Origin of the sequence: Paenibacillus fonticola DSM 21315 (genome assembly GCF_000381905.1) — a bacterium.
Taxonomy (GTDB): domain Bacteria; phylum Bacillota; class Bacilli; order Paenibacillales; family Paenibacillaceae; genus Fontibacillus; species Fontibacillus fonticola.
In genome coordinates this window covers 1-57,671 of sequence record NZ_KB907274.1, presented here as the reverse complement: position 1 = coordinate 57,671, position 57,671 = coordinate 1, and the positions used below count along the sequence as shown (strand labels likewise).

Genomic DNA, 57,671 nt, shown 5'->3' with positions numbered 1-57,671 from the left:
TCGCAGAATCGCCTAAGGCAGAGTGTTTAGGAATAAGCTTGACACCAAGTGAAACAAATCCTACAAACCAAGATGTGACGATTTCTGTAAGTGTGAATAAGTTGTCAGAAAGCATCGGCGAATTGAAATGGGCAAAAGGGGATCAAAACCTTGCTTATTTTCAAAATGGCGGAGGAGAGCTTGTTGCTTCAAATGAATTTACCGTTTCAGAAAATGATACGTACACCGTATATGTCGAAGACGTTCTTGGGAGAGAGTTGACTGCAACGATACCAATCAATAATATCGACAAGACCCCTCCCGTAGTTACTGGTGTCACGGACGGTGAAGTGTATAATGCACCTGTAACCATCTCTTTCAATGAAGGGACCGCAACATTAAATGGGATTGCCTTCACAAGTGGAACAACGGTGAGTGCGAATGGCGAGTATGAACTAATCGTTGCAGATGAAGCGGGTAACGAGACAACTGTAATATTTGAGATGAAACAGTCTGATTATATATATGTAAATAATGGAAGTGGTACTGTAAGAATAACAGGGTACAGGGGAACGGATACAAGTATAGAAATCCCGAATACACTGGATGGGCAAACTGTTGCGGCTATCGGGAATTACGCCTTTAGTGAAAAGAATTTAGAGAGTGTGATTATACCTGATAGTGTTACGAGTATTGGAGAGTATGCATTTTATAAAAATAATTTACAATCGGTAACGATACCGGAATTTGTCAGGTCTATTGGCGAGGGTGCTTTTAAGGATAATCAGATAAGGGAATTTACAGTATTGAGCAATCAGGTAAATATTGATCGGGAAGTATTTCATAGTGGGAATCCAACGGATCCTGAACAATTAACGATTCGTGGCTATTGTGGATCGACTGCAAACGAACTAGCGACCCATTGGGGGTATTCTTTCGAGCAGCTCGAAGCGAATGAATGCTTGACGATTACATTGATCCCAAGTGAAACAGCGCCGACGAATAAGGATGTGACAGTCACCATTGATGTGGTAAACGGCAGGGCAAGTGAAGTAGAGCTACAATGGGCGATAGGGGATAGAGATCTTGCCTATTTCCAAGACGGAGATGGTGCTGATGTGATAGACAGTCAATTTACGGTCACACAAAATGGTGTGTACACGGTTTATGCGAAAGATAAGGCAGGGAATGAAAGAGTTGATAAGACTACGATCGCTAATATTGATAAGTCCCTATTAATCATTCAAGTGCAAATAGTAGGTGGGAAGATAATCACACTTCACGTAAATAGTAACGACTCTGTTCAGCAACTGAAACAAAAAATTCAAGATGAAGAAGGGATTACAACTGAAAAGCAAAAAATAACTTTTGGAGGCAAGGTGTTAGAAGATGGCCGCACCTTAGCAGACTATAATATTCCTGATCAAGCAACACTGCAATTGACCGTTTTATCATCTCAAGCACGTCCAAGCCCAGGATGGGGAGTTTATAATCCTTTCGGTGATATCCCTTCGAGTGATATTCCTTCCAGTGATATAAGCTTGGATAGATTAGAAGCAAATATTAATGGGGAAAATATATTGCCTTTCGATCCAACCCTATTCGAATATGATTTGGGTGAAACGGAAGCAGAAACCGTAGAAATTATCGTGAAGACACATCATCCTAAGGCGAAAATCACATTAAATGGTAAAGCGTTTGTAGATGAACAAACGTTGCTATTGAACGAAGGAAAAAACATTTTCGATATTATTATCTTCGCCGAGAATGGGGATAAACAAACCTATACCATTTCCGTGAATCGATTGGAAAAGGTCCCATTCACCGATATTGCAGGGCATTGGGCGGAAAGCTATATCAAGAAAACTTATTGGGAGGGAATGTTTGATGGTTATCCAGGTCAAACATTCCGACCGGATGAACATATAAGCCGTATGGAGGTAACAAGCGTTTTTGTACGATTATTGGAATTGGATCAACAAAAGCAAGTGCCATTTACAGATGTTCAATCGATCGGGAAAGATGCAATGAAGGAGCTTGAAAAGGCATATGCAAATGGTGTGGCTAAAGGTTATCCAGACCAGACGTTCAAGCCCTATGCAGATGTGACGCGTGCTCACCTTGCCTTATTTTTTTACCGTACCTATGAGAAGGTAAACGGAACACCATACCAACCGAAACCGCTGGCCTATTTTCCGGATATTGCAAGATATAATCAAGAAACGCAAAATGCCATTGCGATGCTTGTTGAATTAAACATTGCAGAGGGGTCTGGCGGAAATTTTATGCCTAACGAGCAAGCAACAAGGGCGCAGGCAGCAAAAATGTTAATAAATTTTATAGAAGTGTTAGGTCGCCTGGAAAATAAGTAGTGATAGGAATGGAGACTCCCACAGAAACGGATATTGTGGGAGTTTCTATTTTCCAACCTAATTATAATAAAGAAAGGAAGTACTACGGATGATATTCCTTGCTTGGATCATCGTGTCTATTGTTGCTTTGGCCATCTTGGTTTGTCTTATGATCTCTTTTATCGTGTCGCTGAAATTAACGCGTAATCATGTAAGAAAACCGATAAACGAATCGCCAGAAGACTACGGTCTCGATTTTGAGTTAATCTCCTTTCAAAGCAGAGATGATACTTCTTTGGAGGGATGGTTCATTCCGGCACAACAACCCAAAAACAGGACCATTATTTTTGCACACGGTTATCGGGGGAATCGCTTGGAAAAGAAATTACCTGCTTTAAAATTAGCAAAGGATTTGACGAAAAACGGTTTTCATGTCCTGCTGTTCGATTTTCGCAGCTGTGGGGAATCTAGCGGCAATGTGGCTACAATTGGTCTGTACGAACAGGAGGATCTATTGAGTGCGATTGCGTGGGTGAAAGCCAATCACCCTTCTTCGATTGGCCTGATTGGTTTTTCAATGGGCGCATCTACTGCTTTACTTGCGGCTGCCCGCGCGCCCGAAGTAGTTGGTGTAGTCGCGGATAGTCCTTTTGACGAATTATCTACCTATTTAACCGAAAAGTTTTACGTGTGGACAAAACTGCCGAGTTTCCCATTCACACCACTCACGCTTGCTTTTATAAGAATGCATGTAGGAAATGCCAAGAGGGTAAATCCAAGAAAAGCTTTAAAGAACATACATCCACGCCCCGTTTTATTTATTCATGGGGATCAGGATTATTCGATACCATATGAAAACAGTATACGTTTGCACGAAGCCTACAAGGAGCATTCGGAATTGTGGACGGTTTCTAATGCCGATCATGTTCAGGCATACAGATTAGATAGAGAAAAATATACGAAACGAGTTGTTCAATTTTTTGGTAACATAAAGTAAAGGAATAGCAATAGAAAGGAATAACAATGAATAATGCCATATTTTTAACCATGATTGTGTCAGCGATGATGATGTGCATGTTGCTCATCTATTCATTCTTACACTCGCAAAAACGCGGAGTCCGTTATTTTGCATGGGTTATGGTTTGTCGAGTTGTCTTTGGTTGTGGTGTCATTCTCGAATTGTATAGCAATGATGTAGCAATCAAGCTTTTTTTTCGGCAAATAGAACAGACAGCGCTTGCGATTACCGTCCCATTAGTTATTCTTTGTGTGCTAGATTTATATGCTAGGGATGAGTGGTTAAAATGGTATAAACAGCTCTTACTGCTGCTTTTTTTTATCGGATGGTCGGTGCTTATATGGACAAATCCCAAAACCCATTTAATATTTGAAACAGCTACACTCGTTAATGGCTACCTAGATGTGCCCAGGACTAGTCTAGCGATTGCCTTTAATATATTTTGTTATTTCATTTTGCTAACCTGTGTTTATTTTTTTATTATGTATTTGCGAAAGGCGAGGCCGGAGGTTCGTAAACCAGGCATTATCGTCATTTTACTCGCATCCATATCAGCCGTCATCGAAGTGGTTAAATTGGTATTCCCGGATTTATCGCAATGGTTGCTTCCCATTTCCGTTTATTGCGGTGTATTGGGCATTATTATGCTTTGGGTTATCTACAAAAATAAAATATTTACGATCGTGCCACTGGCAAGGGATTTTATAGTGGATACCATCCGAGAAGGGGTTTTGACTGTCGATCAAAAGGGAACGATCATTGACTGCAATATCTTTATACAGCCGTTGTTCGGGGAAAAAAACAGCAAATCAATTGTTGGAAAAGACGTGTCTGAATTTTTAAAAGATTGGCCCGAGTGGTTGGATGCGTGCAACGGTATGGTAGAGAAGTCGATAGAAGTAAAGAAAGAAATGGATGGCGAAGAGAAATATTTCATGGTTAAAGTGTATCCGCTCTATTCCAAAGGCGCTCGCTTAATGGGAACGGTCTCGATATTATTTGATGTAACAGAAAAGCAACAACGATTAGAAGAAATCGCACATCTTAATTTTATGAAAGATCAATTATTTACCCTTGTTTCTCACGACATTCGTGAGCCAATTGCTCTTCAGGTGAATTTGATCGAAATGCTAGAAGAAGAAAAGCAACTGTTCTCGTTGGAAACAGCGAAGCTGCTTGATTTTTTAAGTTCACAAATCCGTTCAACCTATATGACGGTTGGCAATGTGCTGGAATGGTTCCGTAATCAAAAAAATGACGTCTCGCTTAACCCTGAATCGTTGGCCTTAGTCGACCTTATTTATGAAGCTTATCGTATTCTGTCTATTAAAAGTAAGGCGAAAGATATTGACGTCGTAATTAAAGTTGACGAAGCTATCATTGTATATGTCGATCGAGAAGCGATTGTCATGGTACTTCGCAATTTACTTTCCAATTCGATTAAATTTTCCAACCGGGGGGCAATGGTTGAGGTTGCAGCCGAAAAGTATCAGGAAGGAAAAATCTTGATCACTATCCGCGATCAAGGTATTGGCATGTCTAAACAGCTGTTGGAGCAATTATTTACAGAAAGACAAGTCATCTCTACGATCGGAACCGAGGGGGAACGTGGGACAGGACTAGGTCTACAAGTCAGTTGCCAATTTGCGAAGATGAGTGGCGGAGATTTATGGATTGACAGCGTATTAGGGAAAGGCAGTGCCGTCCATCTTTCGTTGAGAGAAGGTGAAAAAGTTGAAGGTGATCATCATCGACGATGAACAAGCGATGCTCGTAATTATGCAAAGAATGTTAAGGAAAATAGAAAATGTAGAAATTATCGGTGGGTTTCAAAGTGTAAAAGACGCCCTTCTATTCACGCAAAATACAGTGGTCGATATCGCATTTGTTGATATTATGATTGCAGACGAAAGTGGATTAGAGCTTGCCAGGCAATTACGCGCTGGACAAAAAGATATGGAAATTGTATTTGTGACTTCTCATCGAGAATATGCGGTTGATGCTTTCGATACGTATCCGCTTGATTATATGGTTAAGCCCGTATCGCAAAAAAGATTGATACAAACCATTGAAAGGGCAAGAGAGAAAAATAGGAAGCTGCCTGAAAAGACGGATGTCAACCGACTAGTAGTGAAAGCATTAGGCGGTTTAGAGGTAAGTAGTGTGCAAGCAGGCAAAGTGAAGTTCATTTCAAAAAAGAGTCAAGAGTTATTTGCATTTTTACTTCTTGGGCGAGGTCGAGCGGTTTCAAGGGATAGAGTTATCGATGAAGTTTTTCCAGACATGCCATTAGAGAATGCGGTGGTTTACCTTAATACGGCCGTTTACCAGTTGCGAAAGGCATTGCAATCACATGGTTTAAAACCAATCGTCCGTACTTTCGACGAACAGTATATGTTAGAAATGACTCATATAGATGTGGACTTTATTTCATTCGAATCCTATGTTTACCGTGTGAAGGACTGGAATGAATTTACGGTTAAAGAAGCGCTCGAATGGGAAAAAAGATTTACTGGCGACTTGTATGAAAACAAATTTTATACGTGGGCCGTTCCAGAACAAGAAGGACTCGCGATACGCTATCACGATTTTGCTATAAGGCTAGTTCGCTGGCTTCTTGCCAATAATCAAGTAACCCAATCCATATTAATTGCTAGAAAGATCGTTTCGCGTAACGAATTGGACGAGGAAGCTAATGTGTTTTTAATGAAGGCTTACCGTACAGCAAAGGATTATCAATCTTTCCGAAGTCATTATGAGCATTTTATAAAAGTATATCAGAAAGAGATGGGAAGTCTTCCCTCCATAGGAGAGGAGATCTTGCCGTAAAACTGCCGCAAAAATTGGTGGTAAGGTGCAGTAAAGATAAGAGAGTAGATAACAAAGAGTATGCTAAATCATTGAATTTACGCGATTGTATGTGACTATAACAGAAGCCATTATTAATAATGGGATGTATGCCCGCATACAACACATGTGGAGTGTGTGCGTTGATAGTTAGGAGTAAAGAATAAGCAGAGGGGTTCGATAATCTGTAAAAGATACTCGGACTCCCATCTGCTTTTATTTCAATACGGTCAATTAGTTTGTGAAGTAATTCTGGAGTGAGTTCATTGAATGACATGAAGTCATCAAGGCTCTTTTTTAGTTCTGAGATGGTCGGGGAGCTTAAAAATATTACTTATTATGAATATTTCAAAGTGAATTACATATAACATAAAATCAATAAATCAGGGGTGTTCTTTAGCACAGTTTAACAGGTGAGAAAATAAAGGCGTAAGAGCCATGTAGACCTCTCTACATGGCTCTTATTGTAACTTACTAATCTTAGATTAATATCGTTTTACCGTGTATTAAATTTTTATTCCCAGTAAGGTATACCATTGAAAAGAAACGATTCATTCTTTACATAGGAATTAATTTCTCTATTGGCTAATTTACCAATATGGTCTGGTAGCCATTCATTAGAGTCTGGTAGACCCAGCCAAAAATTCATGGTTTCAAGTTGTCCAGCAATAAAAAAACCTTCTAATAACTCAATATGGTTTTCTGGTAACGGATGATATTTAGAATATGATGTAAGTAGCTGGTCTCTGAATGAAGGATGTATATATGAAAAAGTCCAGCCAAGATCAAATAAATAAAAACCAAAGCCACAAGCACCAAAATCGATAGGACTCGCTTCTTTGCCATGAAACACAAAATTACTTGGAATCAAATCCGCATGAATCATCTCCCAATTACTGGATGTTCTCTCGATAGAGTTCATCATATTAATTACACGTTGACCTGCATTCTGAAGAAGCTCTGTATCACCTGTATTAAGCAATCCTGCATTAGACTGCTCTTTAATCTTTTCAAGTGATTGCAATAAACGAGAGCCATCAAATGAAGGTCGCTCAAATAAACTTGGGGCTTTCCAAAATGATGATTGTCTATGTAATTTACCTATCATTTCGCCTACGTATCCAGCATCATCTAAAGTAGTAATGAATGGTTTCTGCTCACCTTCCACCCATTTTACTAAAGTACATTTTGTGCTATTTACATCTGTAATAAATTCCCCATGGATATTCTTAATTGGTGAAGGTAGAGTTAAATCTGTATCCAAGGATAAGGAGTGAAGCCAAACCATTTCTGAACGAATCACTTCTTGTTCAGTCCAAATACTTTCAAGGGTTTCGCTTTTTGATATATGTATGCGGAGACTATAACTGTTGTTTTCCAGGTCAGTGATTTTATAGATAATATTTGCACTCTGTCCAATAAAGTCAATCGATTTACATGTTATTGAGTAGTTATTTATTGCTTCCTTTGCAATACTCAAATTTTTATTCAATACCAAATCTCCCCTTGTTACAATTGTATAAAATTATAATAACACACCTATTTGTTGGAAATATGTAATGTTTGATTATATTTGATTTTAACTACTTAGTTCTTGATGAAGGGTGAATACAGCCACAACGGACAGTATAATTCAAGGAATGGAATTTACCTATAACGAAATCCGTTGTCGTTTTATTTCATCCTTCTTGAGAGCAATAAGTGCTAATATACATAAGTAGTGGAAAATAATAGCATGGTTGATCATTGAAATCCATGCGGACTAAAACAAAGAGGGTGTGGATATGTTTGTAACGATATCAGCAACAGTATTCTCTGCTTTGATCTCAATTACAATAATTTTCCAAATATTATTAGCGGCAGGAATGCCTTGGGGACGTTTTGCAATGGGCGGGAGGTTTCCTGGAAAGTTTCCAACAACGATGCGTATAGCCTCATTAATTCAGGTTATTATTCTATCAATCATTGGCTCAATAGTACTAATTAAGTCAGGTCTCATATTTCCTGGTTGGTCTTCGATCACAAAAGCTGCTATCTGGTTTGTTGTTGCTTTCTCGGTGATTGCTACAGTTCTGAACTTAATTACAAGAAGCGTTTGGGAAAGAAGAATATGGGCACCTGTATCTTTGCTAATGCTCATTACGAGTATTATCGTAGCCATTGGTTAATCGGCTGAATGGGAGGTGCGTTATCTGAAAAAGCATTTCCATGAAGGTCAAACTGAATGAATTGTGTTTTCTGTAAAATCATCGTGACTACATTGAACTAACGGGTACGATAGTTCAATAACCGAGAATATACCCCACCATCTAAAGAAATATCTGTTTTTACTTATATTTTCAAATAGATTTATAAAATGGGTAATTAAAGGAATTTCTATTTAAAATAACGAATTTATTATTAAAATTCATTTTACTAGGAGAGATAAAAATATTATTACAAAATGGTAAGTTATTAGTTCGTAAATTAGAATAGAAGGATAATCATATGTTAGCTAAATGGCTTTCTGACCCTTTAGTTCTTGAATACTATGAAGGAAGAGACAATTCCTTTGATTTAGAAAAGGTAAATAAGAAATTTTATCAGCGTAAAAACGGTGTAATCGGGTGTATTGTAGAATTTGAAAATGTTGAAATTGGATATATTCAATTTTATCAATTGGATAATGAGACAAGGAAATTATATGGGTATGTTAAATTTGCTAGATGGGTGCCCATTCCCTCCGCTGCGGTCAAGGTACACAGGTCACTCACTACGTTCGTGCCCTAATTATTTCTATCTTTATAAGAGATTAAAATAGGCTTTATCATTAGGGGAGCGGCGACCCGATCAATGCTCTCACTTAAGCCGGGTTCGTTAATGCAAGAACGTTATGCGCCATTACCGGTAAATATTAAAGATAATATTTAAGGAGATAATTTATGAAAGGTAAGATACTCTTATTATTATTTATTACGATAATGTTTTCATCTTGTCAAAATATTAGTCAATCGACTACTTTGAACAGCGAAACTAAATCAATAATGAATTCTGAACTGCCTCCTGATGTAGTGAGTACAGGTAATGGAACAGAATCAAAAGAAATAACTGAAGGTCGATCAGATCCTTCTAACAGTGAAGTGTTATCCATGAACATTGGGAACTATGATTTGACTGGAGAATTTTATGATGAAATGCTTCGAAATCCTATAGATCATGATTATGAAGTGGAATTTAATGAATTTCAAAATTCCAAAGAGATTATTACAACATTGGGATGGGGGGCTTTGGAAAGCAAATATACAGAGATTTGGGATAAAGAGTTGAATCAAATATATAAAAAGCTTCTCTCTAAGTTGGATAGAGAACCAAGAGAAGCACTAATTGAATCGCAGAAAGAATGGTTACAGTATCACTTAAGGGAAACAAAATTTGTAGAGAAGACATTCATTAATAATGGTTACCTTGGATCACAAGGATCGGTAAGCCTAGGCACGGTTATACGGGAGAGAATTAGGGAAAGAACAATGCAATTATTTGAATATCGATATTTGCTAGATGGTGAAGTTGAGTTTTTATACCAAATTAAAAAATAGAGTTGGAATCATGATCAAAGGTTTTTAGTTGATGCTTCGAAGACAGTAACGGCGCATAACACTGTATTCACGCTCCGGAATACCACCCCTTGGTTGTCAGATGTATAATCTAGGAAGAAGCTCAGACAACAAACGGCCCAGCCTAAGATAAGAGTAATCTAGGGCTGGGCGTTTTCGTTGGATTGGAATTTCCGCAATCCCTAGCTAATTCAACATGTAATCTTGTGATGAAAAGTTAAATTGTGCAACGTACACAAAATATTCCGCACATAAGCGGGAGGTTATCCATAACTATCACGAAATGCTTATTAGAGTAAAGTGGAGTGTCTAATATTGATGGTTCGTAAGGAATAGATGAGGTGTGACAGTTTAGCTCAAACGAATGGATTGTATAGTGTTGACTTAGCCCAATTGGAGTAATATGTTACTATTGAGACAGCATTCTATTCCGATGAAAATATATTTTAGTTTGAAAGTTATTTAGGAAGGAGAGACACTATGACAAGGTTCGAGATATGCTCTATGCAAAGTCTATTCTATGAACAACGGCGGTTGTTTGTATAGAGCTAATAATATAAATAACCGCTTAAATCCGGATAGTGATAATTGTTAAAGTGTAGACTTTGCCACCTTAAAATTTATCTATTTTAAGGAGCGGGGTTATCATGAAATATGTAAATGCCGACATCATCTTTCCAGAAGAATTACTGAATGAAATACAAAAGTATATAAATGGTGGATTGGTTTATGTCCCTAAATCAAAAGGTTTACGCAAAAAATGGGGAGAAAATTCAGGCAGCAGGGAAGTTTTGAATCTTAGAAACGATGAAATTCGGCAGAGATTTTTCGGTGGTGACACTATCGATCAACTTTCAGATCGATTTTGCCTTTCCAGCGATACTATTAAAAAGATCGTTTATTCAAAAAAATAGTTAAACAAAAGTCGCATTGGAAGAAATTCTAATGTGACTTTTTTGTGTAATGCATAGTTTAAATTGTTTACTACATATTTTTAAGCTATTACTAGCGTTACAATAACATATAAAAGAAGTAGTTGATTTTACTTAATAAAAACTGCAGGGGGATAACAAATGTATGATTTTTTTAGATTTGATACTGATGAAGAACGGCGGGCGTTATTAGTCAGAGCAAGGAAAGTCGCTTTATCAGCAATTCAACGGTATGACTTAGAATGGGATAGCATCCAATTTATTCAATTATCCGATACGATCACGTATAAAATTGAAACCAGTACAGATAACAATTATTTGCTTCGCATTCATTCGGACCGTTTGACCAGAGAGGAAATTCGTTCGGAACTCCTACTGTTACAAGAACTGAACAAATCGAAAGATCTAAATGTACCAGAAGGGATGGCAAGTTGTGATGGTAATTATGTATTGGACATCGATACCGAAATAGGATATAGGCGCCCTTATGTTACGATGATGCGGTGGATAGAGGGTGAACATGCAACAGGTGAATTTACGGATAGTCAAGCATATAATATGGGTGTATTAATAGGCAGGCTCCATGCAGCAGCAAATGATTTCAATTCACCTTCTGATTTTGTAAGACCTACTTGGGGAGTAGAAAGTTTTAAACGTGACATGGCTAAGTTGGAACGTTATTATGAACATTTTTTATCCAAAGAGGGATGGAAGCTATATCAAGATGCTGCTGAGAAGGTTGTATCCCAACTTACCACTATGCATCCAAGTGAACATAACTATGGGCTCATTCATGCTGATTTACATACCGGTAATATGGTTTTTAAGGATAATCAACCCTATCCGATTGATTTTGGAAGATGTGGGTACGGATATTATCTCTACGATATGGCAGGCACCATATTGGAGCTTTGGCCGAAGCATCGATGGATGCTTATCCAAGGTTATGAGAATATTAGGAAGTTGGAAACGGACTATATTCAGGATCTTGAATGCTTTTTCGTCATGTTCATGATTGAGAACTACTGCCATCACGCCTCTGATCCGAGAGAAACAGCCAGTTTAATCGATGAACAAAAATATGCCCAAGCATACATAAGAGAATATTTAAACGGTAATCCATTTTTATTTGAAGTGATCGAGCCTGTAAATATGGATTAACACTCACCGATAACGGGCAGTTTGGCGTGGTAAGAAAAGGATATTTTGAATCAGATGAAGAAGTAAGTCTTGTATCTGAAAAATAAGATAAGACAGGGGCAGTGGTTAGAACATGGATGATATCTATAAGTATTTGTTAGTTGCTTTTGAAGAAGCAGAGTTAGCAAAACAAGAAGGGACATTTCCAATTGGGGCCGTTTTAGTCGATAATACGACTGGATTGATTATTGCCCGTGAGCGAAATAGGGTTTTTTCAAGTTGTGACACAACGGGCCATGCTGAAGTTAATTTACTGCGAGCTGCCTCGGATCGATTAATAGACCTTAGTACAAAACAGTTTATTAATAACGATTATACGATTTACTCCACATGTGAACCATGCCCAATGTGTACCTGTACCATCTTATTGTCGGGCATAAAAAAAGTTGTATGGGCAGCAAATGATAATACATTTGGAGCTGCCAGGAAGTTTAAAGAAGGACCTCATTTCAGTGAATACTTTGATACAATCTCATATTTAGCTACACCATATCCTGAACTTGAGTTAAAGCAAAGGAGTATGATTGCTGATTTTTACACAAGTAGAGGCTATGTCGATACAGAGTGGCATAAAGAACTTTCATGAATTATTTTTACTCAGCTAACGGGGAACGATAGTTCAATAAGCATATACCCACCAGCAAATGGTGGGTTTTTTTCCGCTAAGCTAACTGGCAGGATAGTTCAATCGTTTTCTCGAATATATTCTGCGTTGCTACTTAATCTTCCTGACCTACCCCACCCTATATTGGAAAAACTTATCCAAATCCTTTTTTGGATAGCTATTTATTGCATTATCATCAAAGAAGAAAATGTAATAAATAGAGTCTTATCCACCTATCTCTTGCACCTTTATCATGAACAAGGCCTTTGGCAGATTGAAGGTTTTGACTTAAAGGATAGAAAGAGGCAGATTTTCCTTCCACAATATCATCGATGTCAAACCATACCCAACAAAAAAAGATTAGGCTTGAGGAAAAGGTAATATATGGTTGTATAGTTTTTGTATAGATCGTTGTATTAGAATTCCCGGATACGCTATGTATAAACTTAGCGTATTCTGTTCTTTACAGTATAAGATTGGCGAAGATAGTAGACGGAGAGGGGGAGTATAGTTACTAAGCATTGATCACCGCCCGCACATACACGGAGATTGCTCGGTCGGTCATCTAGGAACTCCGCAAGATTTCGAAGAACTTAAGGGCCGCCTGAGTCAAGCATAGCATATGTCTATTCGTTTGTGCACTATATTGGGCAGATGATCTTGCTGTCGATAGAACTCGGGAATGGAGGAGAATCTAGGAATGAAACGAAAACGGAGTGCAAGCAAATCTGTGCTGTCATTCTGCCTAGCGATTATGCTTATTTTACAAATGTTCTCTGCTCCTGTGTTTGCGGAGAGCATGCTAGGCGATTCTGGGTCAGTAACAGTCAGTGAAGACGGCTCGCCTGAAGCGGCCGAACCGTCGGTAACTGAGGCTGTGTACGATGTGCAGGCCGCCGTCCCGATGGCCTTAACGGCAGGTCCAGCGGACAAAACGGCGATTCTCATGGGAGTAAACGACCCTTTTCCGCTGGAGGTGGTGCAGAGTAACCAAACGGTTGCTCCCGGCGGCATCATAGAGGGTAGACAGCCATTCACGCTCAAGTCGGAAGGACTTAAGCTGCCAGTGAATGGTGATGACGCTGATCCGACTAATGCGGATCCAGACTTATACATTCAGAAGGGCGACTGGATCGAACTAAAAAGGGATGACTACTTCAAGGAAGTGGTGTTGCCAACAGCAACCAAAACCTTGATGGCAACAACTGAATTTGGTGCGAAACAGCTTGGCATTGCCTATTTCACCCCGAATAGCATCAAGATTGTGTTTAATGGCGACGATTGGTTTTTCAATGGTATTGGACGAGCGGTTACTTTTGGCTTTGAAACTACCGCTAATTCGGATGTAACAGGCTTAGTGTATGGCGAGTCAAAGCCTATCTCTATTTTCGGGGGAGCTTACCAGCTGAAAAACCCAGATGTCACGCCCGCATACAGCATCACACTGGCTTCGCCGGGAATGGTCAGGTGGGATCAGTATAGCTATCGCGGAATTCAACACGAGCAATTTGTTGAGGGTGCGATTACTTGGCAATCAACCGTATCTGCTTTCGATAAGTTTGATACAGCAATCAAGCTGCCGCTCGACGGGATGAAGTTTTTTACGGACCCTGCATCTTATAATACTAGCAATGGTAATGTCCGCGGTATCTATATGCCTGGTTCCTTCAAGGTGAACGAGATTGCGGTAGTGCCGGATATCGACGTCGACGGCAAGCTGAGCTACATCTTTCCGCCGGGCACCGGTATAGATCCGAAGGTTGAGTTTAAGACGTGGATTCCAAAGGAAGGTTACTATTACGAGTACAAGAATCCACCGGGGAATCTTGGTCGTAGCTATCGGGACATGAACGGTATAGTGAGATTAAAACAAAGCGATGATACTGTTTTAGTGAGTGCAGGTCAAGAGATTTCCTTTGCTCCAGACTGGATTCAGACCGCAGGCTCGCTGGACCACGAGAATCAGATCATCACATGGACCACCGATGTCAATAGTAAGTACAACAAGAAGGGACTAAAAAACTTTACCATCACAGATGTGCTGCCCACAGGCCTCGAGTTCATGTCAGCGACATATCAGACATGGGAGGACGGTTTTACATCTGGTCCAGAACCGATTGATCCGGATGAAAACGGCGTATACTCCTTCGGGGATATTAATGGGCGCCTTCAACTGGTGATTAAGTCCAAAATTATAAGCGGATCCGACTTCACCAATGAACCACGCGCCAACTGGGATTTGGAGACCAAGGACGCGAACGGAAACGCCTTACAGAACAATGATGTTAAAACCGGTACCAGACCCAATGCGGTAACCGACGAGGCGAGAATCATCGTTGGGGCGCACACGTTCACAAAAGCAGGCTCTATTTCGATGGCGGATTATAACCTAGGCAGCATCACCTGGACTGTCAATCTAACACCACAGTATGCCCTGCCAAATGCCGCGGTATACGATGTGCTGATCCATGGCGGAGATTTAAATGTCTTGGACAACGCTGTGGATGAAACCAGCGAGGTGAGCGCGGAAACGATTGCGAAAATCAAAGCAAAAGTTAATACTTCGCAGCTTTGGAAGAAGTATCAGGATGGAACCTTGAAGGGCGTGACCAATGCAGCGGGTTTGAACATGAAGGCTATTCCTTTAACCGTGAACGGTGAAGTGGTGGCGGATTTGATCAAGGTGACCGGATACAACACCGACAAAGCTACATCCTTCAGTTTCCGTGCACTTGAAACCAACCTGAATGTCCTCTTCAAGCAGGATATTAACGCAGGGAAAACAAGCTGGAATCGGGCTTTGCTCTTTGACGGCGAAACCATAAAAGAAGCCCAAAACAGTACAAACCTTCACCTGCGTATGCTGAATAAGGATATGCTCTTTGCTTCGAAGCCATTGAAAGCAGATGGTACACTTGAGAATGTTACCCCGAATAACGTCGGCAGCTACATTAGAAACGATAGCAATGAAGCCTGGACGATTTCGGCCTATGACCGTACAACCAAGACCGTCACCTTCCGTCTAGGCGTCAATATGCCGGGCTACAACACGGTCGAAATGGCGAGAGACGGCGGAAATCGGGTTATCACCAATGTGAAGCTGGTAGATACCTTGCCAGAGGGCTGGGAATTTGTGCCGTTTTCTGAGGGCAAAGATTTTGAGCTTTGGAAAGGCTATTCGGATAATGGTAGTGGTACCGAATATGGCGTCAGAAACGACGCCAGAACGATTATTGAACCAGGCACTAATGCTCATGTAGTAAATTTCTCCCATAGCGGCAACGTAGGCACCTTCACCTTCTCTGAGCTGGAAGGCCCTTATGTCATTCTAGTGAAGGCAAGACCTTCCAATGCAGCTCTGGAAAAATATTTAGAGGAATATACTACAAACGGCACAGACAGGCAGGTACTGTATAACAAAGCCGACCTGCATATGACCTGGGGCGGTGCGGAAAAGGTCGTCACCGAGCAGCGCAAAGTTATTGTACCTATTCAGACCCTGGGCAAGTCGGTAACTAAGCCAGTTCCAGGGGTGCTTGAATGGACAGTGAACTATACCCCGCCATTCAACATGAAGCAGGATGTTTATTTGCAGGATACCCTGGGTGCAGGTATGAATCTGCGCTATGATGTAGACGGAAAGCTTGTGCTGACAGCGCCTAGTATGGCAGTTTATCCCGCTAAAATAACTGCTAGCGGTGCTCTGGAACGAGAGGGTGCAGCACTTGACCTAAGCGACCCGAATGCTGAAGTTCAGGTAGAAGCTGCACCAGGTGCGGGAGGCACCACAGTTCTAAAATTCAAAATGGACGACCCTAATAAGTTTTACCAGTTTGTATACCAAACAGAGGTTGACCCATCTAAAGCGAAAGCCGGAGACAAAATGGGCAACGAGGTAAAGCTGATTGGCGATGATAAGCTGAAATCTGTCACTGCCAGAAGCGAAAGCACGCTGGACAGTTCAGACGTAGCCGGCGCGTCTGACTCCAATGCCCTGCTGCCCCTGAAAAAGGTAAATCCCGATGGTGATCCGCTGAAGGACGTAGAATTTACGCTGTATAAGAAAGACGGCGGAGCACAAGTCGCCAAAGGAAAAACCGGGAATGATGGCAAGCTTAATCTGCTATTCCCGGAACCAGGGTATTATGAGTTGAAGGAAACCTATATTGACACAACGACATGGTTACCGACTACAAGAATTTATCAGGTGTATGTAGGAAATACGCCCGGCAAGCCGATCTGGGTGGACGGCGTAAAAGTAACCAGTCAGGATCCGCTCGTTGTCCCTACCCCTGCCCAAGGCAAGCTGACGATCAGCAACACTGTGGTGGGCAACGGTAGCGATCCGGACAAGGATTTCGAATACACCGTTACTTTCGAAGGTGAGGGCGAGGACGGAGAATACACCTATACCTATAAGGTGTCTGACGGTACAACCGGCATCGGCAAGATCAATAGCGGAGGCAAGATCCTCCTCAAGCATGGGGAATCTGTTGTGCTGCCGGCTTTGCCTGCGGGTATGGTCTATACGGTAGCCCAGACGGATTATACCGCCGATGGTTACACGACTGCCCCGGGGAATAAGCAATACTCTGGCACAATCGTGAATAAAGGCGACCACAAGGCGGATTTCGTCAACGAGCGATACGTTAATGATCTGATCGTCAGCAATACCGTCACGGGGGACGGCGCAGAACCGGACAAGCCGTTTAAGTACACGGTGACCTTTGACGGTACAGGCAAGGGTCAAACCTACAATTATGAGCATTCCGATGGCACGAAGGGTACGGTCAAATCCGGCGCTTCTTTCGAGCTCAAGCATGGTGAGACCTTTAAAATTAAGGATCTTCCAGAGAATTTGAAGTATACGATCATCCAGGAAGGTTACAAGAACGATGGCTACGCGACCATCCCTGTGGAATTGTCTGATGAGGGAGTCATGGCGCGCGCTGATCGCGAAGCGGATTTCGCCAATGAACGGACCGTCAACAAGCTGACGATCAGCAACACGGTCATGGGCAACGGCGGCGACAAGACGAAGGCGTTCGAGTACACCGTCATCTTTGAGGATGCAGGAAAGGATGGAAGCTACTCTTACGAGAAGTCGGATGGCGACCAAGGTACGATCAAGTCCGGCGGTACCTTCATACTCAAGCATGGAGAGACACTGGAAATTGTGGGTCTGCCTAAGGATCTGAAATACACAGTGACTCAAAAGGACTACACAGCCGACGAATACGCGACCATTCCTGAGGATCGGTATTATACCGGAATCATGGAGGGCAAAGATGAAGAGGCCTCATTCACGAACGTGCGAGTCTTGGAGGGCGGCCTGCTCATCAGCAACACGGTTAAAGGCAAAGACGAAGACAAGAGAAAGCTGTTCAAGTATACGGTTACCTTCACAGGCGAGGGAGCGAACAAATCCTACTCCTATGAGAAGTCGGACGGCAGCAAGGGCACGATCAAGAGCGGAGACACCTTCGAGCTTACAGATGGCCAGACGCTCGTTGTGCAAGGACTTCCGACGTATCTCCAGTATACGGTGACCCAGGATGATTATACGCAGGACGGCTATATAACGGATCCTAAAAGTCTCGTTCGCACAGGCGCAATTCCGGAGAAACAAGTGGCCGAAGCACACTTTGTCAATACCCGTCCGTATCTGGAAGGCGTGCTGCGTGACAATAACACAGGCGAAGTCATTCCGAATGCGAAAATTATCGTGACGAACAAGAAGACGAACGAACAGCAGACAATTTGGACGAGCGAGAAGGGTGAATATTCGATCCCTGCCCAGGCGGATACCGATTATACGATCACGTATACGAAGCTGTATCAGGTAGGCGGGAAGGTTGTCCCAGTCGAGTTCACTCAGAAGGCCAATGTGGACAGCAGCGTGACGGACGAGACCGTTCCGGCGGACATTACGGCGGTAGGGATCGTTATGTTCAAGCAGCTGGATGGAACAACAGAGCTATTCAACGGTTCGTTTACCAGCAATATGTACATCTATTTGAAGGACAAAGACGGCAATTATATTAAGGAGAACGGCCATCCCAAGCCGTTTCCGATGGCTTCGAACGGTACCTTCTCCGTGGAAGGACTAAGCGAGCAGAAGTACACCATGGAAGTTCGCTATAAAGCTGAGACCGGCGAGGAACTGCTCTTCAAAGTGACGCAGCTGGACGTGAAAGCTAACGGAGAGCTGAATATTTCCGAGGAATTGGTTGACCCTTACGGTACGGTTTATGATGAAACGACAGGAGATGCCATCACTGGCAAGAAAATTGACGGAGCCAAAGTTACACTGTATTATGCGGATACACAGCGGAATAGAGATAACGGCCGCATTCCGGATACGAAAGTAACGCTTCCTCCGGTTCCGAATTTTCCGCCACACGATAACGAGAGCCCAGAGCAGGATAGCGACGCAAATGGCTTCTACGCGTACATGGTGTTTCCTGAAGCGGATTACTATCTGATCGTAACGAAGGACGGCTACGAGACGCACAGGAGCGATACGATTTCTGTCGATTTTGACATTGTAAGATACGACGTGCCAATGAAGCCAATCCGTTCCGGTGGCGGCTCCGGCGGTAATTCTGGAGGCAGCTCCGGCGGCAACTCCGGCAACGGTAACAGCGGAACCAATGGCAACAACGAAACTGGCAACGGTAACAGCGGAACCGACAATGGTAACAACGAAACCGGCAACGGTAACAGCGGAACCGACAATGGTAACAACGAAACCGGCAACGGTAACAGCGGAACCGACAATGGTAACAACGAAACCGGCAACGGTAACAGCGGAACCGACAATGGTAACAACGAAACCGGCAACGGTAACAGCGGAACCGACAATGGTAACAACGAAACCGGCAACGGTAACAGTGGAACCGACAATGGTAACAACGAAACCAGCAACGGTAACAGCGGAACTGGCAACGGTAACAGCGGAACCGACGACGGTAACAACGGAACCGACAACGGTAACGACGAGCTGGATAATGTTCCGAAAACAGGAGATAACAGCATATCGCCAATCTTCTATATGGCTTTGGCTCTAATGTCCTTGATTGTAATCGGGTTCTGTTTGCTTGGCACCAAGAAGAAAAAACAAATTTAGTAACAGGAAAGGCGGTAAGAAAATGAGCAATATTAAAAAAATTCTTATCGCCTTTTCCACTATTCTGCTGGTTTTTTCTCTCGTCAATGTGGCGAGAATTCTCCTACGTGATTATGAGGAACATCGGCAAATGAAGGAACTGATAGAAATTTGGGGAAATGGCGAGGGTGCTGCAACACCCTCACCTTTTATAACGAAAAAGGATGAGCCGGTCATGCTCCCCGAATTTCAAGAGCTTTACAATAGAAACTCGGACATCGTCGGTTGGCTGAAGATTGACGGCACTCGAATTGATTACCCGGTTATGCAGAACCAACAGGATGCCCAATACTATCTCAATCACGATTTCAATAAAAAGAAAAACAAAAACGGACTCCCATTTTTGGATGAACACAATCAGATAAACGGTTCAGACATTTTGTTGATTCACGGACATCACATGAAAAACGGCGTGATGTTTGCAGATTTGATGAAGTACAAGAAAGAAAGCTATTATAAAGATCATGCTACGATTCGGTTCAGTACACTGTATGAGAAGGAAGAATATGAAATTGTTGCCGTTATTCTCTCAAAGGTTTATCTTAAAACGGACGACGTTTTTAAATACTACGAGATTGAGAAAGTAGGAACATCCGCCGAGTTTGACTCGTATATACAGAACATCAAAAAACTTGCTCTTTACGACACGGGCGTGACAGCCCGGTATGGCGACAAGCTTATTGTTCTGTCTACGTGTGAATACTCTACCGAAGAAGGCCGGTTAGCGGTGGTCGCCCGAAAGCGTACATAACGATGTTGAAATACGGAGTCAAACTGCTTCATATCGCGTTCTCCCTTGGAGGACGTGATTTTTTTGAATATGTTTAACTTTTTCACGATAGAGCTGGATCTCACTGTTCCGCAGGTGGGCCCGACTCTCCATGCCGGTTATTGACGATGAGGACTATTTAGTAAGGACTGATACAAGGTAGACAAAGGGAATTGGGGAATACATAACAGCATCAGTACTAATTGACGGGCAGTTAATTGCAGGGAAATGGTGGGAATTTGTCGAAATAGATCATCACGAATATGAAAAAAAGAAGGTGTACAGAGATGTCGGACAATTGGAATACTTATTTTTCTGTCATAGATAATAAACCAGCTTCATTCTTATTGGATTTGGAGCCCTGGAAAAATGGTGAAAACGAACAGTATGTCTATTTGTACAAGTTAAGCGTTACACTAAAAGACCCGAATGAAGATGGAGTTACTACCAATAAAGAAGCTGAAGCTTTGTATGCAATTGAGGATTCAATAAATGATTCCATAGATAGTAACTATTTGTTTGTTGGAAGGGTAACCACCGATGGCAGAAGGGATTTTTTTTACTATACGGAAACTACAGATGTCGAAAAATTAAAGAGGCTTGCAGTACAATTTCTTGAAACTTATGAGTACAGCATAAACCGTATTGAAGAACAGAAGCCAAGGGATTTCTATTATGAGTTTCTATTTCCGAATAAATCCAACCGGCAACGTATGATGAATAGACAGGTAATTGAAAACCTAAGCGGCCATGGTGATACTCTGAAAAAAGCAAGAGAGGTGAATCATTGGATCTACTTCGCGAATGCAGAGTCACGTAATCGTTTCAAAGAGATCGTTCAAAGAAACGGATTTCAAATTGAAAATCAGGTTGATAAGGATGATAAGTTTTCGTTAATAATTAGCAGAAAAGACCTTGTCCACTTTCACGCGATCAGCGAAGTAACCGATTATTTAGTATCTACCGCACAAGAATATGGTGGAGAGTATGATGGTTGGGAAACTAAAGTAATAAAAGAAAAGGATAGTTTTCAAAAGAGATTGAAAAGGATTTTCAAGTTGCAGGAGTAACCAGTGCTGCTCACTATTAGTCTGGAGCGGACTTAATTCGGGATACTGACGAAAAATAGAGATTAACTAATGAAATAGTGAAAGCCTGTGGTCTAATTCTCCACAGGCTTTTTTGAGTTAAGTTTTGCTAACATTTAGTGTTGATTTTTCCGTTAAATTAATTGGCAGGATATTGCAATCGTTTCTCGAATACTTCTGAGGTTGGATAATTTTATAAATTTTGTGATTATAACGTTATCTGAAAATACGCAATCTTATAGGTGAGGGTGATTCGTTTGAAGCAAGGAATCATTGTATTGATGAACGGAACTTCAAGCTCAGGAAAGACTAGTATTTCTATGGAAATGATCAATCAGAAAGAGGTTTTTTTTCATCATTTATCAATAGATGATTTTTTTCATAATTTCAATGAATTTATTGATAATAAATTTCCAGATATTAAACCTACAAGAGAAGTTGATGATCAAGTTGTCGCACAAATCATTTTTGATCCCATAAACTCAATGTACTATTCGACAATTAAATTGTTTTCAGAAATGGGTTTGAATGTAATAGTAGATACCGTAATCGACAATGACAAGCGGTTTAATGAGTGTCTTGATATATTTTTTGATCATCCTACATTGTTTGTAGGTGTCATATGCTCGAAAGAAGAACTCATTAGAAGAGAACAAATAAGGGGAGATCGACGGATTGGACTAGCAAGTTCCCAGTTTGAAAAAGTATATAGCTTTAATGAATATGACCTTGAGGTAAATACGGAAGAGTTGAATCCAACAGAATGTGCCGAAAAGATATTAAATTTTATTAAGTCCAATAAGGATTATTCCGTATTTGAGAACTTAAGTAAAAGAAATGTTAGTGTTTCATAGAAGGTGTATCATAGATCCTAGCCTAAAGGCGGGGTTCAGACACTCCCTAAGACGGTTATGACATCCGAATAAGGCGGTTATAATAGGATTCATAACTTAGAACGTGAACTTATGAATCAAAGGAAGTGTTTGATATGAAGGCAACTGAAGTGAATGCGAAAACGCCGACAGGTAAAGTGAATTGGGTGCTTTTTAATCCAAAAACCTATGCAACGATCCTCTATTTATTGCTATCTCTCCCGCTAGGAATTATCTATTTTACAGTAGCGATAACGGGGCTCGCTCTTTCAATTGCTTTAACTCCCATATTTATCGGAATACCCTTGTTTTTTGGAGTAGCTAAGCTTTTGGATGGGATTGTGAAATTTGAACAAAGCATGATTAGACAAATTTTAGGTTTGCCGATTGCTCCTGCTTCGTATACCTACAATCCACAGTCTGATGCTGGGCAGAACTGGTTTATGCGAATGGTGAGAGGTTTTGACGGTGGGCTATTTATTCAAAATCTGCTGCTGGTAATCATGAGATTTGTAACAGGCATCGTATTCTTTGTTATTATGGTAACTGCGATTTCACTAGGACTTGGGTTGATTGCCCTTCCCGTCGTGCATATTATTTTGATGAATGAAATGCAGCTGGATATTTTGGAACATAGTTTGTTTAGTTATTTTCATATCGATTGGACCTATAATCAGCAATATTTGTTTTACGTAGGCGTAGGAGTTGTACTTTTTTGGATCGCGCTTCGCGTCGTGAATGGACTCATGCAAGTTCAGCGCAGAATCATGTTTGTAGATGAGCCTTATCAAAGAGCACAGCCGACAATGCCATTGCAAGATCAAACCCAAGCTTCAGTTCAGTCGCCATATTATGAACCCCCGGTGGATCAACCCGCTCAAGAGTTCATGCAGCCAGTCTATAGAGAGCTTTAAATCAGGCATTGGGAGTGAATACCTGCAGAAGGACAATTAAATAGTAAAAAGAAAGAGGGGCTTGTGATTAAGCACCCTCTTTCTTTTTATGGGGGTATCACTTACTTGTTCCCAGCGAGTTCCGCTGTAATTGCGGAATCAAGGCAAAGCCGAAAGTGAATATCGGACTTAACCACAGGAATGCAGCGAATGGGGCATATTCAAGAACCGGAACTCCAAGGGTCGCAGCGAAAAAGGCTCCGCTGACGCCCCATGGAATCAGAGGGTTGACGAGTGTTCCGCAATCCTCCAAGGTTCGTGACAGGGTTTTGGCCGGAATTTGTCTACGGGTATACTCATCCTTAAACATTTGGCCCGGCAGCAGAATAGATAAATACTGCTCCCCTGTCATAGCGTTAACGGCGATCGATGATGCGCCCGTCATAAGAACAATGCTGCTGCGCCGTTTTAGCGGCTCAATCCATTTACGGAACAAGGCTTCGATAACTCCACAGTGCTGCAGCAATCCGCCTAATGATAAAGCAATCAGGATCAGGGACACCGACCACATCATCGATTGCAGGCCGCCTCGGTTCACGATCTCAGCTACAGTCTCATTCGCGATGGTACTGTTGTAACCGCCCTGCATCACACTGAACCAGCTGCCTGGCGAGGTTTGCTGTTGAACAAAGGCTGTTATCAATAGTCCAGTAACAATGCCTACTATTAATGTGGGAAGGATCGGTATACGCTTTGCGGAACATGCAATGACCGCAAGGGGTGACAGCAGCGTTAACCAGTGAAGATGAAACCCATTTTGCAATGACTCCTTGATAGACTGAATAGAGCTCAAATCAATAGACCCGTTTGTCGGGATCAGAAGAAATAATATCGTTGTGATAATTAACGCGGGCACCGTTGTATACATCATATTACGTATATGTGTAAATAAAGAGATGCCGGCCACTGCAGGCGCAAAATTCGTCGTATCGGACAGCGGAGACATTTTATCCCCAAAGCAGGCACCTGAGACAATTGCCCCCGCTGCCAGAGGAATTGAAATTCCCGTTGTCATGGCAATTCCCATCAAGGCGACACCGACCGTGCTGACTGTGGTGAACGAGCTGCCGGTGAACATCGATACAATGATGGTGACATATAACGCGCTCACTGCAAAATAATGCGGTTCAATATAATCCAGTCCATAATACAGTATGGTCGGGACGGTTCCGCTCATCATCCAAACAGCAATTAATATTCCAATAAGCGAAAGAATCAAGATCGGCATAATCGCGGATTGTATGCCTTGAATGATAGAGGATTCAAGCTTCTTCCAAGAAAATCCGTATAAGAATAATATGGCGGCAGTGCCGATCGTTGCGCCCAGAAGCGGGATATGAGGCTCTGCCTTGAATATAAAGATCGAAACAAACAGAAATGCAAGAATGAAAACGATAAGAATCATACTTTGTAAAAAACTAAGCTGTCGGTCCATGTGCTGGAACTCCTTATACATGAGGCTAGCGGTTGAAGATATGTGTCCCCATCCGCCCCTCTATCGCTATTTTACTTTTATGCTTTTGGGCTTTTTCGCATTGAAGCACGTAGGTACTATAAACGATAAGTTGAGATCGAGTCAATATTAAAAAATACATTCCATAATGTATCCCTGACCACTTCTGGTTGATCATAAGTGTCGAGGCATGTTATAAGTGTTAAAGATGTGGAATAGTTGACTTAAGAATAATGGACGAGAGTTTGATATCGTTTCTATATAATGAAAGGATTTGAGTTTGATTTGATGAATAATTTTTGGAGGGATCTGCCACGGCCCTTTTTTGTGCTTGCTCCAATGGAAGATGTGACCGATGTAGTGTTTCGTCATGTGGTGAGCAAAGCGGGCAGACCTGATGTGTTTTTTACAGAGTTCGCCAACACGGAGAGTTATTGTCACCCGGATGGGCACAAAAGTGTGCGTGGACGTTTGATGTTTACAGAAGATGAACAGCCTATGGTTGCTCATATTTGGGGAGATAAGCCCGAATATTTCCGTGAAATGAGTATCGGGATGGCAGAGCTCGGATTTAAAGGGATAGATATCAATATGGGCTGCCCTGTTCCTAATGTGGCATCGAGAGGGAAGGGGAGCGGCCTTATTCTTCGCCCTGATGTGGCAGCAGAAATTATCCAAGCCGCCAAAGCGGGAGGACTGCCTGTAAGTGTAAAAACAAGACTTGGATACGTGGAGATCGACGAGTGGCAGGGGTGGCTTACGCATGTATTAAAACAGGATATTGCAAACCTTTCTATTCATTTGCGAACAAGAAAGGAAATGAGCCAAGTGGATGCGCATTGGGAGTTGATTCCGGAAATTAAAGCAAAACGTGATGAAATTGCGCCAAACACGCTTCTAACCATTAACGGAGATATTCCTGACCGAGAAACAGGGCTAAAGCTTGCGGAGCAATACGGTGTAGATGGCATTATGATTGGGCGGGGAATATTCAGCAATCCGTTTGCTTTTGAAAAAGAACCCAAAGAGCATAGCCCGAAAGAATACCTGGACCTTCTAAAGCTGCATCTGGATCTTCATGATCAATATATCGAAGAGCTGCCACGTGCCATGTCAGGGCTTCAGCGCTTCTTCAAAGTTTATGTCAAAGGCTTCCGCGGAGCTAGTGAATTAAGGCATCGAATGATGAGCACCAAGTCAACGGATGAAGTGCGGGCACTGCTCGATAACTTTGAAAAGAATGTGGAAGTGAATTCTGATCAGTAGGACAATTGCTGAAAATATACGGCATAGAAGGGATGGTAAAATGTCAGAAGCAAAAGATGAGATCATTTTAAGAGGACTTAAAGAAAATAATCTCAAAAATATAGATTTAAACATACCCAAAGAAAAAATCGTCGTATTTACGGGTCTTTCAGGCTCAGGCAAGAGTTCGGTTGTATTTGATACATTAGCAACGGAAAGCAGAAGACAAATGACCTTGAACTATCCTCTCTATGTCAGAAATCAAATGCCAAGATATGAAAGACCTCAAGCCGATCTGATGCAAAACTTAAGCCCGGTTGTCGTTGTGGAACAAAGGCCTATAGGGGGCAATTCCCGCTCAACCGTCGGCACCTTTATGGATATCCATCCATTGATTAGACTTTTGTTCTCCAGAATAGGAGAGCCAGCCATAGGTTCTGCTAGTGATTTTTCGAGTCAGAGCTCCTTTGGCAGATGTCCGCAATGTGGTGGATTCGGGGAGGTCATTACACCCGACTTAAATAAGATGATCGATTACGATAAGTCGCTTCGAGATTATGCCGTGAAATTTAAGCCATTATCACCGTCTGGTTGGCAAGGCAGATGGATGATGACCGGCGGATTATTCAATCCGGAAAAACCCATTAAGGACTACTCCGAAGAAGAACGTCGCCTGCTGCTGTATGGACCCCCGGAAGGTGAAAAAGTCTTTGCGCCGTTCCACACGAAAAACGGGCCTCAACCCCATGAGTGGGACGGGTTACTGCCCAGATTTACGCGGCTCTACATCAATAGAGATGTCACTAAGCTCAAAGAAGTATCCCAAGATGACGTCTTGGCTGTGTCCACACATGCACTGTGCCCAACCTGTCAAGGTTCAGGCCTGAACCCCAAGGTGCTGGAATGTAAAATAAACGATTTGAATATAGCGGACTACGATCAATTAGAGCTGACAGAAATACTCGAGGAACTAAAGAACATCAAGGGCCCTATGGGAGCATCAATCGCACTCCAAGCGATTCCACTGATCCAACAACTCGTGGACATGGGACTAGGTTATTTAAGCCTTTCCAGAAAAATGGGCACTTTGTCCGGCGGCGAGGCGCAAAGAGTAAAAATCGCTCGTCATTTAGGGAGCAGTCTGAACAATATCACATATATTTTCGACGAACCCAGTGCAGGACTTCATCCAGAAGAAGTGGACATGTTAATACAGATGCTGCAAAGTATTAAAGAACAACATAATACTGTCATCGTCATTGAGCATGATCTGTCCGTCATTAAAGCAGCGGATGAAATCATTGAGATGGGGCCAGGAGCAGGAGTACATGGAGGAGAAGTGGTCTATCAAGGAAAATTGGAAGGACTACACAACTCTCCCGCTGCAACCATCCTAAACTACAGCCTCAACATAAACAAAAATCCAAGAGATATAAAAGGTCATTTCATAATAAAAAATGCAAGTCACAATAACTTAAAAAATATAAGCGTAAACATTCCTAAAAATGTCCTGGTCGCTATATGCGGCGTATCTGGATCAGGTAAAAGCTCCCTAATGCTGGAAGCATTCGCGGAAAGTTATCCAGAGACAATCATGGTAGGGCAAGGGAGTATAGGAATTTCTAGTCGTTCGACACTAGCTACCTATATGGGAATCATGGATGACATTCGCTCCATTTTTTCGAAGGAAACAGGACAACCAGCAGGTTTGTTCAGCTTTAATTCCTTAGGAGCATGTCCTGTCTGCGAAGGAAAAGGAGTGATGACGCCAGACGTTGCATTTGCAGATCCGGTGACGATCCCTTGTGAAGCATGTGCCGGTACGAGATATTCAGACGAGGCGTTGTCATACCAGTATCAAGATAAAAATATTGTAGAAATTTTAGGTTTAACGATCGATGAGGCGATGACCTATTTTCAAATGCCAAAGATCATCAAAAGAGTGAACACGCTAAAAGACGTAGGATTAGGGTATCTAACCTTAGGCCAGACGACAAGCTCGCTAAGCGGAGGAGAAATCCAACGTCTGAAACTGGCCAGCCACTTGCAAAAAGAAGGCCAGATCTACCTGCTGGACGAGCCATCCTTAGGACTGCATACGAAAGATAATGGCAAGCTCCTAGACGTATTTCAAACGCTTGTAAACAGAGGCAATTCCGTGATCATTATTGAACATAATCTAGATTTTATAGCGGCGAGCGACTGGGTCATCGAACTGGGGCCAGGAGGAGGGAAACAAGGAGGATATATTGTATTCGAGGGCAGACCAGGAGAGATGCTGTATGCAGAAACATCGACAGCGAAATGGTTAAAGTTGACCTCCAATTAGTTATCAAGGTCTTATGCACAGAGTATGCTGGAAATCCTATTACTGAAGATGCATTTGGGGTAAATGGTGGAGTCGGTGCACTGCTGATAAAGAATGATACAGAATGTTGTTAGAACCTTTAAATACTGGGCTTTAGTCTATAGAAAAGCATTAGCAATATCGGCTGTAAAGGGATTGAACAGTAGGAAGTCGCCTATTGCTCTGCCCATTCTATTCGAATATTCATATATAAATTCGCTCGGGAAGAGAAAATCTGTAAATATATATGAAAATTCATATATATTCGACCGTTTACCCGTAATTCGGCTTATTCTATTCGAAATATCGAATACATTTTCGAGGCATCCTCGAGGCAACATACTCAACATACTCATCATACTCGCTTTTTTTCGTCGGTTTTGTGTTAGAGTATTGAAGCAGTTGTTGTGCTGGAATGTGGCTCTTGTGCTTAATGCATGGAGCCTTTTTGCGTAGCTGAGGGGTATTGAGCCGTTCGGAACATGGGTGGCGTCATTGATTCAGGTGCTGCACTCATATTCTCGGAGCTTGCAACCAATCGATGATTCTGCAGCTCGATCAAGTAACGTTATCAATTATCCTGGAATCGAGCCAAATGAATTAATCCGGTTGCTATTTACGCTTATAGGTGGATTGTTAGCTACAGGAGGATACTTGATGGAGATTATTTCGTTGAAAAATAAAATGAATGGTTGCAGAGGCCAAAAATAATAAATCCCATTTTACTCCCACCCCTTCGGGGTGGGTTATTTGTTCCAGTGGGGCTTCGCTCGGGGGCTTCGCCCTGATTTTTAGATTATTTATTTAATGGAAACACATGTGGGTAAGGAAGCGTTATTCCCCGGTTCCATACGGTATCCTAACGAACCGCCCCGATTGCAATGAGCCATAACTACATAGCGAATTCCAAATTAAATGGTTACATAAATAATTTGTCGGAAAATGTCGTCGAAATAGTAGATCATTGTACCTGTTCGTGTTATATTAAACTGGAATTTATGAGATTAGAACTAGTGCGTTATACCTATATAGCTCTTCTGGAACAACAAACTTACTGAGAGTTAGTACTCAAAACAGCGAGTCTTTGCGGCAATGGTTAAGGCCGAGCTGGGTTGCCAATGAAGGTGGATCTTTAATAATAGAGTCAACTTTCTCAAACGTGGTTCTATTCTATTTAGAAAAAACAAAAGAAAAGAGGTGATTGGGAAAGATATTTACCCGAAGTTCTCTATCAAAGGGCAGAGAAGTCTATTTTTAATCATTTATCCTTTCACTCTTGTTCATGCACGAGTTATGCCCTATTTCAACTCGATAAATATTTTTCATTCAATTGTCCGATCAAGGAGAAAACAGTTAACTCCGGTGAGAGTCAATGGTGGAACAGGTTCGTAATTTGACGGGTGTAATCATTTTACAAAAAAACAACTAAGGAGTGCTTAACTTGTTCAGTAAATTAAAAATCAACAATCTTTCAATTAAAACGAAATTTTTGATGATAGCAATATTATTATTGATGCTCCCAAGTATCATTATCGGTTTTACAAATTACAATACTGCTAAGAATGCCTTAAATCAGGAAGGCAAAGTTCAACTTCAAAATGATGTTCGAATGATCCTTGGAATGATTGAAATGTTAAACGAGCAAGTAGAAGCAGGAAGCATCACATTGGAAGAAGCTCAAGAACGTGTAAAAGTCTATATGCTGGGGGAAATAGACGGAAGTGGGAAGCGCCCCATTGATATGAATATTACGATGGGGGAACATGGGTATTTCTTTGTGACGGATGAGAATGGTTTGAAATTAGCTCACCCTACTAATGAAGGAAAAACGATGTTGGATGCACAGGATGAAACTGGCTTTTATTTTGAGAAGGATATTATAGAAAAAGGAATGAATGGTGGAGGGTATACAACCTTTACTTTTTATCTTCCCAATGATCCTAACAGGTTAGCCCCCAAAATTACATACTCCGAAATGGATCCACATTGGAGGTGGATAATTTCTGCTGGCACTTATATGATGGATTTCAATAAAGGAGCCAATCAGGTTCTTACCAACCTTTTTATTACCATCGGGATCGCATTGATCGCTGGTTTTATTCTGGTTTATGTATTTACAAGCCGCATGATTAATCCCCTTCGAAAATTAACCACTCACGCTCAAAAAATCTCCACAGGGGATTTAACCACTGAAAAATTGGATATAAAGACCAACGATGAAGTGGGACAACTGGCTCAATCCATGAATCAAATGCAAGCGGATTTAAGAAGCATGATCAAAAGTATAGCGAATACATCCGAAGAATTAAACAGTCAAAGCGAAGAAGTGACCCAATCTGCCAATGAAGTAAGTGCAGGAGCTGAGCAAATTGCATCTACGATGCAAGAATTAACTGCTGGTGCAGAAGAACAAGCTAGCTCTGCAGTTTTGATTTCTACATTAATAGAAGAGTTAAATAAGAAAATTTCTCAGTCAAACCAAGATGGAGAAGCCTTAAAAGAAGTCTCGAAAAATGTTTATGAGCTGTCCAATGAAGGCAAAAAACAAATGGGTGCTTCCGTTAAGCAGATGAATGAAATTACAAGCTTAGTCACCGACTCCGTTAAAAAAGTCAAAGGATTGAACGAAAAATCACAGGAAATTTCGAAATTGATCGATGTCATTCAAGACATTGCGGAACAAACCAACTTGCTCGCCCTCAATGCGGCGATCGAGGCTGCCCGTGCAGGAGAGAATGGAAGAGGCTTCGCAGTCGTCGCCGCTGAAGTTCGGAAATTAGCAGAGCAAGTGGGGAATTCTGTGACAGAAATAACCGATATCATCGATACTGTTCAAAGAGAAACCGAAGTGGTAACCTATTCCTTGGAAGCTGGATATGAAACAGTGGAAAAAGGTAATCAACAAATCCAAACTAGTCGAGAGCATTTTGATTCTATCAACCATGCTATGTCAGAGATGCGTGATGGGATTGAGAATATTGCAACGAATTTAGCTGACATAGCCCAAAATAGTGATCAAGTCAGTAAAGCAGGAGAAAACATTGCAGCTACTTCTGAACAAGCGGCGGCAGGAATTGAACAAAGTGCTTCCAGCGCTCAACAGCAAAGTTCTTCCATGCACGGAATTTCCGGAAGTGCAGAGATGTTAGCGAAATTATCGGAAGAGTTGAGCGACTTGATTAAGCAGATGAAGATGTAGAAGAAATTGACATACTCCCTATAGCGGTCTTCATTCTATAACAAAATAACGATGGATTTTGAGTTCATGGAGGGAGCTTTTCCAGTTCCCTCCTGCTTACATTCACTGATACTGGCTGTAGCCGACCTACGATTCAATTCATATGTCTTTTTTTAAATAATAGTGTGTATGACCGCCTGCATTTTGAATTTCTCCATAAACTTCGAAACCTTGCTTTTTATAAAAATCTAATGCTTGAAAACTTAATGTATCAAGTTTTATGAAATCGCACGCTTTTTCTTTGGCAATTTTTTCAGCCTCATATAAAAGCTTTTTCCCATACCCTGACTTACGAAGCTGCTCATCAACAAACAAATACTGAACTTCCATCCAGTTCCAACATATTTGGCTTACTATTCCACCATAAATTTGACCTTCAGCATTTTTTAAATATAGATTTACCTCTTGATACCTACCTTTTAAATTATCAGGAAAATGCATTAAATTAAATTCAATCAATTTGTTTATTACATAGTTTTTATCAGCACTATTTAATTCATTTGAGATATACAGTTCCATTATTTTGCCACGCCCCTTATAAATCGAAATCAATTGATACCAAACTTATAACAACAACAACTTACCATATTATCCCCATATATTGGTGGTAAAGAATGGTTTAACCTGGATTTTCCCGTCTTTTATTATGTTTATTTTTACGGTGTGGAAAACAGAGTAAATTAACATTCGAAGAGGCATCATTTCTTAATACATGTAAGGTATCATTGCAATATCTTCCAGGTGTATAATTTTGGTAGACAAATTTAAAAGTAAATGGAGAATACGATAAATGATTAATGACTATAAAGAAAGAATTGATAGAGTAGTTAAATATATAGAGGACAATAGTAATCAAAAACTCAATCTCGATATATTGGCTGGTGTATCAAATTTTTCAAAATATCATTTTACAAGAATCTTTACATCCATAGTCGGTGTGACACCAGTCGCATTTGTAAATCGAGAGCGTTTACAAAAGGCTGTTTATTTGTTGGTTGAAACCAACAAGACCATTTTGGAAATATCGAATCAATGCGGTTTCGAATCGGTGTCAACCTTTAATGCTCTCTTTAAAAAACACTATAGTAAAACACCAAGTGACGTTAGAAATAACTTAAGGAAAAATAGCAATTTCTCATTACACTTGAGCAATAAGCAAGAAGAGTTATTTTCTCTACAGGATTACAATAGAAAAAAGGAAAATGGACTTTTAAAAAGGGCGTGGGAAAATATGATAACAATCAAACAACTTCCAGAACATGAAGTGGCGTACGTTAGACATGTCGGGAGTTATTTGGATACTCATGTTGCTTGGGATAAACTAGGACGTTGGGCAAGCCAACAGGGGCTTACCTCGGAAAATCAGCATTTTATCGGAATATCCTTGGATGATGGAAATCTCGTAGACGAATTTGCTTGTCGATACGACGCTTGTGTAACATTACCAAGTGGATTCGATAGACAGGAACATAAAATGCATGTGGAGTTCAAAACACTCCCTGGTGGAATGTATGCTTTATATTCATACTACGACACAATTGATAGATTTGTTCTGACCTATCAAAACGTATTTGGTTTATGGTTGCCGAATAGTGAGTATGATGCCGACGATAGATCATGCCTCGAGTTCTGCTTGAATGATCCTGCTAAGGATCAGGAAGGAAAATGTAAAGTTGATTTATATATACCGATCAAGAAGAGAATATAAATAATCGTAGGAAGGAAGATGATTATCGGGAACCCCAAGAAGAAATCTTAACCACTCTTCCAATGGACCATGGCTTTGATCGATTCCTGAATGAGCTGGAGTTTAAAGATTTTCCAATAAAAAAGAAATATGGAGCGGTGACGGAATGAACATAGAAGCAGTCTTTGATCATTTACCTATTCTAAAGTCGGATGATTTCGTATTGAAGAAGATTGAAGATCATCATCTTGAGGAAGTTTTTGAAATCTATAACAATGACAAAGTATTTGCATACTGCGGCATTATACCCAAACACAATAAAAATACTGTGAAAAACATGATTGGCCATTTTGAGAGAGATTATAATAAAAGGTCAAGGGTTAAGTGGGGGATATTCGCCAATCCTCAACCGGATCAGTTACTTGGGATTATTGAAGCTGTCGACTTTAATCAAAAAGTGAACATGGTGACAATTGGTTACTTTTTAGCGGAATCCCAATGGGGAAAAGGTATAGCCTCGGAAGCGGTGAAAATTTTGCTCCATTTTTTGTTTATGGAGGTCAACGTCAACAGAGTTCAGGCAGAAGTGATGCCACTCAATGAAAATTCTAAGAAGGTACTATTGAAAAATGGCTTCGTTAAAGAGGGAACGCTCCGACAAGCAACACTATGGGCTGGAAAAGGAATTGTCGATTTAGAAATATACAGTGTTTTAAAGGAAGACTATATAAAATAATGAAGAAAGCGAAACCCACTCAAGTATAAAATGATATTGACATAAATAAACAATTGATGGTATTTTTTGTTTTACTATGTTAAATTTATGGATTTATCTTATCTTGGAGGTGTTTAAAATGCTTGAGTATCAATTCGTAGAGGTTCCCATCGGGAAATCTAAAAAGTCGCTACAAAAGGCAGAAGCATCATATCGAGAAATAATAAGGAGTAAAGCCGGTGAAGGGTGGAGATTAGTTCAAATTTTTACTCCGGTGGGCGATGGCTTACTAGTCCCGGATCATTATGAAATTATTTTTGAAAAAAATGTTACTGCGGATAGCATTTGAAAACATCCGGATTCGGCGTACTCTTGATACTAACAAGCGATGACTCGTACTGGCTCAGAAAAGTAAACTAATTCATTGTGTTCACCTAGTTAGAATAATTGACATAGTAAAGCCGGATTCAAGGATGAATCCGGCTTGTTGCTTACGCTAGAATGACTTCATATACGGAACAACAAGGGATCGTAAGCTGTAATTCGTTATGGTGTATATCTATAGCTTCAACTGATTGAATAGTAACTTGTTCAGGATGTTCGAATGTATTATGGTCTGTAATAGCTCCTGTTAAATATCGTATATGAGCCTTAGTAACGTTTTTTTCTTTTACATAGCTATGCAAATCAACAGCTTCATTAGCGGATAAATTCACGATTGTAAGATGGATGCAGCCATCTTCTCTTTCTGATGCGCTCACGTGTAAATGAGGGAGTTGAGCTCCATGGATAGTCAAGTCATCTGCTTCAATATAAGTTTCTATTAAGGTGGCATTTTGATGCCCTTTATATAGGTCAAATACATGATAGGTTGGGGTAAGCACCATTTGGTCTCCCTCGGTTAAAATAAGAGACTGCAAGACATTGATCATTTGTGCAAGATTAGCCATTGAAACGCGATCACTATGTAAATTAAAAATGTTCAAGGTAAGGGCGGCTACAATCGCATCACGCATCGTGTTTTGTTGATATAAAAAAGCTGGATTGGTCCCTTCCTCAGCAAGATGCCAGGTGCCCCATTCATCAACGATTAGGGCTACGTTTTTATCTGGATCGTACTTATCCATAATACGTTTATGGCGCAATATTAATTCATCCATGAAATAAGCTCGGTCTAGCGTTCGATAATATTGATGCTCATCAAACACTGTAGAAGACGCTTTTACTTCCCATTTATATTTGTCCGTTTTGTAGTAGCCAGGCATCGTGTAGTAATGAAGTGAAATGCCGTCCATACGATGGTGGGCTAGCTTCATAACGGTTTCTGTCCAGTCTTGGTCATCTCCATCAGGTCCACAAGCCACTCTTTGGATTTTTTTCTGTCCATAATGACGGATAAAGCTTTCAAATTGTCGATAGAGATCAGCATAATATTCGGGACGCATATGCCCGCCGCATCCCCAATTCTCATTTCCTATCCCGATAAAATCTAATGTCCAGGGCTTAGTTCTATCGTTTTTGCGTCGTAGTTCGGTCAACTCGGATTCTCCATTGAACGTAACATATTCCACCCATTCACTAACTTCTCTCGGAGTCCCAGAGCCAACATTTGCCGCAATATAGGTTGCGCATCCAAGCTGTTCACATAAGTCGAAATATTCATGAGTACCAAAAGCGTTATTTTCGATCACACCGCCCCAACTGCTATTGATCATTTTTTTGCGTTGCTGACCAATGCCATCCCTCCAATTGTAGTATTCAGCAAAGCAGCCTCCAGGCCAACGAATGACAGGTACGTGAATATGTTTAAGCGCATTCAACACATCCGTTCGAATTCCTCGAGTATTAGGAATAGGACTGTCTTTTCCAACAAAGATTCCTTCATAAATGCCTCTTCCCAAATGCTCTGCAAAGTGTCCGTATATATTTCTGTTTATCACGGATCGTTTTCGATCTGCACGAATGTATAATATGGCCATTTCAATGACTTCCCTTCAAATAAATTTTACTAGTAAATCAATAGGCTTATTTGTATTATTACGGACGGTTGTTCATTAGAGAAAGTCATTTGGGAAGATGGTAAAGAAATGATAACGATATAAAGAAATGAAAGCATAGAAGGAAGGAATGGAGTAAAGAGATGATATTCAAGTAATAAATTGAAAATATACGAGTCATAGAAATTCAATTAAAATTTAAGATGTGTAAGTTGTTCATACTAAATAGAAAGAGGGTTTTAATGTGAAGAGAAAGATATCTTCAAAAGCAATACTACTTTTGATAATGCTCATGCTTACAACTGGGGTTTTATCGGCGTGCGGCTCTAAATCATCCGAGAAGGAAACAAATACGCCAAATCAAACGAATGCAAATAGCAATCAATCTAACAACAATGAAGCCGTTTCAGGAGATGCAGATCCATTCGGCAAGTACGAAACACCACTTACGATTCGATTTACACGAGATGTGGATAATGACATGCAAGACAATATTATTCCTAAAACACCCGGAGAAACCGTTGAAGACAACAGATGGTTGAAAGCGTTTTCTGAGAAACTAGGCATTAATGTTGTGTATGATTGGACAGTTAGTGTTGGAGATGCTTATACGCAAAAAATGAACGTAACCTTAACCTCTGGTGATTTACCAGATATGCTTCGCGTAACCCCAGCACAAATGAAGCAGCTTGCTGAAGCGGAAATGATTGAAGATTTGACGCCATATTGGGAGCAGTATGCTTCTGATGATCTAAAGGAGCTGTATGCTGAACAAGGAGCAGCAGTACTTAATTCCGCCTCTGTAAATGGGAAGATAATGGGGATTGGTAAGGCAGACGTTTACGGTGATGGCAATTACTTGTGGCTTCGCAAGGATTGGTTGGATAAGCTAGGGCTTGAAGAGCCAACCTCTATGCAGGATGTATTAAAAATTTCTGAAGCGTTTACAACACAGGATCCAGACGGTAACAATATGCATGACACGTATGGCCTAGCTTTAACCAAGGATCTATACGGTGGTGCAATGGGCTTGGAGGGATTTTTTGCAGGCTTTCATGCTTATCCGAATATGTGGATTGATGACGGTGCAGGCAAATTAGTTTGGGGAAGTACGCTTCCTGAAGTAAAGGAAGCTTTGAAAGCGCTATCTGACATGTATAAAGCCGGTCAGCTTGATAAAGAGTTTGGTGTTAAAGATGGCGGTAAAGTAGCTGAAAGTATTGCAGCTGGAAAAATCGGTATCGATTATGGTGCACAGTGGAATCCAATGTATCCGCTAATCAGCAATTATCAAAATGATCCAGGCGCGAACTGGGTAGGTTATTCGCTTGTTTCTGTTGACGATAAACCAGCACTTTCTCCACAAAAATTCCAAGCAGACAGCTATTGGGTAGTAAGAAAGGGATTTTCTAATCCTGAAGCGCTTATCAAAATGTTTAATTTGCATGTGGAGCTTAACTGGGGTGAATCAGGAGATTTTGACTATTATTACATGCCAGCAGCTAATGATAGTGTAGGGGTATGGAAGTATTCCCCAGTACAGCCTGCCTCAGCATTTAAAAACATTCGAGCTTTCCAAGAGATCGAAATGGCAAGAAAAAATAATAGCTTTGACAAGTTAACAGGTGAGGCATTAGCTATTTATCGCAATATTACATCGTTCGAAAATGGGGATACGTCTCAATGGGGTTGGCCAAAAATCTATGGAGCAGAAGGCGTCTACAAACATGGGGTTAACTATATGGAGAATAATCTATTCATGTATGAAGGGTTTGCTGGTCCACCTACAGAAACAATGGCTGAAAGAAAATCTACATTAGAGGCTTTGGAAAAGGAAACTTTTGTAAAGATCATTATGGGAGCCATTTCAATAGATGATTTCGATACATTTGTTGAAAACTGGTATAAGGTCGGCGGAACCGACATTACCAATGAAGTCAATGAATGGTATGCATTAACTAAATAAAAAGCTATGGAAAGCAAGGTTCATCCTTGCTTTCCATCTTCTTAATCCATAGGAGAAGGTGATTGAGCTGAATATAAAAAAGTTAAAAAAGGAATTGCCATTAAATCTCATGATCTTACCAGGATTTATATTCATCATTCTATTTAGCTATGTTCCTATGGCTGGCATTATCATAGCGTTTCAGCGATTTATTCCAGCTAAAAAGCTTTTTGGTGATCAACAATGGGTCGGGTTTAAAAATTTTAAATATGTGATGGATCTGCCTAATTTTTACAATATTTTATGGAATACCTTTTTTATTGCGTCTATGAAGGTCATATTGGGCTTAATTGTTCCCATTGTTATTGCGTTGCTTTTAAATGAAATGAAGCATGTACTATTGAAACGCGGCATTCAAACAGCGATATACTTACCACACTTTCTTTCATGGGTCGTATTAGGAGGCATCTTTATAGATATGCTGTCACCTACAGATGGCCTTTTGAATACATTTTTAAATAAGCTTGGCATGGAATCTATATTCTTTTTGGGCGACAATAAGTGGTTCCCGTATACGATGATCATAACGGATACGTGGAAGGAATTTGGTTACGGAACGATTATCTATCTTGCAGCGTTAACCGGAGTTAATCCAAATTTGTATGAGGCAGCTCAACTTGATGGGGCTAATCGATGGAAACAGACGATTCATATTAGTTTGCCTGGAATTCAGATGGTCGTTGCATTATTAATGGTATTGAGCTTAGGAAACTTATTGAATGCAGGTTTCGATCAGATTTTTAATATGTACAGCCCCATGGTATATGAGAGTGGAGATATACTAGATACGTTCGTTTATCGGATTGGTCTATTAGATGCGCAGTTCGGCGTAGCAACAGCAGTCGGGTTGTTTAAATCTGTCATTGCGCTAGTATTAGTCTCATCATCATACTATTTTGCTTATAAATTTGCCGATTATAGAATATTTTAGGAGGTGCAGGAATGAGAATCAAAAAAAAACTAGACTGGTTTATTGTCATTAACAATATATTTCTCATTTTGGTCGCTGCGATCTGTGTGCTGCCGATGATTCATATTTTAGCGATTTCATTATCATCCAGTGCAGTTGCAGCTACCGGTACGGTAACCTTTTGGCCTAAAGAATTTTCATTAACCTCTTATGAATTTGTTGCTCAACGCAAAGCGTTTTGGGATTCTATGCTGATATCATTACAGCGTATCGCCCTCGGTGGTGCAATTAATGTATTGTTAGCTACAACTATTGCGTATCCGTTATCTAAGGAAAAGCAAGAATTTAGCTTTCGAACCTTTTACGCATGGACATTTTTCATTACGATGATTTTTGGTGCGGGTTTAATCCCAACCTACATGCTAGTTAAGGAGCTCGGGCTGATCGATACGATTTGGGCATTAATCTTACCCGGTGCTGTACCTGTATTTAGTGTAATTATCCTATTGAATTTCTTTAGAATTACACCGAAGGAATTAAGTGAATCTGCATTTATTGATGGTGCAGGTCATTGGAGAACACTTTGGAGCATTTATATTCCTGTGTCAATGCCGGCTATTGCAACGATTTTATTATTTTCTTTGGTTGGTCACTGGAATAGCTGGTTTGATGGTTTAATTTATATGAACAATCCAAGCAATTACCCTTTGCAAAGCTATATCCAAACAGTCGTCGTACAGAAATCATTTACAACATTAACGCCTGAAGAAGCTAAGGTTATGGCTAAAATCTCCGATAAAACATTGAAGTCGGCCCAAATCTTTTTAGGTGCCTTGCCAATTATTTGCGTATATCCATTTTTGCAGAAGTATTTCGTAAAAGGTATGGTTCTTGGTAGTGTCAAGGGCTAGTGATATAATGTTTATCTTATTTATTGCTCTATGCTATGATTAATAAAAAAATAATATGTTGCGATAGAGTTTTTGTTAGAATGTATTAAAAGGTTTGGTATAAAGGAGGGAGTGACGATTAAATCCAGCATATTTGTTAAATTAATTGCTACATTTTTAGCTGCGATCTTGGTCATTGCTTCCTTAGGGATCTATATGTACAACTGGAGCTTGAAAACGGTTAAAGATGAAATTTTCAAATCAACGACAGCCCAGGTGACCTTTTATCTGGAGGGTCTAGAGGCAGAAATAGATCGTATAAAAATATTACAATATGATGTATTGAACGATGAGGACTTAAATAAACTTGCGATTAGATACTCCATTATGGATGAATATGAAACGATGGAAAGTATGAGGAAATTACATCATCGTTTAGTATCCATTCATAACAGTAATGCGTATATTTCAAATGTGAGTGCACATATTTACCCAATACAAAAAACGATTTCCTCGAAAAAATCCGTAAACGTTTTGGATACCGATAAGTTCGAAACATTAAGAATACCTGAGGGGATGAAGGGTGCTCAATTATTAATGTATAATGGCAGCCTTCATCTAACAACGTTTTTAACCGGAAATATGGGGTTAAGCCCCTTATATATGATCGAAATCGAATTAAATACATCGGTATTTCGCGAAGCTTTAAAACAGTTTGATACCTATCCAGATAGCAGATCCATTTTGTTAGACATAACGAATGGATTAACGATTCATAGTGATGAGGATCAATTATTTGATGAAGTCGTTAATTCATTCACAAGAGATGAAAGCGTTATCAAAATTGGTGAAGTCATGAGCTACGGTGATGCCTTCATCATTGCAGAGAAATCTGAGTACTTAAATATGGTGTTATTTAGATTCATACCCAAAGATGTTGTTTTGGTTCCGACAAAAGAATTTTATGTATGGCTATGGGTATTTACTGGTGCAGTGCTCGTCCTTGTCGTTTTTATTTATGCTTATACCTATAAATTAATTCAACGTCCTATGAAGGAGCTTGTCAAATCGTTCCGTAGTGTTGAAAAAGGCAATTTCAATGTCAAAATGGAAGTGAACCAAAACAATGAATTTGATTACTTAAACAAAGGCTTTAATTCTATGGTTCAAAATGTATCGAATTTAATCGATCAAGTGTATAAACACAAAATTCTAGAACAAAAAGCTGAATTAAAGCATCTTCAATCTCAAATTAGTCCCCACTTCTTATATAATAGCTTTTTTTTAATAAATACTATGGCGAAAGTAAAGGACGAGAACTTAATTCCTTTCACAAAGCTATTAGGGGAGTATTTTCAGTTTATTACAAAAAATGATGCTGATTCTATTCCTTTATATGAGGAAATCGAACATGCGCGAACGTATACGGATATCCAGCTAATGCGTTACCCGAGTAAATTATCAGTTGATTTTGAAAGTTGTCCTGTTCAATTTAAGGAGATGAAAGTCCCAAGATTAATTGTCCAACCCATTATTGAAAATGCATTTAAATATGCGGTCGAGCATTCAAAGGGACCGGCTACTATTTTAGTTTATTTTCAATTGATTGAACATAAATTAACGATAGTTGTTGAGGATAATGGAAAACAATTAACAGATGAAAAACTACAGGATTTACAAAAGCAGTTCATTCAGGTGCATAGCAGTGAATCATCTGGGTTGAACAATATACATCGAAGAGTACAGTTGATCTATGGTGAAGATTATGGATTGCAAGTAGAGAGAAGTGGACTGGGTGGATTAAAAGTCAAATTACAAATTAATCCTAAAATGAGGGAATAGCCATGTTAAGACTTTTAATTGTTGATAACGAAGAAATCATAGTTAATCATCTATTTGAAGTTTTTAGAGGGATGGAGCACTTAGCACTAGATGTGTATAAAGCTTATAGCGGTGAAGAAGCGATTGAATGGCTGCATCGAACACGTATGGATATTGTTCTAACGGATATTGATATGCCGAATATAAATGGTTTGCAACTAATGGATGAAATATTTAAGCAGTGGCCACAATGTAAAATCATTTTTTTAACAGGCCATAGTGAATTTAGTTATATTTATAAGGCGATCCAACATCCTGATGTAAGCTATATTCTTAAGATTGAGGATATTGATAAGGTCATACAGGTTGTAGAGGATACCGTGTCCAAAATTCGAAAAGAAATCAAGACGGGAGATTTAATACGAGAAGCCAAAGAAAAAATTCATATGGCATTAGAACTGTTTCAAGAAGGTTATTTGCTCGGTTTGTTAAAGGGAGATTCGGTTGTACAAGCGACAAAGGAACAGTTTGATCAGCTCTCATTACCGATTACTGTAGATGTTCCCGTTATTCTTGTTGTAGGAAAATTAGATCTTACGATTGAGGAAAATAACTATCTGCAAAAAATTCAGCAAGTGTATTCCGTACGGCAAATCATTAAGAGATATCTTTCTTATAATTTAAAAAGTGTCATTATTTTGGATGAGACTTTTAAGTTTTCGATCCTTATTCAACCGAAGGAATTTGAAAATAGTACGGTGATGGGGGATTACGAGCAGACGTTGCATTACTTAAAAGGAATGCTGGAATCCATTCAGCAAAGCTGTCAAGATAAGCTGAATCATGCCATTAGCTTCACTGTAGGAAGTAAGCCAACGCAATGGAATGATGTAGCTAAGCAATATGCGGCCTTACATTCGCTATTGAATTACCGAATTGGCACGGAGGATACCATATTATTAGTAGATAATGAAGTGGATCAAAACGAGCTGCCAGAGGTCAGTACGGAATGTATTGACGATGCAGAATATGAAGCAGAGCAAAAATTACTAGCACTAGCTACATCAAGTATGTTTACTTTTCTGGAGCAATACTTAGAATCGGGACAGAGAGAAAAGTATTTTGAAGAGTTGGAAAAAATTTTACAGCCATTAAGCTATGTGCAAAATAAAAATAATTTAGTCGCTCAGCAAGTATACTGTTCTATTTCTATGTATTTATTATCATATATGAATCGGTGGGGATTACGCGATAAAGTTAAATTAGGAGAAATCCGACTGGTGAACACTTCTAATTTTTATAGTTGGGCCGATGCCGCTGCTTACATCAGAAAGTTATCGGTATGTTTTTTTGATTTGCAGAAAATAGAACAGAAAAGAAGAGCCGATAATGTGATCTCGTTTATACAAGATTTTATCGTTGCACATCTTGGAGAAGATTTGTCTCTAGTTAGATTGTCGGAACAGGTGTACTTAAATCCATCTTATTTATCAAGAATTTTTAAACAAGAAACGAAAAAAAACTTAACTGAATTTATTGATGCAGTCAGAATACAAAGAGCCAAGGAATTGTTAGTCAACGAAAACATCAAAATAAATGAAATTGCAAGACAAGTCGGCTATGAGACGGCTACCTCTTTTACGAGATTCTTCAAGAGTTCAACAGGCTGCTCGCCACAAGAGTATAGAGATTCCCAAGTGATAAGAGCTAAATCAAGTTGTTGTAAACAATAGGATGGAACAATGCTCCCAAGAAATATTTTGTGTTGTCCATCCACACTACGAGATATGTGATAGCGGGATAATAGATACATCAGATACAATGTTGCTTCGCGAAAGATCGGAAAATTTGAGGAATGCAATAGCAGGCTGAAGCCATACATCATACAGAGAGACTTTATATTTGAAATTGAGCTGCCAGAATATAATGACTGTACACCAATGATTCAAAGTGCCACATATTTTGAGTTACTGTAAATGCGTTGCCATAAAGTTTTAATTATCTTGAAAACTTGAGAAACCCACTAATCTATATCGGTAGGCGTTGTATCTTCCAGCAGCTCAACAGAATTGTTCCTCACGTTCCCTACTGCAGATGATACGGGATAAGCTCTCATTTTATCTGCTTCATATGGCCTTAACAGTTTCAGAAGGGCCGGTACATCTTTATTATCGCGATCCACCCATTCGGCTTCATTTTCTTTGTGAAGTATAACTGGCATCCGGTTATGGATGTCTGCCATAAGGCTATTCGGCTCTGTTGTGATGATTGTACAGGTAGCCAGCTTGTTGCCTTCCTGGTTTGTCCATATATCGTAAAGCCCAGCAAAGGAAAAGAGGCTCTCGTCCTTCAAAGTGATACGAAATGGCTGTTTTGACATTCCTCGCTGCTGCCACTCATAAAAGCCATCAGCAGGAATGATACAACGGCGGGACGCGATCAATCGTTTAAAAGACGGCTTCTCCGTGAGCGTTTCTGATCGCGCATTTATCATTTTACTTCCACCTTTATCGTCTTTTGCCCACGAGGGTACTAAACCCCAGCGGAGAACGCCTATGCGGTTTCCATTTTTGCCGCGGACGACTGACGGTATATATTGCATAGGGGCCGCGTTATACGACGGTACATAATTAATATTGGTGTCTTCATCAATGTAGTATCGTATCAATAGGTCTGAGTAAGGAACTGTGATTGTAAAACGTCCGCACATGAACTAGGCCTCCTCAACGTTTTAAAGTTATTGTAAATCGATATATTTATTCACTATTCCCCATTTTATATCCACGCAATGAACTTAAGGAGGATTTTGACTTCCCTAGTGGCTTACCTTTAGGAGTTGATTCTTCATGAGTACGATGTAGCAATTCTCTTAGATATGCGTTGTTCTCATCTAGTAATTCAATCATCATGCTGAATGCAATGAATAGTATCCCCGATACAGCTCCGCTAATCCACCAGGTAATAGCAATACCCCAGCGGAATGAATCGTCATAAATGCCTAAAGCTTCAGCAAGAGCACCACTTTTGAACCCATATATAATACCTAGAATAATTCCACCAACAATAGAAATGTAACCAAGCCATTTTAATATTTGTGACAAGATAATCCCTCCATTTTTTTATTTCATGAATTGTTTCTTTACTAGTGTTGTAATCCACTATATTTTTACATATAGTCTACTATAAATAGGGAATTTATCCTATGATTTTTAGAACTACTTTTCAAAGTCTTATTCATCGAAAAAAGTGACTGTTATTGATAGTGTGGTGATACACGATGATATTATTCTATACATTAGCGACACCTTAAAATGCATATTTTCCGCTTGGAGAGATTTATTTCTAAACTCACCGGCCGTATTAGAGCTTATAGGAGAATTTGCTATGACGGAGGATGGGGATGGGGTAAAATCCGGCCATTATGAAAAGATAGTTTATAATCGAGATGATAAATTGTCCGAAGGTAATTTGTATTTATACCATTGTGGAATATAGAGCTTTGCCTAAAGGACCATTTAACGGAATAAATAAGAAAATCATTATCGAGAGGTGTAGTAATGAAATTAAAAATGATCCTCCCATTATTCACTTTTACATTGTTCTTTGCTTTTGATTATGCGGCTTACGCGGAAAATCCTCGTGACTATTATGAAGATGTAACAGAAAAAGACCTGAAAAATAGTATGATTCTATCTCCTGAGAGCTCGATGGCTTTTATTAATGGGCAGAGGGTATCAGGCGTACAGCCGATTGTTAAAGACGGCGGAACATTAGTACCGCTTCGTTTTATTTCGGAGGGGTTTGGTGCAAAGGTAGATTTTAACACTAAGACTCAGTCGATTACCATTAAATACGCGGATAAAACCATGACCTTGAAAATAGGAAAGAAGGCTCTTTCTGTAAATGGAAAATCCAGTGAAATGGATGTGGCCGTAAGCATTTATAACAATTCGACGTATATTCCTTTAAGGTATATTGGCGAGGCTTTTAATAAAAAAGTAGTCTTTTTAAAAAATGCAGAGATTCAACCCTATAGTTTAATTATAATTAGGGATGCTAACGCCACAGCGCTTGAAAACCTTAAACTGACCCACGTTTATGAATTACTATACCAAGGAAAATCCATTGTCTATAGTGACCGTTTTATGACAGTAATTAAAGAAAATGATCAATTATTAGTTAGCAATAATCTCCCTTATTTCGAGCCTTTTGCTTATCAGGAATTAGTTGAGGATAAGAATACAGTTCGCCTAGGGGGGATATGGTTTAAAACAGATATGGGACATTTTTATTTGGAATATGACTATGCTGCAACGCAGCAATTTATTTTATACCGTGTGGATGGAGAAGCGATTACAAGGGTAGCGATTGAAGAAGCACCAATCAAGGCGGTAAAAACATATCAAAACCACGTCTATTATATGACGAGATATGAGCGTGGTATATCTAATGAGCACGAAACAAGCAATTTAAAAACTGCAACGTTTAAAGATGGACAATGGGTATCTGATTATTTAGGTAAGCCAGGATTTTATTATGGCTTTGACACATTAGCCCAGGTCTATGATTGGCCAATTGATGATAACGGCATCACTACATTTGGCTTTCAACGCTCTGGTCATTTAAGCTCTGATGAAAGAAAAGCAACGTTTGGATATTATAGAATCGAGCTAGAGGGGCATCACCATGAGCTTGTAACCCCATAAAGTAATTGGCTAGTTGAAGTTCTTATTGTTTAGAACTTTAACTAGCCGGTGTTATTTAATAGGGTTTTCGGTAAAGGATACAGCTGATATTTAGGAAGCAGGAGAACTCAAAAGGTCATCGAAATAGAAAAATATAATTAATAGGGAGTGTGATTGATATATCTCATGCTAAAAATGTTTTGGTCGATCAGTTGTTAGCAAATGCGAACGACCCAAGCTTTTACGTTCCATTTTCGGAAGCAGCAGCAAACTTGTCAGAGGAAGAAGCGTTTTGGAAACCCAACGATGAAAGTAACAGTATCGCTGAAATTGTGCAACATCTGCTTTACTGGAATGAGACTTGGCAAAAGAGGTACGAAAAATGTCATGTGAATGCTGTTGCGCCACTAAGTGATAACAATGAAAGCTTTATTGTTCCGGAGAATAAAAGATTTGCGGACTTAAAAGAGCGCCTTCTTGTGGTTCTGCTTCAATGGAAGGATCTACTAACTGAAGAAAAGGTCGAAAGTGAAGTGAATGGCTTTCCAGTGACTGCAAAGTGGTGGGGGATATTAGGGAATATATCCACGCATAACGCTTACCATATTGGACAAATTGTTTACATCCGAAAACTACAAAAAGGCTGGAAGACTCATATTAAATAAAACTCCCAGGTTTAAAACGGCTTTAATGTAAATCTACAGTGCACCCCTAGATAAACATTGGAAAAACCCTTGGTTGACCGATGAATTCTAGTGGGGCACTTTTTAATTTTGGGCCGCCAAGGGTAAAGTTCGCGTAAAGCTCGCCAGAAATAGCGGCCCAAAATACTTTAATTTTTAAATTTTGCAGGTTAAACACGCCTTCGTAGCGAATATATGGCCCAGTCATAAAAAAGGGTAATCCCAAATAAAATGTGAATTAACAACTGAGATAGTTTTCTTTTATAATCTATGAAACGGTTTTGGGAGATTTGCTCTATGAAAATGAACTGGTATTATCGAACGATTCTATCGTATGCTCCGATTCTCTTCGTCATCATTTCCTCGATGATCTTCATTATTTTCTTAGTTTTAAACAATGCCTCCGAGAAGAAGTATAAGGAGACAAACCATGCGATATTGGACCGTATGGTTTTCAATCTGGATGCTAACCTGATGTTAATTGAACGCAATGTAGTTACTAAATTGTTAATGGATAACGATATTCAGGAGTATTTCTCAAGCCGGCCCAAGTATGCCGTGGACGAGTTCATGCTGCAGAAGAAAATTATCGAATTGAGTCTAGCTCTGCCTTTTTCCAATACGATCTATATGTATAATGAGGCCGAGCAGCGGATTATTTCGGATCAGGGTTCGTATTCAATTGACTCTTTTGGCGATGATAAATTTTTAATGTTCAACTACAACAAGAAAGAGTCGACGGACTGGCACGACCCACGATTGTTCGCCTATTCCGATTTTAACGAAGACAAGCAGAAGGTTGTCTCGCTTGTGAAAATTGCCTATACGGGGGATGAAATTCGTGGTGCCTTTGTAGTAAATGTATACCAGGATTCTTTTATGGATTATGTTAATTCACTAAATGAAAGCGATTCCAATGCGGTTCTGCTATTGGACGGCGACGACAACAACCAGTCGGCGTTGGACAACGGTTCGGCGATGATTATGGTTCAATCCGATTATACAGGCTGGAAGTTTGTATCTCAGGGCACTTATGATAGCGGTTATAATATTTTGTCTCTCTTCTCTAGCGTATGGATGTTTATTTTGATCTTTATCATTTTACTGGCATTGATCGGCTTTACGATCATAACGCATATGCACTATAAACCGATCCATTCCATTATGGAAAAGGTAGGCCAGTTTTCGAACCGCAAGAGTGAGGAGCTTGGCATTAAAGGTGCGAATAATGAATTTACTTTTATAGAGACGGCACTGGATCATCTGATTAAAAGGTCCTTGGACTATGACAATCTGCATAAGGAGGACAGTTTGTTGCGGCAGCAGCGCCTTTTCCACGAATTGCTGGCCGGCCATCTACATTTAACGGACGAAGAATTCAAGCAACAGCTTGCCGATTTGAACCTGCCTGATGTATATGACCGGTTAGGGGTTATCGTTGTGGAAATTGATCATTATTCTGACTTTACTGAAAAATATAAGGTCAAAGATCAGCATTTGCTCAAATTTATTATCGAGAGTGCCTTTCGCGATCTAGGGCAGAATCATCATTCATTTGTTTGGCATGTCTGGATGGAACCGCATCGAATCGCTTTTGTCATACAGCATATTGCAACGGATCAACGCAGCAGCAAAACGGCAGCGGCCTATGCGGAAGAGTTTCAAAAGTGGATTAATCAACATTTGGAACTGACGATATCGATAGGGATTGGAGCCGATTCGGATTCTATCGAAACCGTCGCGGATTCTTACCGCAATGCGCATAATAATGTCGAATTGAAAACGATTTTTGGCACAAAAACGATCATTGATAATCGTAAAAGCGCCGGCAAATTAAGCCTGGACAATTACGTCTACCTGCAAGCTTTGGATCATGTGGTCCAATCCTTCAGAATGAATGAGAGCGAATGGCGGGAGAAGCTGACCCAAATCTTCATCGAATTAAACAAGATGCGTTTTAAGAAGCAAGATATGACTGTATTTGTAAATATTTTTGTCAAGCGGATGGATAAGGCTGTGAACGCGCTATCTTCGAACATTCAAGAGAGTTGGAAAAAAGACTTCCAGCATCGGTTCGCCCACCTGGACGAGACGGTAGAAACGCTGGATGAGTTCCAGGAACAGTTCATAAGCCTTATGGCAATGTTCGAGGCATGCGTTGATGAGGACCGTCAGGCCAGAAGACATCACAGCATTGCAAAGCAGGCCAAAAGTTATATCGACGCGCATTTTGCCGATCCGGACCTGTCTCTATCCCGGGTAAGCGATATTTTTAAAATACAACCAAGCGCCCTTAGCCTTTTATTTAAGGAGGAACTGGGTGAAAAATTCGTTGATTATGTGCTGAAGATCAGAATGCAACAGGCTAAGCAGCTGTTAATGGAAACAGAGGATTCGATTCAATCGATCGCAGAACAAATCGGTTATCAGAATGTAAATTCATTTTATCGGGCATTCAAGAAGTTTCAGGACATTCCGCCAGGAGAGTTTCGAAATATGTACCGTACTACGTAGGACACAGTTAAACCATCGACGGGGAGGGGATTTCCATGCCGCTTATGCGGTCTATAACTTCGTTCATTGTGGTAATCGCCATCTTGTCAATTATGATGGGCTGTAACGGCCCGGAAGGATCAATTAAATCAAGCCACGCAGCGGGCGCCGGCGGGCGCCCCGGGCCAAGTGAATCCGCTTCGGCCGATCGTTGGACAACGTTAAGAGTTGAACTGTTTGAACGTAATAACAAGCCCGTTGGTGCGCATTCGATTACGGATAATTACTTAACGCAGTATATTCAACAGCAGTTTGGAGATCCGGAACGAATCAAAATTGAATTTATAACGATCCCCAGGGCTGAAGAGGTGGGGAGATTGCAAGTGCTAATGGCCGCAAATCAAGCCCCGGATATCGTGTTTACGTATGATCTTCCTACGGTCTATAATTTTTATATTCAAGACAAATTAACCGACCTTTCTTCATTGTTGGATCAGTACGGTCAAGATTTGAAAAACGTCCTGGGAGAGGAAATCTTAAGCTATGGCCGCATGAATGGAACGCAATTTGCGATTCCGGCCAAACGGGTGTTGACGGCCCGAAGCACGACCCTGATCCGCGAGGACTGGCTCAAGGAAGCGGGATTGCCTTTGCCTGCAACGACAGAGCAGTTTTACGAGGCATTAAAGGCGTTCAAGAGGTTCAGGCTGGAGAAATACGGGGAAAACATTTATCCCTATGGACATATCGATTACTACCATATCGCGCCGCTGCAATACTCGTTTTGGGAATGGGACCAAATTACCGAGGAAGATTTGTACGCCGATCCAGACTGGGTAATGCCGGGAAACAAAGCGGCGTTCAAGTTTCTGAACCAGCTGTATCATGAAGGCCTGATCGATCCTAATTTCCATCTCGACAGGTATGCCCAGCAGTTCCAGAAAGACCTGGTGAACGGCCGTGTTGGCGCGGCTACGCCCAATACGATTGAACCTGTGTATATGGGGTATTTGGCCGAATTGCAGAAGAAAGATCCGAACGCCATCCTGACTCCCATCGATCCCTTCACAGATGCAAAGGGTAAAAGGATGAAACCGATTTTGGAAAATACAGGCATGTACATCATGGTTCCGAAAACGAGCCGTAACGCCGAGGCAGCGATCAAGTATTTGAATTGGATGGCGCAGCCGGAAAATTATACGATCCTTCAGAACGGGATAGAAGGGGTAACGAATTATTTTGATTATTGCATCATTCTTAATGGCAAATATGTCAGCAGCACGGACGAACAATTGAATTTGAAAGCCAATGCATCGGCCCCCGAATTTGAAACCTTTGCGCTCCAGAGCGTAAAGTACGGAATGAATGACGGTATTGCAACCCCCCGGATCCCCACCATCCTGCCGTCTGAAATGAAATACTCCGCCATCTTGAACGATAAGAATGATGAAATCTTTGTAAAAGTCCTTACGGCGAAGCCCGAAGAATTCGATACTGTATACGACCAGGAAGTAGCGGAGTACATGATGATGGGGGGAAGGCAGGTCCAGGAGGAGAAACATCGGGCTTATCAGAATCATCAGTAGGTAATGAATGACAGAAGTTGTCTTGAAGGATACGCGATCCTTCGGGGCACTTCTTTTTTTGTGTGCGCTGCGCATGAAATAATACGGCTGCCGGCGGGGGCTGACAAAAATAGATAGACATATAAAAAAGGTGAATGGGCCGTAAAAAAAAGGTGTGATCCCAGAAATAATAGAGAATTTCGCAATGGAAAATCCCTGTTGTATATTATGACCAAACAATTCAATAGACTTCATGCGGAAAGGATGACGCCTATGCAAACCGAGGTGCGCCGGTCGGGAACAGTGCTTGCTGGTAAACGACGAAATGCCATGACCGGCTTTAAACGGCAATGGCCGTTGTATCTCCTAATGGTATTACCGATGACATTCTTTATTACCTTTAAGTACATTCCTATGCTTGGGGTCGTGGTAGCGTTTAAGGACTACAACATCTTTAGGGGCATATGGGCGAGTGAGTGGGTCGGACTAGAAGTATTTCGGGAGATCTTCGCGATGCCGCAGTTCTATAAAGCGCTTCGCAATACTTTGATGCTAAATGTAATTTCATTGCTTACGTTCCCGATTCCGATCATATTGGCGATTATGCTCAATGAACTGCGTATCAATTGGTACAAACGCGTAAGCCAAACACTCTTGTATCTGCCCCACTTTATCTCTTGGGTTATTGTCGGCGGGATGGCCCTTCAATTACTGGCCACCAATACGGGCAGCATAAATGAATTAATAAAAAGTCTCGGCGGAAAACCCATTCCGTTTCTCGAAGATACGATTATGTGGATCCTTACTTATACAGGAGCCGGGGTGTGGCACTATGCGGGCTGGGGAACGATTCTCTATTTGGCAGCGCTTACAGGTATTAATAAGGAACTGTACGAAGCGGCGGAAGTGGATGGGGCTACCCGGCTGAGAAGGATTTGGCACATTACGCTTCCCGGGATTAAACCGACCATCATCGTATTGTTTATTATCCAAATCGGGCACATGGCGGACATCGGCTTTGAACAGCCTTATGCCTTGCAGAACGGTTACGTGATGGATGTAGCCCAGGTCATCAGTACTTATGTTTACACGGTCGGTATCCAGTCCGCACAATTTGCGCTTGCGGCTGCCGTTGGATTATTCCAATCGGTCGTCGGTTTGGTCCTGCTGCTTACCGCTGAGCTTATTTCCAGAAAAGTCAACAATCAAGGAATCTTCTAAGGGAGGGACATACGTGATACGAAATCCTGTTGAAAAAATTATTGATATCGTCATCATGGTGCTCATCGGCATCTTCGCATTATTTTGCGTCGTACCGATGATCCATATCTTCGCCTTATCCTTCAGCGGCAACAGGGCAATTATGTCGGGTGAAGTGTTCCTGTGGCCTGTAGAATGGAATTTTCATTCCTATTCTTCGGTCTTCGGAGATGCTTCCATGATGCGTTCCCTTGTTCTTACGGTCATCCTGGTCGCCACATATACGGCGGTTGCTTTGGTAATGACCATCATGGCGGCCTACGCTTTAAGCCGCAGAAATTTTAAAGGCAGGAATCTCATGTTTGGCCTAATTATCGTTACGATGTTCTTCAATCCAGGGATTATCCCCAATTACTTGCTTGTGAAGGAACTAGGCCTGTTAAACTCGCCTGCGTCGCTTATTATGCCGATAATGATCAACGCCTTCTTGTTAATTATTATGCGAACTTCTTTTTCCGGCGTCCCCAATGAGCTGGAGGACTCGGCCTGGATGGACGGCTGCGGTCATTTTCGCTTCCTGCTCCGGATCGTCCTTCCGCTGCAGCTGCCGATTCTGGCGACGATAGGACTTTATTCCGCCGTGGATCGATGGAATATGTTCCAGGATGCTTTGTTTTATATCAACGATAAAAATTTGTACCCGCTCCAGCTCAAACTTTATCAGATGGTAATCAATAGCCAAGTGAACGATGCTACGGCGCAGGAAGGCTTTAACGCGGCGACCCCAATTCCGCAAGGCATCCAATCGGCCAGTATCATGTTTGCGACCGTGCCAATTTTGCTCGTTTATCCTTGGCTGCAGAAGTATTTTATCTCCGGCATGCTTACGGGGGCCGTTAAAGGGTAGCCCGGCTAAGGCACGGTATTACTTTAATAGCTGCTCTTCGGCAGAAGTCTAGCGACGGATGCACTGAAGGTCACTATATATAAAAAATTGAAAAGGGAGGCAAAACATTATGCAAAAACGATATCGCTCATCTCTGTTGGTCTTGCTTGCTGCGGTCTTAAGTATGACATTGGCGTTGGCAGGTTGCGGCGGCGGAGGCGGAGGGAAGGAAGCAAGCAAAGAAGGTAATAAGAGCGGCAATTCCGCCGATACGTCCAAGGAAGCTAAGGGTGAACGGATTAAGCTGACCGTAGAATTGTTCGATAGAAATAATACACCGAGCGGTGAACCGCCGATTACGAATAACTTTATGACACAGTACATCCAGAAAAATTTCGGCGACCCCAACAACATTGACGTAGAGTTTGTTACGTTTCCACGTGCAGAGGAAGTGGATAAGTTGAACGTACTGATGGCATCGGGCTCCGCACCGGATATTGTGTTCACGTATAACAAACCGACCGTACAAAACTATGTGAAAAGCGGCGGTCTGACCGATTTAGGTCCGCTCATTGATGAACACGGCCCGAACCTGAAAAAAGTATTGGGACCTTCCCTGCCTTACGGCGTCTTTGAAGGGAAACAATATGTTATTCCTGCGCTTCGCGTGATTCAGGCCCAAACGACGACTTTTATTCGTAAAGACTGGCTGGATAAATTAAATCTGCCGATTCCGCAAACGACCGAAGAGTTTGTAGATGCGATGCGTGCCTTTAAAGAGAAAGATCCTGGAAATACGGGAGGCAAAGTCATTCCTTACAGTTATATCGATGTGTTCCATATGATGCCTTTGGTGAATTCCTTCTGGAAGTGGGATGAAATTACAGATAAGGATTTGTATGCGGTTCCAAGATGGCTGCAGCCGGGCAGCAAAGACGGTTACAAGCTATTGAACCAGATGTACAATGAGGGATTAATCGATCCGGACTTCGCGCTCAGTGATGACTTCAGCCAGGCCTTCGCCCAGCAAGTTGTGAACAGCATTGCAGGTGCAGGTACGCCAAATACGAATGAACCGGTTTATAACGGATACTATTCCAACTTGAGAGCGAATAACCCAGAGGCTGTGCTTGAGGCAATCGATCCATTCTCCACACCTGACGGGAAGCATCCGAAACCAGTCTATGAACCAAATGGCGCCTTTATTATGATTCCGGCTACGAGTAAAAACGCGGTTGCAGCGATCAAGTACCTGAATTGGATGGCGGATCCAGAAAATATTCTGGTGCTCCAAAACGGAGAGGAAGGCAAATCGTACGAGATGACTGCAGACGGACTTCCTGTACTGCTGGATACGCCGGAAGCCCAAAACTTGCTGTATAACTACTTTGATTACTGCATTATTCTCAACGGTAAATACATTTCAACGGAAGATCCGGACAAAAACATCGCAGCCAATGCCTTTGACCTCGAATTCAAAGATTTCACCGTCAACAGTATCCAAACGGGCAGCAACGATGGGTATACTCTGCCTCGGGTAGATATTCCGGTGGACGCCGAGATCAAGTATGCCAAAATCCTGGAGGATTTCGAAAAGGAAATGCTGGCCAAGATTGTTACAGCCAAACCGGATCAATTCGAGAAGATCTATGAACAAAAAGTTGGCGAATACATGGCTATGGGCGGAAAAGCGGTCATGGAAGGCAAAATGGCGGCATACGATGAGTTCTACAACCAGTAACATATGAAACAGTCGGGCGGGCCTTCCGGGAACTTTCGCGGAGAGGCCCGATTTACACCTACGCATAAAGGAGTGAAATCTATTGTTAAATGTAGCCGTGATCGGGGCGGGTGCCATTTCCCCGGCGCATATCCAAGCGTATTTACAATTTCCGGAGCAATGCAAAATCGTAGCCATCTGTGATATTTACCCGGATAAGGCGCAGCAGAAAATAGAAGAGTTTAAGCTGGATGCGGCAGTATACATCGACTACAAGGAGCTGCTTCAGCGCAGCGACATCGATTTGGTGTCCGTATGTACGCCTCCTTATACTCACGCGGAAACGGCGATCGCCTTCTTGAATGCAGGTAAACATGTCATCGTGGAGAAGCCAATGGCTTCTTCGCTGGAAGAATGCGATGCCATGAATGCAGCGGCGGAGCGAAGCGGCAAAATTTTGTCCATCGTTGCGCAAAACCGCTTTACTACGCCTATAATGAAGTTGAAGCATGTACTGGACACGAAATTAATCGGCCCGGTCGTGCATGCGCAGGTTGATTCTTATTGGTGGAGGGGCCATTGTTATTATGATCTGTGGTGGCGGGGGACCTGGGAGAAGGAAGGTGGCGGATGCACGTTGAATCATGCTGTGCATCATATCGATATTTTCCAATGGATGAACGGCATGCCTGCCGAAGTTACTGCCGTCATGAGCAATACGTCACATGACAATGCCGAGGTGGAGGATATCTCTATTGCGATCGCCCGCTACGATAACGGAGCGTTGGCTCAAATCACCAGCTCCGTGGTGCATCATGGCCAAGAGCAGCAGTTGATCTTCCAAGGGAAAAATGCGCGCGTATCTGCACCTTGGAAAGTGGACGCTTCCCTCTCCAAACCGAACGGTTTTCCGGAGGAGGACAACGAATTGGAAGCCCAAATTCAGAAGGTCTACGATGAGCAAGCCGATCTTCCATATGAAGGCCATCGCGGACAAATTCTGGATGTCCTGAGCGCTATCGAGCAGAACACGCCTGTGTTGGCAGACGGCATTCAAGGCAGACGGACGCTGGAGCTTATTACGGCGATTTATCAATCCGCAAGCACCGGACAGACGGTCAAGCTGCCGTTGGGACCGGATAGTCCTTTTTATTCGCGGCAAGGTATTTTGCAGAACGCAACCTATTTCTATGACAAGAAAACCAGCATCGAAAACTTTAGCGACAATACGATCACGTCGGGTGGCAATGCTTGAGAACTTTACTTGAAAGGAGCAGACACAATGACAAATAAGCAGGATGGCATGAACTATGCGCCAAAAGGAAAACCCAATCCCGTAGTTGGCAAGGGAGAGTTTCGGTTTGCTGCTATCGGCTTGGATCATGGACATATTTATGGGATGTGCAACGGCCTCATGGAGGCAGGTGCCGAGCTTGTGGCGGTATATGACTCGGACCCGGAGAAGGTGAAGCGATTTGTAGATAATTTTCCCCAGGCGAAAGCGGCGCAGTCTGAGGAAGAGATTTTAAACGATCTGCAAATCAAGCTGATTGCGGGTGCTTGCATTCCATCTGAGCGTGGTGCTCTAGGGCTCAGAGCCCTGAATCATGGCAAACACTACTTTGTCGATAAACCGGCCTTTACCACATTGGAGCAAGTAGATCAGGCGCGCTTGAAAACGAAAGAGACCGGGCTCAAATGGGGAATTTATTACGGTGAACGCCTGCACGTGGAAAGCGCTGTGTTTGCCGGCCAGTTAATTGAGGAGGGCGCCATTGGCCGCGTCGTTCAAGTGATTGGCACAGGACCGCATCGCGCAAATGTAAAGGCCCGGCCGGATTGGTTTTTTGATCCCGCCTATTACGGCGGTATTTTATGCGATATCGGCTCCCATCAAATCGAGCAATTTTTATCCTATACGGGCGCCAAGGACGCCAAAGTGCTGCACAGTAAAGTGGCCAATTACAATTTTAAAGATTACCCGAAGTTCGAGGATTTCGGCGATGCTACGCTGGTCGCAGATAATGGCGCCACGTTCTATTTTCGCGTGGATTGGCTGACTCCTGACGGACTGGGCACGTGGGGCGATGGAAGAACCATTATACTAGGCACCGACGGGTATATTGAAATTAGAAAATACATCGATATCGCCCGGGAAGCGTCCGGCAACCATCTGTATTTAGTCAACCATGAAGGCGAACGGCATTTCGACTGTTCTGGCAAGGTGGGGTACCCTTATTTCGGCGAGTTTATATTGGATATTCTGAACGGAACGGAAAATGCGATGACGCAGGATCATGCCTTTAAAGCGGCCGCTTTATGCATTGAAGCGCAAATATCGGCTATAAAGATTGAAACCGCTTGATTTGCTAATACATTTCCGCCGTCTCGGGTGCAACTTCCCATTATGTGCAGCAAGCAAAGAGTCGTCATAGTCGTCATAACATCCAATCTAGCGCAGCATAGGGCTCCAACCTCCGATCATGCTCAGCATAGGGCCGTCACATATTCAATCATGCTCAGCATAGGGCTGCAACCTCCGATCACAGGCTATCCGCCTGTGATTTTTCTATAGGCCTTAGCCAGTTAAGTGCGTGAAACGCTCGAAACAAAAAACCACTGTTGTTTGATTCTAGCTATGATGAACGTAAACAGACAGCCCTCCACATTGCTACATCTCGTAGGTTAAAATGGAAAGTGGAAAGACCAACCATTTCAGAGCTACATAGCAAAGGAGAGCTGATACTATGCAGTCTA

Annotated in this window: 41 protein-coding genes (1 of these 41 running past the window's edge); 35 read left to right on the top strand and 6 right to left on the bottom strand. The window is 41.3% G+C overall.

Annotation, left to right across the window (positions count from 1 at the left end):
• The 4 genes from G358_RS0124145 to G358_RS0124130 all read left to right on the top strand — a co-directional run.
• Positions 1-2,351: the 3' portion of a leucine-rich repeat protein gene (locus G358_RS0124145; protein WP_019639838.1), read on the top strand. It extends 1,486 nt beyond the left edge of the window; 2,351 of the gene's 3,837 nt are visible here — the last part of the coding sequence; the start codon falls outside the window, past its left edge; the stop codon is at positions 2,349-2,351.
• Between the two features lie 88 nt (positions 2,352-2,439).
• Positions 2,440-3,327, top strand: a complete 888-nt coding sequence (locus G358_RS0124140; protein WP_019639837.1) for an alpha/beta hydrolase — start codon at positions 2,440-2,442, stop codon at positions 3,325-3,327.
• 26 nt (positions 3,328-3,353) lie between these two features.
• Positions 3,354-5,108, top strand: coding sequence for a sensor histidine kinase (locus G358_RS0124135; protein WP_019639836.1), 1,755 nt, complete (start codon positions 3,354-3,356; stop codon positions 5,106-5,108).
• Positions 5,089-6,177 (top strand): response regulator, encoded by a 1,089-nt coding sequence (locus G358_RS0124130; protein ID WP_240480104.1) that lies wholly within the window; start codon positions 5,089-5,091, stop codon positions 6,175-6,177. Before G358_RS0124135 ends, G358_RS0124130 begins: the two co-directional genes overlap by 20 nt.
• Before the next feature lie 532 nt (positions 6,178-6,709).
• Here the strand turns inward: G358_RS0124130 and G358_RS0124125 are convergent.
• Positions 6,710-7,687, bottom strand: a complete 978-nt coding sequence (locus tag G358_RS0124125) for a phosphotransferase enzyme family protein (RefSeq protein ID WP_019639834.1) — start codon at positions 7,685-7,687, stop codon at positions 6,710-6,712.
• A gap of 292 nt (positions 7,688-7,979) precedes the next feature.
• Here G358_RS0124125 and G358_RS0124120 point away from each other — a divergent pair, with 292 nt between their 5' ends.
• The 11 genes from G358_RS0124120 to G358_RS0124070 all read left to right on the top strand — a co-directional run bounded on the left by G358_RS0124120 (position 7,980) and on the right by G358_RS0124070 (position 23,335).
• Complete coding sequence (locus tag G358_RS0124120; protein ID WP_019639833.1) at positions 7,980-8,363, top strand: hypothetical protein; 384 nt, start codon at positions 7,980-7,982, stop codon at positions 8,361-8,363.
• Positions 8,364-8,682: 319 nt separating this feature from the next.
• On the top strand, positions 8,683-8,964 hold the full coding sequence (locus G358_RS31425) for a hypothetical protein (RefSeq protein ID WP_019639832.1): 282 nt from the start codon (positions 8,683-8,685) through the stop codon (positions 8,962-8,964).
• A 152-nt stretch (positions 8,965-9,116) separates the two neighbouring features.
• Positions 9,117-9,770, top strand: coding sequence for a lysozyme inhibitor LprI family protein (locus G358_RS0124110; protein ID WP_019639831.1), 654 nt, complete (start codon positions 9,117-9,119; stop codon positions 9,768-9,770).
• A 665-nt stretch (positions 9,771-10,435) separates the two neighbouring features.
• Positions 10,436-10,702 carry a CD3324 family protein gene (locus G358_RS0124105; RefSeq protein ID WP_019639830.1) on the top strand — a complete coding sequence of 89 codons (267 nt, stop codon included), beginning with the start codon at positions 10,436-10,438 and terminating at the stop codon, positions 10,700-10,702.
• 159 nt (positions 10,703-10,861) lie between these two features.
• Positions 10,862-11,881, top strand: a complete 1,020-nt coding sequence (locus G358_RS0124100; protein WP_019639829.1) for a phosphotransferase enzyme family protein — start codon at positions 10,862-10,864, stop codon at positions 11,879-11,881.
• Positions 11,882-11,993: 112 nt separating this feature from the next.
• The gene (locus G358_RS0124095) at positions 11,994-12,506 is read left to right on the top strand and encodes a nucleoside deaminase (protein ID WP_019639828.1); all 513 of its coding nucleotides are present in this window, start codon (positions 11,994-11,996) and stop codon (positions 12,504-12,506) included.
• A gap of 718 nt (positions 12,507-13,224) precedes the next feature.
• On the top strand, positions 13,225-19,653 hold the full coding sequence (locus G358_RS30800) for a DUF7601 domain-containing protein (RefSeq protein ID WP_019639827.1): 6,429 nt from the start codon (positions 13,225-13,227) through the stop codon (positions 19,651-19,653).
• A 22-nt stretch (positions 19,654-19,675) separates the two neighbouring features.
• Positions 19,676-20,443 (top strand): class B sortase, encoded by a 768-nt coding sequence (gene srtB / locus G358_RS0124085; RefSeq protein WP_019639826.1) that lies wholly within the window; start codon positions 19,676-19,678, stop codon positions 20,441-20,443.
• A gap of 305 nt (positions 20,444-20,748) precedes the next feature.
• On the top strand, positions 20,749-21,531 hold the full coding sequence (locus tag G358_RS30795; protein ID WP_019639825.1) for a DUF695 domain-containing protein: 783 nt from the start codon (positions 20,749-20,751) through the stop codon (positions 21,529-21,531).
• Positions 21,532-21,806: 275 nt separating this feature from the next.
• A complete protein-coding gene (locus G358_RS0124075) occupies positions 21,807-22,403 on the top strand; it encodes a chloramphenicol phosphotransferase CPT family protein (RefSeq protein ID WP_019639824.1) in 597 nt (198 codons plus the stop codon).
• A 134-nt stretch (positions 22,404-22,537) separates the two neighbouring features.
• Positions 22,538-23,335, top strand: coding sequence for a sensor domain-containing protein (locus G358_RS0124070; protein WP_019639823.1), 798 nt, complete (start codon positions 22,538-22,540; stop codon positions 23,333-23,335).
• Positions 23,336-23,432: 97 nt separating this feature from the next.
• On the opposite strand, the gene nhaC is transcribed toward G358_RS0124070, so the two are convergent.
• Positions 23,433-24,809 (bottom strand): Na+/H+ antiporter NhaC, encoded by a 1,377-nt coding sequence (gene nhaC / locus G358_RS0124065; protein ID WP_019639822.1) that lies wholly within the window; start codon positions 24,807-24,809, stop codon positions 23,433-23,435.
• Positions 24,810-25,091: 282 nt separating this feature from the next.
• On the opposite strand from nhaC, the gene G358_RS0124060 reads away from it, so the two are divergent.
• The 3 genes from G358_RS0124060 to G358_RS0124050 all read left to right on the top strand — a co-directional run bounded on the left by G358_RS0124060 (position 25,092) and on the right by G358_RS0124050 (position 31,618).
• On the top strand, positions 25,092-26,093 hold the full coding sequence (locus G358_RS0124060; RefSeq protein ID WP_026342444.1) for a tRNA dihydrouridine synthase: 1,002 nt from the start codon (positions 25,092-25,094) through the stop codon (positions 26,091-26,093).
• Between the two features lie 40 nt (positions 26,094-26,133).
• The gene (locus G358_RS0124055) at positions 26,134-28,401 is read left to right on the top strand and encodes an ATP-binding cassette domain-containing protein (protein ID WP_019639820.1); all 2,268 of its coding nucleotides are present in this window, start codon (positions 26,134-26,136) and stop codon (positions 28,399-28,401) included.
• Positions 28,402-29,860: 1,459 nt separating this feature from the next.
• The gene (locus tag G358_RS0124050) at positions 29,861-31,618 is read left to right on the top strand and encodes a methyl-accepting chemotaxis protein (protein WP_019639819.1); all 1,758 of its coding nucleotides are present in this window, start codon (positions 29,861-29,863) and stop codon (positions 31,616-31,618) included.
• A gap of 138 nt (positions 31,619-31,756) precedes the next feature.
• Here G358_RS0124050 and G358_RS0124045 read toward each other — a convergent pair whose 3' ends face one another.
• The gene (locus tag G358_RS0124045) at positions 31,757-32,176 is read right to left on the bottom strand and encodes a GNAT family N-acetyltransferase (RefSeq protein WP_019639818.1); all 420 of its coding nucleotides are present in this window, start codon (positions 32,174-32,176) and stop codon (positions 31,757-31,759) included.
• A 271-nt stretch (positions 32,177-32,447) separates the two neighbouring features.
• Between G358_RS0124045 and G358_RS30790 the strand changes: the two genes are divergently transcribed.
• The 3 genes from G358_RS30790 to G358_RS0124030 all read left to right on the top strand — a co-directional run bounded on the left by G358_RS30790 (position 32,448) and on the right by G358_RS0124030 (position 34,408).
• Positions 32,448-33,365 carry an AraC family transcriptional regulator gene (locus tag G358_RS30790; RefSeq protein WP_019639817.1) on the top strand — a complete coding sequence of 306 codons (918 nt, stop codon included), beginning with the start codon at positions 32,448-32,450 and terminating at the stop codon, positions 33,363-33,365.
• 145 nt (positions 33,366-33,510) lie between these two features.
• Positions 33,511-34,080 (top strand): GNAT family N-acetyltransferase, encoded by a 570-nt coding sequence (locus tag G358_RS0124035; RefSeq protein WP_019639816.1) that lies wholly within the window; start codon positions 33,511-33,513, stop codon positions 34,078-34,080.
• 118 nt (positions 34,081-34,198) lie between these two features.
• The gene (locus G358_RS0124030; RefSeq protein ID WP_019639815.1) at positions 34,199-34,408 is read left to right on the top strand and encodes a DUF4177 domain-containing protein; all 210 of its coding nucleotides are present in this window, start codon (positions 34,199-34,201) and stop codon (positions 34,406-34,408) included.
• 142 nt (positions 34,409-34,550) lie between these two features.
• Here G358_RS0124030 and G358_RS0124025 read toward each other — a convergent pair whose 3' ends face one another.
• Complete coding sequence (locus tag G358_RS0124025; RefSeq protein WP_019639814.1) at positions 34,551-36,038, bottom strand: alpha-N-arabinofuranosidase; 1,488 nt, start codon at positions 36,036-36,038, stop codon at positions 34,551-34,553.
• Between the two features lie 262 nt (positions 36,039-36,300).
• Here G358_RS0124025 and G358_RS0124020 point away from each other — a divergent pair, with 262 nt between their 5' ends.
• The 5 genes from G358_RS0124020 (at position 36,301) to G358_RS0124000 (ending at position 43,415) form a co-directional block, all read left to right on the top strand.
• A complete protein-coding gene (locus tag G358_RS0124020; protein WP_026342442.1) occupies positions 36,301-38,022 on the top strand; it encodes an extracellular solute-binding protein in 1,722 nt (573 codons plus the stop codon).
• Positions 38,023-38,131: 109 nt separating this feature from the next.
• On the top strand, positions 38,132-38,992 hold the full coding sequence (locus tag G358_RS0124015) for an ABC transporter permease (RefSeq protein WP_051107728.1): 861 nt from the start codon (positions 38,132-38,134) through the stop codon (positions 38,990-38,992).
• A gap of 11 nt (positions 38,993-39,003) precedes the next feature.
• Positions 39,004-39,882, top strand: coding sequence for a carbohydrate ABC transporter permease (locus tag G358_RS0124010; RefSeq protein ID WP_019639811.1), 879 nt, complete (start codon positions 39,004-39,006; stop codon positions 39,880-39,882).
• A gap of 111 nt (positions 39,883-39,993) precedes the next feature.
• Positions 39,994-41,703 carry a sensor histidine kinase gene (locus G358_RS0124005; protein WP_019639810.1) on the top strand — a complete coding sequence of 570 codons (1,710 nt, stop codon included), beginning with the start codon at positions 39,994-39,996 and terminating at the stop codon, positions 41,701-41,703.
• 2 nt (positions 41,704-41,705) lie between these two features.
• Positions 41,706-43,415: a response regulator transcription factor gene (locus G358_RS0124000; protein ID WP_019639809.1), complete on the top strand. Its 1,710-nt coding sequence runs from the start codon at positions 41,706-41,708 to the stop codon at positions 43,413-43,415.
• Between the two features lie 290 nt (positions 43,416-43,705).
• On the opposite strand, the gene G358_RS0123995 is transcribed toward G358_RS0124000, so the two are convergent.
• Positions 43,706-44,392, bottom strand: coding sequence for an SOS response-associated peptidase (locus G358_RS0123995; protein WP_019639808.1), 687 nt, complete (start codon positions 44,390-44,392; stop codon positions 43,706-43,708).
• A gap of 46 nt (positions 44,393-44,438) precedes the next feature.
• Positions 44,439-44,783 (bottom strand): hypothetical protein, encoded by a 345-nt coding sequence (locus tag G358_RS0123990; protein ID WP_019639807.1) that lies wholly within the window; start codon positions 44,781-44,783, stop codon positions 44,439-44,441.
• Positions 44,784-45,239: 456 nt separating this feature from the next.
• Here G358_RS0123990 and G358_RS0123980 point away from each other — a divergent pair, with 456 nt between their 5' ends.
• The 9 genes from G358_RS0123980 to G358_RS0123935 all read left to right on the top strand — a co-directional run bounded on the left by G358_RS0123980 (position 45,240) and on the right by G358_RS0123935 (position 57,279).
• Positions 45,240-46,388 carry a copper amine oxidase N-terminal domain-containing protein gene (locus G358_RS0123980; RefSeq protein ID WP_019639805.1) on the top strand — a complete coding sequence of 383 codons (1,149 nt, stop codon included), beginning with the start codon at positions 45,240-45,242 and terminating at the stop codon, positions 46,386-46,388.
• 158 nt (positions 46,389-46,546) lie between these two features.
• Positions 46,547-47,032: a DinB family protein gene (locus G358_RS0123975; RefSeq protein ID WP_026342441.1), complete on the top strand. Its 486-nt coding sequence runs from the start codon at positions 46,547-46,549 to the stop codon at positions 47,030-47,032.
• Positions 47,033-47,347: 315 nt separating this feature from the next.
• Positions 47,348-49,564 carry a helix-turn-helix domain-containing protein gene (locus G358_RS0123965; protein WP_019639802.1) on the top strand — a complete coding sequence of 739 codons (2,217 nt, stop codon included), beginning with the start codon at positions 47,348-47,350 and terminating at the stop codon, positions 49,562-49,564.
• 35 nt (positions 49,565-49,599) lie between these two features.
• Entirely contained in the window at positions 49,600-51,129 is a 1,530-nt protein-coding gene (locus G358_RS0123960; RefSeq protein WP_019639801.1) for an extracellular solute-binding protein, read from the top strand.
• 252 nt (positions 51,130-51,381) lie between these two features.
• Positions 51,382-52,329, top strand: coding sequence for an ABC transporter permease (locus tag G358_RS0123955; protein ID WP_019639800.1), 948 nt, complete (start codon positions 51,382-51,384; stop codon positions 52,327-52,329).
• Positions 52,330-52,342: 13 nt separating this feature from the next.
• Positions 52,343-53,215: a carbohydrate ABC transporter permease gene (locus tag G358_RS0123950; protein ID WP_019639799.1), complete on the top strand. Its 873-nt coding sequence runs from the start codon at positions 52,343-52,345 to the stop codon at positions 53,213-53,215.
• Between the two features lie 109 nt (positions 53,216-53,324).
• Entirely contained in the window at positions 53,325-54,935 is a 1,611-nt protein-coding gene (locus G358_RS0123945; protein ID WP_019639798.1) for an extracellular solute-binding protein, read from the top strand.
• Positions 54,936-55,017: 82 nt separating this feature from the next.
• Positions 55,018-56,169: a Gfo/Idh/MocA family protein gene (locus G358_RS0123940; RefSeq protein ID WP_019639797.1), complete on the top strand. Its 1,152-nt coding sequence runs from the start codon at positions 55,018-55,020 to the stop codon at positions 56,167-56,169.
• 27 nt (positions 56,170-56,196) lie between these two features.
• Positions 56,197-57,279 (top strand): Gfo/Idh/MocA family protein, encoded by a 1,083-nt coding sequence (locus tag G358_RS0123935; RefSeq protein WP_019639796.1) that lies wholly within the window; start codon positions 56,197-56,199, stop codon positions 57,277-57,279.
• The last annotated feature ends 392 nt before the right edge of the window (positions 57,280-57,671 follow it).

Excerpts from the sequence above, each read along its gene's own strand:
- srtB (WP_019639826.1), top strand. The coding sequence starts at position 19,676 with ATGAGCAATATTAAAAAAATTCTTATCGCCTTTTCCACTATTCTGCTG.
- G358_RS30795 (WP_019639825.1), top strand. The coding sequence starts at position 20,749 with ATGTCGGACAATTGGAATACTTATTTTTCTGTCATAGATAATAAACCA.
- G358_RS0124095 (WP_019639828.1), top strand. The coding sequence starts at position 11,994 with ATGGATGATATCTATAAGTATTTGTTAGTTGCTTTTGAAGAAGCAGAG.
- G358_RS30800 (WP_019639827.1), top strand. The coding sequence starts at position 13,225 with ATGAAACGAAAACGGAGTGCAAGCAAATCTGTGCTGTCATTCTGCCTA.
- G358_RS0124070 (WP_019639823.1), top strand. The coding sequence starts at position 22,538 with ATGAAGGCAACTGAAGTGAATGCGAAAACGCCGACAGGTAAAGTGAAT.
- G358_RS0124120 (WP_019639833.1), top strand. The coding sequence starts at position 7,980 with ATGTTTGTAACGATATCAGCAACAGTATTCTCTGCTTTGATCTCAATT.
- G358_RS0124025 (WP_019639814.1), bottom strand. The coding sequence starts at position 36,038 with ATGGCCATATTATACATTCGTGCAGATCGAAAACGATCCGTGATAAAC.
- G358_RS0124140 (WP_019639837.1), top strand. The coding sequence starts at position 2,440 with ATGATATTCCTTGCTTGGATCATCGTGTCTATTGTTGCTTTGGCCATC.
- G358_RS0124010 (WP_019639811.1), top strand. The coding sequence starts at position 39,004 with ATGAGAATCAAAAAAAAACTAGACTGGTTTATTGTCATTAACAATATA.
- G358_RS0123995 (WP_019639808.1), bottom strand. The coding sequence starts at position 44,392 with ATGTGCGGACGTTTTACAATCACAGTTCCTTACTCAGACCTATTGATA.
- G358_RS0124135 (WP_019639836.1), top strand. The coding sequence starts at position 3,354 with ATGAATAATGCCATATTTTTAACCATGATTGTGTCAGCGATGATGATG.
- G358_RS0124015 (WP_051107728.1), top strand. The coding sequence starts at position 38,132 with ATGATCTTACCAGGATTTATATTCATCATTCTATTTAGCTATGTTCCT.
- G358_RS0124000 (WP_019639809.1), top strand. The coding sequence starts at position 41,706 with ATGTTAAGACTTTTAATTGTTGATAACGAAGAAATCATAGTTAATCAT.
- G358_RS0123935 (WP_019639796.1), top strand. The coding sequence starts at position 56,197 with ATGACAAATAAGCAGGATGGCATGAACTATGCGCCAAAAGGAAAACCC.
- G358_RS0124035 (WP_019639816.1), top strand. The coding sequence starts at position 33,511 with ATGAACATAGAAGCAGTCTTTGATCATTTACCTATTCTAAAGTCGGAT.
- G358_RS0123960 (WP_019639801.1), top strand. The coding sequence starts at position 49,600 with ATGCCGCTTATGCGGTCTATAACTTCGTTCATTGTGGTAATCGCCATC.
- G358_RS0123955 (WP_019639800.1), top strand. The coding sequence starts at position 51,382 with ATGCAAACCGAGGTGCGCCGGTCGGGAACAGTGCTTGCTGGTAAACGA.
- G358_RS0124105 (WP_019639830.1), top strand. The coding sequence starts at position 10,436 with ATGAAATATGTAAATGCCGACATCATCTTTCCAGAAGAATTACTGAAT.
- G358_RS0124110 (WP_019639831.1), top strand. The coding sequence starts at position 9,117 with ATGAAAGGTAAGATACTCTTATTATTATTTATTACGATAATGTTTTCA.
- G358_RS0123980 (WP_019639805.1), top strand. The coding sequence starts at position 45,240 with ATGAAATTAAAAATGATCCTCCCATTATTCACTTTTACATTGTTCTTT.
- G358_RS0124055 (WP_019639820.1), top strand. The coding sequence starts at position 26,134 with ATGTCAGAAGCAAAAGATGAGATCATTTTAAGAGGACTTAAAGAAAAT.
- G358_RS0123945 (WP_019639798.1), top strand. The coding sequence starts at position 53,325 with ATGCAAAAACGATATCGCTCATCTCTGTTGGTCTTGCTTGCTGCGGTC.
- G358_RS0124100 (WP_019639829.1), top strand. The coding sequence starts at position 10,862 with ATGTATGATTTTTTTAGATTTGATACTGATGAAGAACGGCGGGCGTTA.
- nhaC (WP_019639822.1), bottom strand. The coding sequence starts at position 24,809 with ATGGACCGACAGCTTAGTTTTTTACAAAGTATGATTCTTATCGTTTTC.
- G358_RS30790 (WP_019639817.1), top strand. The coding sequence starts at position 32,448 with ATGATTAATGACTATAAAGAAAGAATTGATAGAGTAGTTAAATATATA.
- G358_RS0124030 (WP_019639815.1), top strand. The coding sequence starts at position 34,199 with ATGCTTGAGTATCAATTCGTAGAGGTTCCCATCGGGAAATCTAAAAAG.
- G358_RS0123965 (WP_019639802.1), top strand. The coding sequence starts at position 47,348 with ATGAAAATGAACTGGTATTATCGAACGATTCTATCGTATGCTCCGATT.
- G358_RS0124045 (WP_019639818.1), bottom strand. The coding sequence starts at position 32,176 with ATGGAACTGTATATCTCAAATGAATTAAATAGTGCTGATAAAAACTAT.
- G358_RS0124060 (WP_026342444.1), top strand. The coding sequence starts at position 25,092 with ATGAAAGGATTTGAGTTTGATTTGATGAATAATTTTTGGAGGGATCTG.
- G358_RS31425 (WP_019639832.1), top strand. The coding sequence starts at position 8,683 with ATGTTAGCTAAATGGCTTTCTGACCCTTTAGTTCTTGAATACTATGAA.